The organism is Microcoleus sp. w2-18bC1, from assembly GCF_036700365.1.
Lineage (GTDB): Bacteria > Cyanobacteriota > Cyanobacteriia > Cyanobacteriales > Microcoleaceae > Microcoleus.
Genome location: NZ_JAUBOS010000031.1, coordinates 1 through 57,671, shown reverse-complemented (window position 1 = coordinate 57,671; position 57,671 = coordinate 1). Strand labels below are relative to the sequence as shown.

Below are 57,671 nucleotides of genomic sequence, written 5' to 3'. Positions count from 1 at the left end.
GGCCGAATGCGCTCGCAATTTCCGCGATCGCCTCTGCAATTCCACAAGTTAAAATAAATGGGCGATCGGCTGCCCAGCGGCATCAGGTATAATGGAATTGCAAATATAATCGAATCGCAACGACGAGCGGCGAAAGGCGATCGCCTGTATAGTAATATTTGGCAGTTGCTAGTCGGTTGCGACACTTCCGGGCGATCGCCCGCAGTTAAGAAAAACCTTTGACTTAAGTACGCGGACTGAAATCAAGATTATTATGTCCTCCGCGAGAAACGAAGCAATCCCAAGTCTGAGCGATTGCTGCATTTCTATCTGCTGTTTCCTTAAACTTTGATGATTTTTGAGTGCCTTGAAATACTATAGCCAACATCCTAACGCTTTCTCGATCGACTACCTCAACGACTTGCGAGGAGCAATTCTAGCCTCCCCTTATCTAGCAATCAACAACCTCAATCGCGATTTCATTGGCACAAAAGGGTTTTCCGTGGTGTTTCAACGTTCGGAAATCGCCGAAGTAGAACGGCGCTTCCCCTTGTTTAAACCCTATCTAGACCAAGCATTACAGCCTGAATGCAATGCTTTTTACCTCAACCCTTTGTTGCTGGGTGAAGGTTCCCGCGTCGATCCGCATATCGATCGATCTTTGCGATCGTACTGCAAAACAGTTGAACCTCCCGCAGCCGTCAGCGTTTTATACGTGCAAGTACCGCCGAACTTGCAAGGAGGAGAATTGATACTGCGGCGCAACAAACAGCAAGTCGGCCAGATTAAGCCACAAGCCAACTCGCTAATCTATTTTCAAGGAGATTTGACTCACTCTGTCAACGCCGTTAAAAGTACCGGCACTCGTTTGAGTTTGGTTTGCGAACAGTACAGTTTGAGCGAAACTGAACTGCAAGATATTCCAGGATTCACAGTGGAATCTAGGGCCGCAAAAGCAAAAATTAAGTAAGGTTTATTCGATCCGGGGTTGAGTCGCTTTCACTTGGGTTTACGGTAAACTTAAGGCTCAATCTAAATCGGGACTTTTGAGCATTTCCATCAACTTCCGCTTCCGACTGTGTACTTGCATCAGTTGAGAACGATAAGTAGACCACTGAAGATTTTGCCCAGTGTGTAAATAGGCAGCGCGGGCTTTCTCCAACCACTTAATCGCCAGATTGTACTCGCTTGATTTCCCCTGATCCATAATCGATGCAGCACGCCGACAAGCATTGGTGATTACCCAATCGGGGCTGTGGCTGATAGCAGCCCCCATTACTCGGTGAATAAGTGCTGAGTCGTAATAACTCAAGCCATTAGCAAGGGCGATCGCATCTTCAATCATTCCCTCATCCAGAAAGATATCAACCTTCGCGTCAGAAAAATTCCAACTTTCCTTACTTTTCAGAGTTGCTAACAAATCTGGTTTCAAAGTTGACCAACTATCTCTTGCTAACTCCTTCACTAAACTATAATCGCTAAAAGACGGTTTGATTTTAAATATCTGGATTCTAGCATTTAACGCAACTTCGTCTTCGCCCAACTCAACAGCCAACTCACTCATTGATGTTGCCAGTTCGTAATGGCAACGACCTGACAAATTTAACCCAGCTTGACAAATTTTCAGAGCTTGTTCTAAGGCTCCCTGTTGTTTTAAAGTTTGAACGAGAGCAAAAGCATCTTCTGCTGATTGCATCTGGGTAGCAGCAGCTTCCACTGCTTCTTCTACTCTCCCCAAACGAGTTAACATCGTCAAGTATTGTTGAGTACAACCTTCTGCTTGGGCTAAGTATAAGTATTCTCGATCGCGTTCCTGGCGATCGAGGATTTGCAAGCGAATCAATGCTAAGTCGTGAGCACAGTTTGGTGCGTCACCAGCCCAAACTCCTGACCCAGTAATGTTTCCTTCAAGTACCTGTTCGAGTAGGGGGTCGTCCCAACCTTGGCGTAAAGCTTCCAAGCTCATACTGAAATCACAATCCCATTCATCTTGCCAAGCTTCTAACATCACCTGGAGATCGATCTCTTCTTCAGTAGTTAGTTGAGCCGTCAAAATGGCTTCTGTCCAAGCTTCATTCAAAGCGTTAGCTATCTCAGAATTGTCAGCGCCAAATTCTTCTACATCATTCCAATCTTCAACGCAGGCTGTGGTGATGGCTTCTAAAATTACTAAGGCATTGTTGCCATCCCCCTGTGCGCTGAATTCCTGGGCTCGCTGAATTACATCTAAAAGTTCTTCTGTAATCGGGTCTTCCTCCCATCCATCCTCCAAATACCTCACAGCCTCTCGCAAAATTCGTCGTACTTGGTGTCGAAAGGGAGCAGGATCGATGGAGGTGTGGCGGGGTGCTTTGGCTGGTTTGTTTGAAGGTGCAGGAATAGCACTTAAGTTAATGTATTGTTCGATCGCATCAATGAGTGATGGTTCTTTTTTTACTAAATGCTGTATTAATTGCTGGGTTTGTACATCGTTGAGGCGATCGAGCAATTGTTCCAGTGTCGGACCCTGCTCAATTATTTCTGGTTGCCGCATACACAATAACAGCGTCGCAACAATGTGTTTACACCACCCACCGTTCTCGTAAGGACAAGTGCAGAATAATGTAGAGGCTAATCCGGCATCATCAAAGGGCAGAGTAACACGGTAGGGTTCCACTTCGGAACCCTCCACTACTGCTTGCACCATATTGCCGCGCCGGACTGCCCTAGTAACGTTGCCAGCTAAATAGTAAGCTTCACCCCGCTTGAGGGATTGGGCAGAGGTGTGAAGCTCGATCGTTGTTTCACTGAGTTTGGGAATGGGCATGAGACTATGCCTCAGAAATTAAAGGATTAGACTCGATTTTACCTGATAAATACACTTGGTCTACAATTTAATTGCGTTCCGATTTGAGGTTTCCATAAATTTCAAAAATCTGTAAAGCAAGCACTGAGAACGTTTGTAGCTTAACGAAGCAATCGCTCTTGTTATGATAGCTTTACATTCTGTGACATTGTAAAGTTTATTTGCACCTACCTAGTTAGCGATCGCTATACTATAAAATACCTAGAAAAAAACTAAGAATTTTGGGATAAATTAGTAGTGCTGGCATCGTGTTTAATTGGGTAGGACTAGAGAAATGTTAGGCTGATTTTTACAAAATCTTCCATAACGTATATGACGAAACAAAAACAGACAAGCGGATATCGATTCAGGCAGCTAGTTTGCAGTGTTTTGCTAGTGCTGGCCATTTGGAACGTGCCTCAATGCGCTTGGGCAGATGCTAGCCAATAAGTAAAATCAACTATAATGTTAGAGTTACTGAATTGTTATATGGTTAGAGTAACTTATAACATTCCTAATGGAGCAGAGGAACTTAAGTGGCAAAAATAGAAGGATTTAAGGTAAAAAATTACCGCTCGCTGCGTGATATTACTATGGGCAAGCTGTGGAATACGCAAAATGCCCAGGCACTAACGGCAATGACAGCCGTTATCGGTAAAAATGGTGTTGGGAAAAGCACGCTTTTCGACACTTTTGGCTTTCTTGCAGACTGCTTAAAAGGGGGAGTCGAAGAAGCCTGTGATTCCCGTGGGCGGGGAGGTTTCGAGAGAATTCGCTCGCAAGGACAAAAGGGAAGTGTTGAGTTTCAGATTTACTATAAAGAGGATCGTAACGCTCGACCAATCACCTATGACTTGGCAATAGACCTTGACTCTTCTCAAAGACCATATGTAAAAAAAGAAAGACTTAGACAACGGAGAGAAAACCAACTCAAAGGACAACCTTTTTCTTTTTTAATTTTAAATGAAGGTAAGGGTTTAGCATGGAAAGGTGAAGCAGAAGGCTTTGATGAAGATGGAGGGAAATTTGATGTAACTAATTTAATAAAAAAAATTCAAACAGGTGGGATATTAGAAGAAAGTAATGAAACGGAAATCGTTGAACTAGACGACAAGCGAAAATTGGGAATTGCTACTTTGGGAGCGCTCAAACAACACCCAAGAATTTCCGCATTTCGTAGATTTATCGAAGGATGGTATCTCAGCTATTTCACACCAGACGCTGCCCGTAGCTTACCTCTGGCTGGGCCACAAAAACATTTGAATATTCATGGAAATAATCTAGGAAATGTGGTTCAATTTATGGAGAGAGAGCATCCTAAGAAATTCCAATCAATTCTGCAAAAAATATCTAGTAAGATTCCAGGGGTGGAAAAGATTAGCACCACAAAAAGTCCAGACGGTAGACTTCTGCTGCAGTTCAACGATCGAGGTTTTCAAGAACCGTTTTATGCTCAACAAATGTCAGACGGAACACTGAAGGTATTTGCCTATCTCCTTCTTTTAGAAGACCCCTCACCACCGCCATTTTTGTGCATTGAAGAACCAGAAAACGGACTTTACCATAAGCTTTTAGAAACTCTAGCCCAAGAATTTCGAGAACACGCTAAAGCTCGAAGAAGTAGATCGCAAGTATTTGTTACAACACATCAACCCTATTTTGTAGATGCTCTTGAACCTGAAGAGGTTTGGGTACTTGAAAAGGGCGAGGATGGTTTTTCTACAATCAGACGAGCTAGCGAAGATTCTCTCATTAATAACCTTGTTTCTGAAGGATTGCCCCTTGGCGGACTTTGGTACAGCGATTATCTAGATAAAAGGTGAATAAATGCACTTTGAGATACTTGTCGAGGATATTTCTGGAAAAACTGCTCTTGAAATTCTTATACCAAAGATTATTAGCACCGAACAACACACATTTAAGATCCATCCTTACAAAGGAGTTGGGCATATTCCTAAAGGTTTAAAATCTGCTTCTGAAGCCAATAAACGAATTCTGCTCGACCAGCTTCCGCGACTTATTCAAGGCATCGGCCAAACATTCTCTCAATATCCTCCTGATTACCCTGCTGTCCTCATTGTAATTTGCGACCTTGATGACCGATGCCTCAGTACGTTTCGCAGAGAACTACTAGATATTGTAGATAAGTGTAATCCTCCGCCAAAGACGCAATTTTGCATAGCAATTGAAGAAGGAGAAGCATGGTATCTAGGCGATTTAGCAGCAGTTAAGGCAGCTTATCCGAGAGCAAAAGAAGTAGTCCTAAATTCTTACACCAATGATAGTATCTGTGGGACTTGGGAGAAGTTAGCTGATGCGGTGTTTTCCGGTGGCAAACAAAAATTATCTAAACAAGGTGGGCAAGCAATTGGTTTAGAGAAAACAAACTGGGCTAACAAGATTCCTCCCCTCATGGACGTAGATAATAATTTGTCACCAAGCTTCTGTTATTTTCGAGATAAACTTCGAGACTTAACGAGTCAGTAAAGAAACCGGGTTTTTTTATTGGCAATCGCCTAGTGCAACGAAGTAGACTCGTAAAAAAAACCGGTTTATAGACACCCGTGCCTAAGTCCTGTCTAACTACCAAAATCGGAATAATAGCCAGACTTTTGATGAGTAAAAACCCATACAGCTAGTTTAGCGGGACAACCTCAACTTAAGATTTCCAGAAACAGCGAACAACCCCAAAAATGAAAATAGAACGATGCAAAGCATTTTCAACCGACGCAGGATGTCGGAGTCAATGAAGCTGCTGGTTGGGTAAAATACCAGAGGCGATCGACTTACCAACAAAAACCGCGAGATTAATTTAAACTGATTAAAAATTAGGCTGCGAAAATCCGATGATCCACAAGAAGAACCGCAAAAAGTTACCCTTATTGGCAGCATTCTTAATCTCGCCATTTATTTCTTGGTTCCTGAGTGCGATCGCCCTATTTCTCAGTCTCTGGGTCATCGTACCAGCACCCACGATGTTCCTGTACCCTTTGGCGGTGGGAGCACCAGAAATCAGTCCTTGGTTGGTCGGTATCAATACGATCGCCCTTCTGCTGAACCTGCTCAGACGGCATCAAGGCAAAGTCTACATTATTTTGTCAATTTGTAACCTGTTCGCCCTAATCCTTGGCCTGCTACCCCTGATTCAGTTCCCAGCAGCCAATGCAGCGGTAGCTACCCAAATGCAAGCAGTTTTAGGGGAAAACTATTTAGCAGCCGTTCCTCAAGCCGATCGCGCGCAGCTACGCCCTCAACCGTTTATCCTTGCAGATGCGTTCCGAGGAATTCCTATCAAAGAGGTTAGGATCGATCGGGCTATTGAATTTGCCAACCCTGACGGAGTTTCACTGCAACTAAACCTTTATCGGCCGATGCAAATTGGCAAATATCCGGCGATTATCACACTCTACGGGGGAGCTTGGCAGAGAGGCAATCCCGATGCCAATGAAGAATTCAGCCGCTATATGGCAGGCCAAGGCTATTGTGTGGTTGCAATTGATTATCGCCACGCTCCCAAGTATCGATTTCCTGCTCAGCTTGAGGACGTACAAGCCGCTCTTTCTTATATCAAAACTCATGCTGCTGATTGGGAAATCGATCTCGATCGAATTGCTATTATGGGAAGGTCGGCAGGTGCCCATTTAGCAATGCTAACTGCTTATGATTCTAGTATACTTCCTGTTCGAGCAGTGGTCAACTATTACGGGCCAAATGACCTGATCCGCGGATACAATGACCCACCTTTTCCTGATGCCATAAATGTTCGAGCCGTCTTGCGTGCCTTTCTGGGAGGAACGCCAGACGAACTCAATGAGCTTTACCGTCGGGCTTCTCCCATCAATTATATTAAACCGAATCTTCCCCCTTCTCTACTGGTTTATGCAGGTCGCGACCATATCGTTCAGCCCAAGTTTGGTCGATCGCTCTACGAACGATTGCGAACCACGGGCGATTCCCTACGGGATAGCTTCGCTTCACGGGCTATTTTGCTCGAAATTCCTTGGGCTGAACACGCCTTTGATGCAGTTTTTAATGGGCCGAGCAATCAATTAGCTTTGTACTACACAGAACGCTTTTTGGCTCATGCTCTGAAGTCTTCGGATTACCAACGAGTTAACTAAAAATTACCAACTTATTCATTTATGCTCAATAAACTGCGGCTATAACAGTTTAATAAGTTCCCAAATCTCCTAAAGATTTCTCAGGCAAATTGTCGCACCAACTTTGAGAAGAGTTGCAAGACTTTATTTATCATATAGCGGTTCGATCGCGTGATGAGGTATGCCCCATGCCCCATGCCCCATGCCCCATGCCCTGTTAAACTGAAATCCTGCGGTTGTGTGCGATCGGTGCGATCGACCTTTCTGAAAAAAACATAAAATTCTGTAGCCTACAATACATTTATTTGGTTAATGATTGTTTAAACTCTCCAAGTGTAGATTGTGTACTCTCCATAATTCTCCAAAACTCCTAAACGAGTGCGTTGTTTGCTGGACTGCGATTTATCGATCGTCGAACCGTTAAAAACCATAAGTAGTTTTGACCTGAATTCATCGGAATTGATTCGCACAAAATTTTTGAGCTGACCAGGGTGAAGATTAGTTAATAAATTTGTGCAGTGCAGACATCTATAATGTTGACTCAAGTTTGTACAGGCTCTTGCCATCTATCTTCTTGTTAATAACCGCAATCCAACCGCATCTCACACTGGATTGTCACACCCGATGGACGGCGAAGTCATGGCGCCTCGCTCCTCCAATCTTTTCGAGCCTCCCAAAAAGGGCATTCTCCCAAAAGTTAGCTTTGACAAAAAATCTTGGGTAAATCCAGGATATTCGTCAATCGTTAGACTTTTGCTAACATCTATTTTTTTTCAACTACTCGTCCCGCAATACCAATAAAAATAACCATGAGTGGAAACGAATCGCGCGTTCAAGCAATTTCTCAAATCGTCAACCGCAAACTGATGCCTGGTCGGCCTCCCAAGCGGCTAGAAGATATGTGGGCAACAGACGTTTTTACTCTGAGCAAGATGCAAGAAAGTCTGCCCAAAAGCATTTTCAAATCAGTAAAAAACACCGTTCAAACCGGCCAAAAACTCGATGCTTCCGTAGCTGATGTAGTTGCAGTAGCAATGAAAGATTGGGCTATTTCCAAAGGAGCCCTCTACTACGCCCACGTATTCTACCCGCTAACCAACGGTACCGCCGAAAAGCACGACGGTTTCATCTCAGTGCAAGGCGACGGTTCCGTCATCTCAGAATTTGCAGGCAAAGTTCTCGTACAAGGCGAACCCGATGGCTCCTCATTCCCCAACGGCGGCATCCGTTCCACCGCCGCCGCTCGCGGATATACAGCCTGGGATGTCACCAGCCCTGCTTATGTCATGGAAACAGACAACGGCATGACATTGTGCATTCCCACTGTTTTCATCTCCTGGACAGGTGAAGCCTTAGACAAGAAAACGCCGCTGTTGCGTTCGATTGCCGCCATGAACAAAGCAGCAACTCGAGTGTTAAAGCTATTAGGCAATACCGAAGTTGCTCCGGTAAATTCCAGTTGCGGTTCCGAACAAGAATACTTCCTGGTAGATGCCAATTTCACCAACAACCGCCCCGATTTACTGCTAGCAGGTCGCACCCTGTTTGGCAAACCTCCTGCCAAAGGTCAGCAATTTGACGACCACTATTTTGGAGCGATTCCAGAGCGCGTTCAAGTCTTCATGCAGGAAGTAGAAGAAAGAATGTACCGGCTGGGAATTCCTGCCAAAACCCGCCACAACGAAGTAGCTCCCGGTCAGTTTGAAATTGCACCAGTTTTTGAAGCTGCAAACGTCGCCAGCGACCACCAACAATTAACCATGACAATTCTCCGCAACACTGCGAAGAAACACGGTTTTATGTGTTTGCTGCACGAGAAGCCTTTCGCCGGCATTAACGGTTCTGGCAAACACGTCAACTGGTCGGTCGGCAATGCCACCCAAGGAAACTTATTAGACCCCGGCGATACACCGCACTCGAACATACAATTTCTAGTGTTCTGCGGCGCTGTGATTCGCGGAGTTCACAAATACGGGCCGCTATTGCGCGCGGTAGTTGCTACTGCCAGCAACGACCACCGATTGGGTGCAAATGAGGCTCCACCAGCAATTATCTCTGTCTATTTGGGTTCGCAATTAGAAGATATCTTCGGGCAAATTAGCCGAGGAGAAGTTAAGGACTCTAAAGGTCGGGGAATTATGAACTTAGGTGTAGAAACACTGCCTACTTTCATGAAGGATGCTGGAGACAGAAACCGGACTTCGCCCTTTGCCTTTACTGGAAACCGGTTTGAATTCCGTGCAGTAGGTTCCGGTCAGTCTGTTTCCGGGCCGCTGGTGGCGATGAATACAATTCTTGCAGATTCTTTGGACTGGATTGCTAACAAATTAGAAAGCGATTTGGCTAACGGAACTGAACTGAATGCTGCCATCCAAACCATTCTCAAAGAAGTGATGGACGAGCACGGTGCTGTTGTATTTGGTGGCGACGGCTATTCCGAAAAATGGCACAAAATGGCCGTTGAGGAACGGGGTTTAGCTAACTTGCGGACTACGGCAGATGCTTTACCCGTGTTGAAGGAAGGATACATTGAAGACTTGTTTGAAAAGACAGGTGTTCTGACTCCAGTTGAATTGGAAAGCCGTTACGATGTTTATGCTGAGCAGTATTTGCTGGCAATTGAAGTCGAAGCAAAACTGGTAATAAGCATGGCCAAAACCATTATTTACCCCGCAGCTTTGAGGTATTTAGCTGAAGTTTCTGGAACGATTTCTAAATTGAAAGAGATTGGGATTGAACTGGAAAAGGAAAGTGCCGAAAAAGTAGCGGTGCTGGTTAAGTCCATGATTGATACTGCCAGCAAATTGAGTGCTGCTTTGAGCAAGCACGATTTTGCTTCGACAGAAGACCATATGCAATATGCTTCGCAAACAATTCGTCCTTTGATGGATGAGGTTCGCCAGTATGCGGATGCTCTGGAAGGTGAAGTGGCTGACGATTTGTGGCCGCTGCCTACTTATCAAGAAATGCTGTTTGTTAAGTAAGGAATGAGAATGAGATAACTTCCACTCTTGAAAGTGGGATGGGCGTCCCGCCCGTCCTTTTTGGACGGGCGGAACGCCCATCCCACAATAACAATTAAAATTGTAAGTTATTTAATTCGCGATCCTAAGAGCAAACAAATTCGATTAATTGCAGGTTAGAGTTGTAAGGACACGGCAGTGCGGTGTCCTTACTTGTTTTTGAGGTTAAATGAGTGGTACGCTGAATCGGCCAGAGTCATTAAATCCCAGCTACAGTAAGAGTTGTGAAGATTGTTGAGATACCCTTCAACAAATTTATCGGCGTAGAAAAAGTAATATTGCTGCGAAAAGCTATTATGCGGATTCAATCTCTTTTCAAACAAATGACTCTGGTGGCTCTAGCTCTATTTTTTGCGATCAGTTGCAGTCGATCGACTCCGAACGTAAACTCTTCCCCTGAAGCAAGTACCTCTAGCAGCTTTAGAGTGGCATTGGTCGTCACAGGCTCCAAAGACAACAACAGTTGGGCTCAAGCCTGCTTTGAAGGGTTAAACCTAATCAAAGATAAATTTAATGCTCAGGTAGACTTTACTGGCCTTGACGGTGAAGATAGTGAAGCTGCCCTTCGCAAATATGCCCAGTCAGGCTATGACCTGGTAATTGCAGCCAGTGGTGGCTATATCAAAGCTGCCGAAAAGGTTGCTAAAGAATTTCCGCGAACGAAATTTGCCCTGGTTACAACCTATCCAGGGAATAACCAAAATTTGGGGGCTGTTGCCTTTCGATCGGGTGAGGTGGGCTACCTCACAGGCGCTTTGGCTGCCATGAAGACTAAAAGCAATAAAGTTGGCTATATTGTGGGTGCAGCTTATCCGGTTTACAAAGAAGAAGAAGCCTTGTTTAGGCGGGGAGTGAAGGCAACGAATCCCTCTGTTCAAGCTTCGACTGCTTTTCTCAACAGTTGGATTGATACGGAGCAAGCCACCAAAGTTGCAACGGATATGGTTGCCTCTGGAGTAGATGTTTTGACAATCAACGCGGATGAGGCAGGATTAGCCGCGCTAAAAGCCGTTACGCAAAAGCCAGGAGTCCTTGTGATTGGTTGGGCCAAGGATCAGTACGAACTGGCTCCCGGCAAAGTCCTAACTAGCGTTCTGCAGGACATTCCCAATCTGGTGCTAAATGTGGCAGTGTTAACCCAGCAAGGTCGCTGGGAAGGAAAACTTTACAAGTTTGGGCTCAAGGAAAAGATCTACGACTTTGCCCCTTTCCGTGGTAGTCTCACGTCTCAGGAAGAGGAGACTTTCAAGACCATCCGAGATGCTGTGACGACTGGCCAAATAGATGTTTCTCCTTAGTGCGCGCATTAATTGATTTACCAATATTGATCAATAGTCCGATGAAAAATCAACGCAACGATCGCGCTCTGCCGATCGCCAGAAGCTCTCGTTCTCATCCCTGGCAACGCTTCTTTTCTATTGCAAATCAGCTCCGCTATGGTTTGATATTTTTGGTTCTTCTGAGCTTACTGCCCACAGGTGGCTTGCTGATCTACCTCAGCTTTCAGGCGCAGATCCAGCAATCGCGATCGCTCCAACAAGCGCGTAGCCAGACAGCAGGAGGGCAGATTGATAATTATCTAGATGACTTGAAACGAAAACTGAGCTATTTAGCTAGGGTCAAAGGACTCACCAACTTTCAACCTCAAGCGCAGCAGAGCCTGTTGGAAGGGTTGATTCGTCATAATGATGCTTATGAAGCCGTTGCCATTTTGAACCGGAAGGGAAAAGTTGTTGCATCAGTTTCACCCTATAAACCGCTTAAATTAGAAAATCCAGCCAAGTCGCCACTGTTTATTCGTGCCTTTAAACAACAGGAAGATTATGTCAGTCCTGTAGAAATTAATCCTACAAATCACCAACCAACCACCATTCTGGCAGTTCCGATTCGGAATGAGCGAGATGAAGTGGATGGGGTGCTATTAGCCGAGGTAAATCTCAACTTTCTCTGGTTTATTGTTTCCCAAACAGATGTTGGCAATACAGGTTATGTCTATGTAGTTGATGAGCGTAATTTTCTCATTGCTCAAAAGGGTAGTAAGCCAGAAACGTTTCAAATTCAAGATATTTCAAAGCGTCCCTTTTTTCAATTTTTGAAAGCATCCGAGGATACTAAGCACCTTAATGTTTATCAGGGTCTAAAGCAGGTAGAAGTATTGGGAGCCAGTGCCTTAGTTCGGAGCGTGAATTGGAATGTGGTTGTAGAACTGCCAACGGCTGAGGCGTATGCTCCCGTTTACCAAATGCTCTCAATTATGGGAGGCTCATTGACGCTGGTGACGATCGTCGCTGTTGGCATTGGGTATCTATTTATTCGGCAAATTGTGGTGCCGCTACAGCGCTTAACTACAGCAGCTACGGAACTCAGTGCGGGGCAATTAGAGACGCGGGTCAACATCGACAGCCAAAACGAATTGGGGACATTGGCGATCGCCTTTAACAATATGGCAACCCAGTTAGAGGAACTGATTAAAGCAGTTGAAGTCGAACGCAATTTTGTTTCAGCTATTCTTGAAATTGCAGGTGCCCTGGTAGTTGTGCTCGACCCGCAGGGACAAATCGTTCGCTTTAACCGAGCTTGCGAACAAACGACTCATTACTCGTTTAGTGAAGTGAAAGGGCGCTACATTTGGGACTTGTTCCCGAACTCAGACTTAGCTAGACAAGCCAAAACTACTTTTGAGTCTTTACAATCTGGTAATTTTCCCCAGCAGTATGAAGGCAGTTGGGTGAGTAAAGATCAACAACTTAGACTCATTGCCTGGTCAGATACTGCTTTAGTCGATGATCAAGGTCAAATTGAGTACATCATCAAAACAGGCATTGACATTACTCAACGGAAACAGGCAGAAGAGGAACTCAAAGCGTCGGAACAGCGGCTATCTTTTCTATTCCGCCAAACTGCACTAGCAGTGGTGGAATGGGATTTAAACTTTAAAGTCACTGCTTGGAATCCAGCGGCAGAGCAGATTTTTGGTTACACGGCTACAGAGGCGATCGGACACCATCCCGCAGAATTAATTGTGCCTGCATCTGCCCGAAAGGTCGTCGATCAAATTATGAACGAGTTGTTGATGCAGAGCCAAGGAATCTACAGCGTCAATGAAAATTTTACAAAAAACGGCAAAATCATTATTTGCGAATGGTTCAATACGCCTTTAGTAGGGGATGGTGGAAATATTATTGGAGTTGCATCCTTGGCACTGGATATTACTGAGCGCAAGCAAGCCGAAGCTGCATTAAGGCAAGCAAAAGAGGAAGCTGAGGTTGCACTCAAAACCTTGCAGCAAACTCAGGCACAGCTTATTCAGGCAGAGAAAATGTCAGGTTTGGGGCAACTGGTTGCTGGTGTGGCTCACGAAATTAATAATCCAGTCAACTTTATCTATGGCAACCTGAGCCATACTGCCGACTACACGCAAAATTTACTAAAGTTGATTCAGCTTTACCAGCAAACCTATCCAACTAATACCGAAATTCAGGAAAAAATTGAAGAGTTCGACCTGGACTACATTAGTGAAGATTTACCCAAAATGCTGAGTTCAATGAAAGTAGGAGCCGATCGCATTCGTCAAATTGTCCTGTCTCTAAGAAACTTCTCACGGCTGGATGAGGCAGACATGAAGCCTGTTGATATCCACGAGGGAATTGACAGCACATTGATGATTTTGCAAAATCGACTGAAGGCAAAACCGAATCATCCTGCTATTGAAATTGTCAAGGAGTACGGCGACTTACCGCTAGTAGAGTGCTATGCCGGACAGTTGAACCAAGTCTTTATGAATATTCTGGCAAATGCGATCGATGCTTTAGAAAACTACGACAATCAGCGTTCTCTAAAAGACATTCAAAAGAATCCCAGTTGCATCACTATTCGGACTAAGCTCATCACAAACGAAGCTCAGCGCGGTTATTCTAAAAACGTGGTGATTCAAGTTCAAGACAATGGACCGGGGATGACGGAAACTGTTAGACAACAGGTGTTCAATCCCTTCTTCACCACCCAACCAATTGGTAAAGGAACTGGATTAGGGCTATCCATTAGCTATCAAATTGTAGTTGATAAGCACGGTGGCTTGCTCCAGTGCTTCTCTCAACCCCATCAAGGAGCAGAGTTCGTAATTGAAATTCCTGTGTTGCAAAGCGGTGCTGTAGCACTCGTGGGTAAATAATTGCGATCGCATTTATATATAGCGTTTCTGATGATAGACGCCTATGAAGCTAGCTACAAATCGCACTGGGATAGTTTATCGAACAGGTTTCGTGAAGGTTTTATGAACGGTCTTGTGGGTTTTAAGAGGGCTGTTATATCATTCCGGTGCAACGGGAATTGATATGAGTAACAATGGAGACGATCGCCGGAAAGTGGTTCAAGACCAGCCGATCGCCCCCAACCGCCTCAACACAGGCTTAATATCACCCGCTAATCAAACGATTTGCTCGCTAGAAGGTTCGCCACTAGCAGGAGGCTCTACCGTATCCCCAAAGGCAACCCGCAGAAAAGGCGGAGCCAAAAATGTTGTTAGAATCACCATGATAATAATCGAGACTTCTAAGGGTTTATCCAAAACCCCACTCGCGGAACCGATGCCGGCAAACACTAACCCGACTTCGCCCCGAGGAATCATCCCCACTCCGATCGCCAATCGATTGATTCCAGGCAGACCAAACACCACCCAACCAGTCACCAGCTTGCCCAAAATCGCAACCACAATCAAAAATACGGCAATCAAAAGACCAGCCCGATTATCCGGCACTGTTGGGTTCAAAACCCCCAAATCCGCCCGAGCTCCCACGGTTACAAAAAAGATGGGAACCAGGAAATCCGCGATGGGTTTCACCAGTTCATCCAACTCGTTGCGGGCATCGCTTTCATCCAACACCAAACCAGCCGCAAACGCACCCAAAATCGCTTCGAGATGAATTGCGTTGCCCAGAAAAGCCATGAAGAAAGCAAAGATAAATGCCGGGATAACTATATTGCCGCGAGTTTTGAGTTTTTCCACGACCGCAGTGAAGCTTTTGTTGAAGATGCCGCCCAATAGAATCGAACCGAGCAGAAAGGCAGTTGCACTGACAATCAAATAGATGACATTAACAACATCAATCTCACCAGTTTTGGCTAAACTGGCGACAACAGCTAGGACAATAATTCCTAGCACATCATCAATCACCGCTGCACCAACAATGATTTGACCTTCTTTAGATTTGAGTTGTCCTAATTCCGACAAAACTTTGGAGGTAATTCCGATGCTGGTTGCTGTCAAAGCAGCCCCCGCAAAAATCGCCGGAATCGCCGCCGTGTGGAAAATGATCATCAAACCCGCAGTACCGGCAGCAAAGGGAACTGCCACGCCCACACAAGCGACAACGACAGCTTGAGCCCCCACCTCCTTGAGTTGTCTGATATCCGACTCTAAGCCAATTTCAAACAGCAGAATAATTACGCCCAATTCAGCTAGCACTGAAATGACTTCACTCTGCGATTCAAACACACTGGTGAGGGCGGCAGGAGACAGATGATTAATCGATTGCACAACTGTCATAATCCCTGAGTCTGATGCTGACAGCCCTGCTTCGGGAAAAATGACCAGGTGTAAAGCAGATACGCCAACAATTACCCCTGCTACAAGTTCACCCAAAACCGGCGGCAAATCGAACTTTTTAGCCACTTCCGCGCCTAATTTACTGGCGACATAAATCACTACTAAAGTGAGCAAAACTCCGCTGAGGACGATCGGCGAATTTTCTGCCTCGACTGTTGCTAACAAAGGTATGGGAGCAACTAGGGATGCCATCCCAGAACTTAAAGCTGTAATTGTATGGTTCAAAAACATGGTTACGATGATGGTAAGAAATACGATTCTACGGTGACTGTTGATTGTTGACTGTTGACTGTTGACTAATGACTAATGACTAATGACTGTTGAGTGTGAGTCGAAAAATTGATAACTGTTACATATTGGGTAGCCAGTTAACTCGACATGATTATCAAGCAAAACTCGAAGAACCCAAATCTGGCGGTACATCCTGCCACCGCCCTTGTCCGACTGCTTGAATTGCTTCTTTTAGCAAGATATCGCCGGTATAAATTGCCCTACCGACGATCGCACTTTTGACACCAATTGGTTCCAAAGCCAGCAAACTCAACAAATCGGCGATCGAACTAACGCCACCGGAAGCAATCACCGGAATCGAAATAGCGTTAGCAATTTCGCGCAAAGATTCCAAATTCGGCCCTTCCATAGTACCGTCGCGGTGAATGTCGGTGTATATAATTTCAGCCGCCCCTAACTCGGCCATTTTTTGCGCCAATTCAGTTGCTAAAACTTCCGAAGTTTCTAGCCAGCCTCTAGTGGCAACTTTACCATTTCTGGCATCGATGCCAACCAGAATTTGATCGGGAAATTCGGTGCACAATTCGCCGACTAATTGCGGTTGTTCGACGGCGACAGTGCCGAGAATGACGCGGCGGACGCCTAAATTGAGGATAGCAGCAACAGAAGTGCGATCGCGCATTCCGCCACCTACTTGACAGGGAACGTCTACTGATCGGACGATCGCTTCAATGGCGGCTTGGTTGACTGGATGACCGGCTTTAGCGCCATCGAGGTCTACTAAATGCAGCATTGTCGCGCCTTCATTTACCCACTGTCTGGCGACTTCGACAGGGTTGTCGTTAAAAGTTTGAGACTTCGCGTAGTCTCCCTGATACAATCTGACGCATTTTCCATCCAATAAGTCGATCGCTGGAATTACGTTCATAATTTTTCCTCAAATTGCTAATTATACCAGCTAAAAAAAAGAATGCAACTTTAGGCAATATTCCCACCCATACATAATCATTCATTATAAATTTAACAACCTAAAGTAAAGAGAGTCTTACGATTGCCTACTACCATTTATTTGTGACATTCGCAACCGCTATTAAGATGAAACATAATCGCCGAAGAAAGCGTTGACCATAAAGGAGTATTGACCTCGGCTTTTTGCAAAGCTTCGGCCGTCCAGTCGTTGCAAGTTCTCAAAATATAGTAACTGCCTTTTGCTTCATAAAAACTGTCACTGTTACCGTAGCCGTAGCTAATTTTCATTTTCTTACCTGCTGCGTCTAATTGGAATGAATTTTTAATAAAATTTACCAGCATCAGATAATTTTTTCCACTGAGTTTAACACATTTGGTTTCTATATTTTGGGGGACAACCCGATAACTTTGAACGTGTAGGGTAGACGGAGTAAGGAGAAATAGGGCTTTGAAAGCTGTAACTGGGTTGATACTTCCTGATGTGGGAGTTTCGAGCATAAAAGCTCGATCTCCCCAGCCCAAAGACAAATATTTATAATCATAATTGGCATCCCGCCCTATTTCTCTTAGCGGTAAAAATTGATTCCAGTCAAAATATTCATTTTTAACTGGAACGATGATTTCGGTGTGAATGCCTTGGTTGGAAATGTATAGAGAAATTGTGCAATCTGCTTGCGAGTAATTTCCCCACTTTCTGGGAGTGAAATAGCCAATTGTTAGGAAAGCGGTCAAAAATAAGATGACAATTCCTAAGCGCTGTATGCTTTTTCTCATTTTAACCCTGGGTTTCAAATTCTGGCTTCGGATGGCGGGCGCTGCATCTTTGTGGGAAAGAATTCTTGCAAGGCATAATTGCGCTGTTCGGGGGTTTCGCTAGCCCAATTCGACAAACTTTCGTAGAAAAAGAACGACACGCCAGCGAAATCTCTTTTTCGCACTTCTTGCACTTGTTCTTGAATTTGTTTGAGGGGAACGGAATTATTTTTAAGGCCTGTCAAAATGCCGATCGCAGTTGGAATGTTAAGTTTAGCTAATTTAACTTCTTCCCGTTCCAGTTCGGCACTAAAACGCTTGATATCGCTGCGATAAACCTGCAACACAATTTCTTGGATGTAGCCGCGTCTTTCCCAGGTAAACCAGTCCTGCAAGTGGGCGGGTAAAGAAAAGTGGAAAGGGTTCGGAGATAAGCTGACAATACATTTTTCTTTGCGGGATTTGATGGCGCGGGAAACTCGCCCCACGAACTCGTTAATTTTGTCCGCCCGCCAGCGCACCCAGAAGGTTTCGCGGGGGTCGTCGGAGGGAGGGCTTTTGATTTGTTCCTGATACATTGACACTGTTAACGGCTCGTAGCCAAATTCTACTGGCAAGCCGAAATGATCGTCAAATTGAATGCCATCTATATCATAATTATCGACAATTTCTAGGATTAAATCTGAGATAAATTGCTGTACTTCGGGATGAAAGGGATTCAGCCAAACTCGATCATGTTTGCCTTCTTTCCAAATAGTTGAACCGTCGCGCCGCTGCGCCAGCCAGTCTGGGTGAAGTGTGGCTAATTCCGATTCGGCGGGAGCCATGAAACCAAACTCAAACCAGGGGATTACTGCTATACCTTTTTGGTGGGATTGTGCTATGATTTCTTTGAGGATGTCTCGGTCTTTCAATCCAGGCGAGGGGTCGATCGACTGTCCGAATACTCGTTCGGCTGCAGCGCTGGGATAAAGCGTATAGCCTCCTTGCCAAACCGTGGGATAGATGGTATTAAAATTGAGTTTATCGAGTCGATTTACAGCGTCAATGATGTTGTTGCGAGAGAAGATAACGTCGCTGTCAATGTTCGTCAGCCAGACGCCGCGCACTTCGGTTGTTGGGGTGGTGGGCGGGGTTTGAGCCAAGAGACGGGGGGATAAAATCGCGGAGGAGGTAAGGGCGATCGTAAAAACAAGAGTTAAGACCAAGCCTCGCCGCCATCCGTACAATCTAAACATTCAACCTTCCTTGCTTTGTTTGTGCTGCCCCCAGAAGAGAATATGAGGACAATAAAAGATCATATCAAACAAAGCTGAATTTACCCATTTCAAGAAAGCTATGAATCCTCAACCATTATCTTTCATTCCAAAAATTTTCTTAAATATCCAATCCATCAACCCCGGAAACAAACGATAACTAGCCTGCGACACATTTGCCGAACCAACCATTATCTCAGAGTGCGGGTGTTTAACCGCCTGCCAAATAGCTTTTGCTACATCTTCAGGATTTTCTAACAGCGGACTCTCGATCGCCTTTTTTACTAAATCCTGTCGCTGCTGCACTTCTTGCCTGTCTTTCCCTAAAAAGATAGCTCTTTCCATCAAGTCAGTCTTGATAAAATGCGGATGCACGCCGCAAACTCGAATCCCTTTATCCGATAATTCCGCGTGCAATCTTTCCGTCAATCCAGTAACAGCATATTTGCTAGTAGTGTAAGGAACTTGATAAGCGATCGGTATCTTGCCGCCGATCGAACCCACATTTACAATTGTACCGCTGCCCCGATCCAAGAAATGCGGCAGCAGGGCGTGAATTGTGTGGATGTATCCCCACAAAGTGGATAAATCCCTCTTTCTGCGGGTAGGGTACGATCGCGCCCTCTCTCTATCTTCAGGAATAAAAAAATGTTAATTGCTTTGGCAAGCGACAATACAGGATTTACGCAACAATCTTGTGCATTTGTAGGTATGCAATCGGTGCGTATCCAATTGGCGATTGTTGGGATCTCGCGAAGCGGAGGGTTCATTCTTCAACCCAACCTACTTCTGTCAGAAACTATAAAGTAGATGAAAATAAATATCATCCAAAATTCAACTCATCCAAGTCCCGAGCGACGAGAAAAATATTTCAACAATCTACTTTTTAGAATTAGCTTCTTAGTATTTACTTTTGAATAAACCGATTTAGTTCTTGTACCAGGAGATGTACTGTTGTAGATGGATTGTCCTTTGCTGGGACATGAGGATCGTACTCTGTGAGAAGCTTTTCGGCATTCCTAATAGCATTAGGCTGTTTATCAAGTAGCTCATTATAAATAGTTTCACTATTCTTTTCGTATTTTTTACCGAGCAATAAAGACAACTTGCGAATATAGTCCTTGCGAGGAATTCCAGTATTGAGATACTCAAAATGCAAGATATACCACAACTCAAAAGCTTCATTAGAATAAGCTACACTAAATCCCTGAGACCTAGCACTTGATATGGCATTGTTGAAATTTTCTAATGGGAAGGAATCTCGATCGAAAACACACCAAATTTGATCGTAATCATCACCGTCTTTATTTTTTAAGTCTGTAGCACTTCTAACTAATCTGCTGGGATCTTCTCCTAAGCCATGCACGTCTACTTCAACAACATTCTTAGGAACACGGAAGCTTCTGAAGTAGTTAGGTTCAGTTTTCGATCCTTCACAGACAATTAAAAACCTCTGTTTAACCTCTCTCGTGTCTACTTTTCTGGGTGAATATCCGCGAGAGTTTATTTTTCTTTTAGCCATTAGAGTTAATCAGATGTTTGAGATTTCCAAGATATGGGATTGCTCCATATCTACCTTTGATATAGTCACTTTCAAAGGTAGCGTCATTACGTATCTTATACTCTGCTAAGGAGTATAAGTCTGTGGCACCATATCTGTTTTTTTCTGTGAACCAAATCTGATCTCTGCGAAAAATCTTATTGCTAAGTAGATTGGTATCATGTGTTATGAAGATTAACTGAGCATTATTTGAGTTGGTTTCTTGAGAATTAAACATTTCAACAATTGCAAGACTGATTAGAGGATGAAGGCTTGCGTCAAATTCATCAATAATAAGAACTTCTCCTTTCTTGAGGGCATTTATTAGTGGTCCAGCAAAAGCAAAAACCTTTTGTGTACCTTGAGATTCATGACTTTCTAAATCAAATCTCTCAAGAGATTTGTAATTTCCTTCACGATCAAATTTTCGATGTTCAGTTCCTATTGAAGTTGCTTTTACTCCTGCTTTAACAATGATTTTTTTTAGTTCATCGGGAATTCCATCAGGCAGAGAATCAACTGTGAAATCTTCCTGATCGACTTGAATTTCACTGATTCCAAAATCTAACTTTTTGATTAAGTTAACAATGTCAGATCGGTTCTCATTGTTCGTGAAACATTTAACTGTGTAATCCAGATACAATCGAGCGTCTAAACCAGATATGATGTTCAGATTGTCAGTCAACCACTCCAAAATTCTCTCTGCTAGTTCAACATTAAATTGAGCAGAAACAGAAAGAAAGAGCGCATTACTTCTAGTTCTTTGCTGAATACCATCAGCATCATAATTTTTGGATGGTCTAATAGTGTCAATATCACGCTCAAATAACTTTGTCTGCCTTACATTAGGGACGTAAAAAAGCCATTCCGATGTAACTCTTTCTCGTGTTGCCTCAAATCCATATCTGTATTTTCTGCCATCCATCAGAAAAACTAGCTCAAAGTACGATGGCTTTCCTTCAGTTTCTGTATTGAGCCTAAAAGGTTCTACACCTATTTCATCTGTACTCTGAGTTTCCTTAGATGAATTAATCATAAACTGTTTCATAAAGCTTAAGGCTCTAGCAAGATTGCTTTTTCCACTAGCATTTGCTCCATATATTGCAGCACTCTTAAGCAGTCTCAAGTCTTTGTCTGCAGCAAAAACATTGTTTGCATCAAGATTTTTGTCTTTTGCCACAAGATTAGCTGCCACCATACTGAAGGTGACTGGCTCTTTAAAGGATCTGTAATTACCGACACTAAATTCTATAAGCATGGCTCATCTCTCAAGCTTAGATCGGGCATTTGTGAAAAAATCACGCATTTCCACCTCAAGGGTAGCAGTAATTAGCCTAAGATGTTAGGATATAAAAATGTTTTATATAGTGCATAAGTGCTACTTATTAAAAAAATGGCAAGATTGTGCCTGCATTGATGGCTACTACCCCCTGGAAAACTGCCCGTGGCAATTCGTTACCTCGAACAGTTGCAGTTGCGGGGGAAAGCAGCCACCAACAGCGGACAGCCGAAAGTCACTAATGGAGATGCAAAAATTGTTTATTGTTGCTCATCGATCGGCTACATTGTTCAGTCCTGAAAGTGGATCGGCGATCGCCCCAAGACAAGCAGTTTTAAAGTGGGCTAGCGATTTTTAAGAATAACCTTGCAAGTTCATGACTTTTCGATAGTGGGCTTCTATTTCACTTACTGTTTGCGATTGACGCTTGCTATTCCACTCGCTACGATCGAATAATTCCCGCCTCAAAGCATCAACATCGATCGTTTTAACCTTACCTTCGGCGACAATTTGCTTGCCGTTTACCCAAACGCTATCTACCGCATTAGTCGGGCGTCCCAAAATCAGCAAGCCGATGGGATCTGTGCGCGGCAGCAATGATAAACTGGTTAAATCATACAGCACAAAATCTGCTTTTTTACCGACTGTCAGCGAACCCATTTCATCGGCCAGATTCAAGCCTTTTGCTCCTCCCAGGGATGCCATTTCTACAGACTGGCGCGGTGTAATCCATTGGCGGTAATCCAAATCCGTGATATTGTGCAAAATCGAACCAATTTTAATGGCTTCCAGCAAATCTTGAGAGTCATTGCTAGCAGCGCCGTCGCAGCCAAAAGATACGTTGACTCCCGCTTGACGGTATTTCAAAATCGGTGCAATCCCGCTTCCCAGGCGCAAGTTGCTGAGGGGATTGTGTACGACTGTCGCTCCAGTTTCTGCCATAATCGCAATGTCGGAATCGTCCAGCCAAACGCAGTGCGCTAAGGAAGTTCGCGGACTCAAATAACCAATTTTTTGCAGGTGTTCGACAGCGCTACAGCCGTATTTTTCGTGAGCTAGTTGTTTTTGCGCGGAAGTTTCTAATAGGTGGGCGTGCCGACAAAGATTGTAGCGATCGCTCAAATCGATGCAGCCTTCAAACAAAGCATCAGAACACAGTTGAATTCCCGTCGGTGCCAACAACATATTAACACCTTTTTCGGGATTGTGAAACTGTTTTATGGCTGTTTCCATTAATTCCAAAGTTGCCTTGGTCGATCGAATGTAAGCCGCGTGTTCGATGCCGCTATCGCCAGAAGGCATTCCCGCTGTCAGGGATTCATCTTGAATTAACGATCCGATAAAAGCGCGGATGCCGATTTCTTGATAAGCGCGAACTGCTGCGGCGATTGTTTCTAATTCTTGCCCCGGAATCAAAACTAAATGATCGACTACGCTTGTACCGCCCGACAGCAATGTTTCTACCGCAGTTCCCAAGGCACTCAAATAAACTTGTTCGGAATCGAGAGGTGTAAAATCGTACAATTCGGCAATCCACAACTCTAGGGGCAAAGGGGGAATGATGCCTCGTTGCCACATTTCTGAAGAGTGAGTGTGCGCGTTGACAAAACCGGGCAGCAGCAGCTTATTTTTGCCATCGATAACTGTTCCCGCAGGCTCTAAATTGAGGGCGATCGCACTTATGCAATTATCCACCACTTGCACATCTGCGGTTTCATAACCGCTATCAACCGGAATTAAAGCATTTTCAATTGTAAAGCTCATAGATTTACCCTTTTTGTAAACTTATATTGATTTTTTATGCTTCCAGGGCGCTAACATTGGCGATCGCCCAAGTATAATAAAGTTAATAAATCCTAAAATTTCTCAAAAAGTTGCCACGGATACTTAATTATAGCAAAGATTTAAGATATGACAACTTAGTAACCATCACATAGTTATAAGATTGAAATTGTTTTTGAGTCACAATCTATATGAATCCTGATTCTCTCCGCACCTTGGGCGTACCGCCGAATGCTTGGAAAGTTGATGCCAAAATTGCTGATATCACCCGATCGCCGATCGCGCCTCAACCTGTTACCCTGGAAACAGAAACTAAAACCCTGCGTTTGGACTTAGCAAAAGCAGCAATGTTAGTGATAGATATGCAAAATGATTTCTGTCATCCCGACGGTTGGCTAGCACATATTGGCGTAGATGTAACGCCCGCCAGAACTCCAATTAATCCTTTAACAAATTTACTGCCAAAATTGCGATCGCACGCAGTACCAATTATTTGGATAAACTGGGGGAACCGCCCCGATTTGCTCAATATTAGTGCAGCTTCCCGTCACGTTTACAATCCCACAGGATCCGGCGTAGGTTTGGGAGATCCGCTGCCAAAAAACAACGCACCTGTACTGATGGCAGGGAGTTGGGCGGCGCAGGTTGTCGATGAATTAAAACCCAAATCGGAGGATATTTGCGTTGATAAATATCGGATGAGCGGCTTTTGGGATACTCCTTTAGATAGTATCTTGCGGAACCTCGGCAGAACTACACTTTTCTTTGGAGGAGTAAACGCCGATCAGTGCGTCATGGCTACGCTGCAAGATGCTAATTTTCTCGGTTACGATTGTATTTTAGTCAAAGATTGTACAGCTACGACATCTCCAGAGTATTGCTGGCAAGCTACTCTTTATAACGTTAAACAATGTTTTGGTTTTTTGTCGGATTCTCAGGCTATGTTAGAAGCAATTAAATAGCAGTCATCAGGGGAGTATCTCTCTGGAGTATAAAAAGCGTTTTTGAGGAGTGCGAGAGTCCTGCATAGCAAAGCCTATATCTTGCTTCCTGCTCTGACAGCGAACTCTCCTGTGAAATCCATAAACTTTGGAGGTTGAACGGCGGACTAATGACTCTGGATTTACCACTAATGACAGCAGAAACATAACCACTGACAACTAACCATAAAAAAATGACAAACCACTGCATGATTCCTGTTATAAAGTCTCCCAAAGACTACCAAGCATTTCGCATCAGTCCGGGCGATACTAATAGATTAGCTATCGTCTTCGATCCGGTAATAGCTAATGTTTCATTAACAGTTTGCGTGGAGATTTTCGATGTGGGCGGCAAAACTCCTCCCAACCGCCATCAATTTGCAGTAGAAATGTTTTTCGTACTCAAAGGAACTGGGCAAGCAACCTGCGACGGCAAAACAGTTAGTATTCAACCGGGAGATAGTTTGTTAGTGCCTCCAATGGGCACTCACGTAATTGAAAATACGGGCAGTGAACGTTTGTACGCTTTGTGCATCATGGTGCCAAATGAGGATTTTGTGGAACTAATTCGCAGCGGTACACCAGTCGAACTCGATGAGGAAGATATGAGAGTTCTTGGGCGATCGGATGTACTCGTACCATGTTAGGTTTGTAGTAAGCTGTTACGCATTTAAATTGAAAATTCGGGACAGGCTAGAAGCCCGTCCCACAAGAGTTTTATGGATTTTTGACACACAGTTTAAATGTAAAACAGCTTATAGCAGTTTTTAATTGGATGAAATACAGGACATGGCAGTGCCCAAAGCGTGTCAACTTAAGCTATCAGTCCGCCAGTCCTCCCGCGCACCCGCCATTCCGCCAGGGACTGAAGTCCCTGTCTAATAGCTAAAGTCCTCTCAAGAGGACTAATGAGTTGAAAAGTGTTTTTCTTAGTCCTCTTAAGACGACTTTAGCTTTGAGGCAGGGGTTTCAACCCCTGCCGGACTATGGGTTGTACGTTAATTTGACACCAATGAGCAGTGCCGTGTCCCGACGAACAATCATCAGGTTTGTAGTAAGGACTTGAGTCCTTTATCAGAACTTTTTTAGTTGATGTTTTTTAGGATTTATGCTGAAACTTTGTCCGAAAGAAACAGCGTCTATGCTAACTAAAGATGGGGTTCGTTTAGATGCTGACATCTACCGCCCCGATGCGGAGGGTGAATTTCCAGTATTATTAATGCGGCAACCTTACGGAAGGGCGATCGCCTCTACAGTAGTATATTCTCATCCCGCATGGTACGCCAAACACGGCTACATCGTTGTCATCCAAGACGTGCGGGGACGCGGCACTTCCGAAGGCGAATTTAACCTATTTGTTAGCGAAACACAAGACGGTTTTGATACCGTCAATTGGGCAGCTAATTTGCCGGGAAGTAACGGCAAAGTCGGAATGTACGGTTTTTCCTACCAAGGCATGACTCAACTCTACGCGGCGGCGGCTAAACCGATCGCATTAATCACAATTTGTCCGGCAATGGTAGGCTGCAATTTATACGCAGATTGGGCCTATGAAGGCGGCGCGTTTTGTCTGCAATCAAATCTTGGCTGGGCAATTCAGCTAGCCGCAGAAACCGCTCGCTTAAAAGCCGATATTTCTGCCTATCAAGCCTTTTATGCAGCTTCGAGAAATCTCCCGCTATACGATACCGTGCCCGCGCGTCCTGAGATCATTAAAAATCTTGCCCCAGACTCATATTATCACGATTGGTTGGATAATTATCGACCGAGCGAGTATTGGGAAAAGTTATCGCCAAACATCAAAGATTTAGACTTGCCAATGCTGCACGTTGGCGGTTGGTTTGATACTTATTTGCGGGGAACAATCCATCTTTACAAGGAAATGGTGAGCCGGAGTTCCTGTCCGCAGCATTTGATAATTGGCCCTTGGGCGCATTTACCTTGGGGGCGAAAAGTTGGAGCGTTGGATTATGGTTTTGCAGCTTCAAATCCTGTGGATGAGCTGCAAATTCGCTGGTTCGATCGCTTTCTCAAAGGAGTTGATACAGGAATATTAGACGATGAGCCGATTTCGCTATTTGAGATGGGGAGGAATGATTGGCGGAAATTTGATAAATGGCCTAATAATAATCATAAATCTTATTTTTTAGCAAGTACCGGACTTGCCGCGATGAGAGAAGATGCGGGTATTTTAACAGATTTTTGCCCGGATGTTTGCACTGATGATATATTCGTACATGACCCTTGGCGGCCGGTGCCATCCTTGGGAGGTCACGCTGCATTTCCTGCAGGTGCGATGGAGCGATCGACTATTGACTGCCGTACCGATGTTTTAACATACACTTCGGCACCGCTAACAGCCGATTTGCACTTAGCTGGAGATATACTTTTAGAAGTATTTTGTACCGCCGATGCGCCGAGTTTTGATTTGTGTGCCATACTTTCTGAGGTCAAAGATAGCGGCAGTGTCTACAATTTTACTCAAGGTTACGTGCGGGTGAATTCAGGTGAAACACCTGTAATAATTGTGCTGCAATCCACTTGTATGCAAATTGGTAAAGGTAATGCGTTGCGTCTGAGTTTGAGTGCTGCTTGTTTCCCCGCTTACGACGTGAATCCGGGAACGGGTGCGCCTCCCGGTGAAGCGCGGACGATCGATGCTAAAATTATCACGCTGACAGTAAGTTGTGGCGGGAATTGTCCCTCTCAAATTTTGCTGCCAATTGTCGATTAAACCTAAAACTTATTCAATTATGAGCGTTATCTTTCACATCACCCGCCGCCAACAGTGGGAAGAAGCAAAACAAGTTCAATCCTATCGCGGCGATACGCTAGATACTGAAGGATTTATCCACTGTTCGACTCTGCCACAAGTTGTTAGAACTTCCAACAAATTTTTTGCTGGACAAACAGGATTGCTGTTGTTGTGGATTGACTTGGAAAAAGTGGAAGCAGAAGTTAAGTATGAACCTGCTGCGGGAGATTTTTATCCACACATTTACGGGCCGCTGAATGTTGATGCTGTGTTGAAAGTTGTTGAGTTTGAAGCGGGTGCAGATGGCAAGTTTGAATTGCCGGAAGAATTAAAAAATCTTGTTTAAGATTCTGATTTTTTAGCATTGTAAACTAACTTTTTAGGGCGGGCTAGAAGCCAACCCCACGGGAAAGTTGAATTTTGTGGAACGGGCATCTTGCCCGTTCTAATTTCTGAAATTTATCAATTTAAACTGACTGATCAACCAATTCTGCAGCCAATTTCAGCGCATCTTCGCGAGTCGCAATTCTCCCCTCCACCCGCGCTAATTGAATCTCCATTAAAAATTGACCGATGCGCGGACTTCTCGGCAAATTTAAATATTCCATTAAATCATTGCCGCTAACTAATTGTGTGGGATGAGCAATAATATCATCAGCATCCAGATAGCGATTAATTAACAGTGAAATATCCTCAACCGCAACTCCCGCAGCCACTGCCAAAACCGCTAAAACTGGAAATACTATTCCTACATCCCGAAACAAAAAATACTGATCTCGCAAAGACATTTCCACGATAGGTTTTGCTTGCAATTTTGGCAAGTATTTCAAAAGCCCGATCGCACTTTTAATCTCTGCATTGCTGTACTTCAACCGCAGCAACTGGGTTTCAGCAATTGTCGGGTCGGAATCGGCCAAAATAGCCAACTTCGCAACCGCCAACAACGGCGTTTTAATCGTATCTCGAATCGATCGCGAAAATTCTCTCCCCAAATCTGGATAAATTGCCGCTAACTTGGCAGCAGACGCATCAATTTTTGTCAAAATATCAAAACGGTCGATCGCACTTTCAAACCAAATCGAAAACAAACCGTCTTCGCAACCGCGACAAATCCAAGGAACACCCTCTGGATTGCTCAACAAATAACCTAATTCCGTCCGCACCCGTTCCACCGCTACCCGACTCAACAGCGGCGCCAATTCCCGAATCGCAGATTGAGTTTCAGGTTCGATCGCAAAACCCAACTGCGCCGCTTGGCGGTAAGCTCTTAATAACCTTAGCGGATCGTCCTCCAAATTTGACCGCGAAACCATCCGCAGCAAACCCAACCGCAAATCAGTTTGACCGTCCAAAGGATCGATGATTTCTCCTGTAAAAGGATTGCACGCGATCGCATTTATCCGAAAATCCCGGCGCCGCAAATCCCCCTCCAGACTCCCCCCTTCCGCCTGCGCCAAATCCACCGTACCGCCCGCAAATACAACCCGTGCAATTTGGCGTTCCGCATCCAACAAGACAAATCCACCTTTCGTGCGATCGGCAATTTTTCGAGCAGTCTTCACGGCCCGTGTTAGCATAACGAAATCTAAATCAAAATAGTGCGATCGCCTCCCCAGCAACGCATCCCGCACCGCACCGCCCACCAAATAAGCAGGCGGTGTCAGCAGTTCCAAATCAAACGGCCAAGAATCAGGAGATAATGAAGAGGGCAAATTAATCGGCATCGCAACAAAAATCTACTTTCCTTACAAACAATTAAACTCTTGCTACGCTAGATTAACAGAAAGCTCAAATTTCACCAATCTTTTTGAAATGCACAGAGGATATCAAGAATGTGTATTTGTATTAACTGCCACTATGTAGACCGCTGCTTCACCTACCACGCCGTAGAAGAACAGCACGAACAGCTTCACCTTACCGAAACACCCGATTTCGACCCCGTAGAACCCACCATCAACGTCAACATCCGCCCCCGCCAAGACGAAATTGAAATGGAATGGGATGTAGTTGGGTGTCAGAGTTTCAAGCAAGAGACCGGCAAATGGGCAAAATTGCGGCCTGGCGAACTCGTCCCGACTTAAGGAAGAAGTCATTAGTCATTAGTCATTAGTCAGTAGTCAGTAGTCAGTAGTCAGTAGTCAGTAGTCATTAGTCAGTAGTCATTAGTCATTAGTTATTAGTTATTTGTTGGTTTTTGGTTGCTATTTGTTGTTTTTTATAGTTTTTTTGTGAGTGGTTGGCGATAACAACCAATAACCAATAACCAATAACCAATTCCCGATGCCCCATTCTCAATTCCCAATTCCCAATTCCCCATTCCCAATTCCCAATTAAAAATCTAAAATCTAAAATCTAAAATCTAAAATCCAATGTGCTATTGCTTAAACCCAACTTGTCAGAATCCGCAAAACCCAGGTGATGCAGAATTGTGCCAAAGTTGCGGCTCAAAATTGTTGTTAACTCTTGACGCAGAAACGCCCTCAGCATCTCGCTATCGAACCATAAAGCCGATCGGGCAAGGAGGCTTTGGCCGAACATTTCTAGCAGTTGATGAAACCAAACCCCTGATTTTTTCGCAGTGCGTAATCAAGCAATTTTTGCAGCAAAATACCGCAGCCGAAAAAGCCGCTCAACTATTTCACCAAGAAGCAGCCCAGCTAGAAACGTTGGGAAAACATCCCCAGATTCCAGAATTAATCGCGCATTTTGAACAAGACGGGAGACAGTATTTAGTACAAGAATTTATAGACGGTAAAAACCTAGCCAGAGAATTAGAACAAAAAGGAGCATTCACGGAAACTCAAATTCGGCAAATCCTCAACGATTTATTGCCAGTGCTCCACTTCGTCCACAAATCCAAAGTCATTCACCGCGATATCAAACCCGAAAATATCATTCGCCGCCGGCTAACTCCAGCCCCTTTACCCGCCTTAGAAAATTCCTATCAACCCTCTCCTTTCCAAAAAGATATTGTTTTAGTAGACTTTGGTGCAGCTAAGAAGGTAACAGCAACCGGGTTGCCGCAAACTGGTACAATCATCGGCAGTGCTGCTTATACAGCCCCAGAACAATTGATGGGGAAAGCAGTTTTTGCCAGCGATATCTACAGTTTGGGCGTTACCTGCATTCACTTGCTGACTGAAATTCCTCCCTTCGACTTGTTCGACAGTACAGAGGATTCTTGGGCTTGGCGAAATTATTTGAAAACTGCTGTTAGCGATGATTTCGGCCGCATCCTCGACACCATGCTTCAAAGTGCCACCAATCGGCGCTACAGTTCAGCATCAGCAGTCATCCGGCACTTGAACCCCAAACCGGTGTATTTAGACGCACAGCCCGTGCTAGACGCGCCGGAAACGCCCGCAGAACGGGTGGTTACACCTGCGCCCGGTGTGTCGCTTTTCACTCGCCAACAGCAAGCCGAAATTCAGCAAGCTTTACAAGAGGATCTCGCCCCGTACAATGTTACAATCCAAGTCAGTCAAGCCAAGCAACAGCTCAATATCGTCATCAACAGAACCGAAGACAACCCCGTTTACTATCCGCACTTATCTCAAATAATTGCCACCAGACTCACCGATTTGCAGTTAAATAAAGTCGCAGCCGTGAAGCTGTTGGGAAGACTCAACAATTCTCGCCGCCCGGAGTGGAAGCAAATATTGCAAATCGATCCCAAGATTAAATTGAGAAACAAACTGGTGCGGCTGCAACACAATCAATTACTAAAGAAAGCCGCCTCTGTTACTACCCAAGAATTTTGGCTGCCGAAGTTGAAAACTCAGGATTTTTGGCTAGATGCGCTAATGTTTGCCTTAGTTTGGTTTATCTTTGGCTCTCAAATAGTCATTTTTAATTCGTGGTTCGCGCTAATAGTTTCTTCGGGTTTTATGGCCGTCAAGCATCAAGTTTCCCAACACAAAGAATTTGCCAATAAAAATTTATTTGCAAGTTTAGTAGTGCTGTTTTTGATGACTGGGGGCATGGGTAATTCTAGGATTTTAAATACGGGAATATTTGGCATTCTTTTGGGTTGCTTAGTTGTGGCTTTGCCGCTGTTTTTTGTTAAGGAAAATTATCAGTAATCGTGAATAGCAATCCACAAGACGGAACATCAGTTAAAAAATACGGCTTAGCCCTGCACACAGCTAGTCGCGAACTCGGTTTAGCCATCAGCAATTTTGCCGGGGATTCTCGCTGCCAAACTTGGAATTTGGATCGCGATTTAGCAACTCATTTGCATCAGTATTTAGTCGAGTTTATTCAGCCGCAAACTTGGCGGGATTTGGCTTTTATTGCTGTGGCGAAGGGGCCCGGAGGTTTCACGGGGACTCGGATGGGTATGGTGACGGCGCGGACTTTGGCTCAACAGTTCGATATTCCAGTTTTTGCGATTTCAACTTTGGCGGCTGTGGCTTGGGCGGAACCCCCCCAACCCCCCCTTGCTAAGGGGGGGCTTTTGAGAGAGGATATTGCGCTGCAAATGCCTGCACAGCGGGGACAATTGTTTGGGGCGGTTTATTCAGTTAACAAAGATTCTGGTTTAACTGAGTTGTTTCCTGAGACGGTGATGACTCCTGAATCTTGGCAAGAAAAGTTGGATAATTGGGGGAATTCTTATCAGTTAATTGAAGTTGGCAGCGAGTTGGGTTGGTCGGTTTCTAGCGTGTTGGAATTGGCTTATTTGGAGTGGAAAATGGGAAGTCGTCCTGATTGGTCGGAGGCTTTGCCTTTTTACGGGCAACATCCAGTTAAGGGACACTGAATATTGGGAATAGGGCATTGGTAATTGGGAATTGAGCATTATTTCGTTTCTGTTAAACTCACATCTTGCACCATTCTCAAGAACAGGCATCTTGCCTGTTCCACAAAGAGTAGATTTTCTTGTGGAACAGGCAAGATGCCTGTTCCTAAAAGGCTAATTGAGAATGGTGCAAGATATAAGTTAAATCAACTTGTAGAGTGCGTTTTTTTCCGACCATGCCCGATGCCCAATGCCCGATGCCCGTAAATGATTTATAAGCAATTAAGCAGACTTGATATCCTTGTTTATTTCAGGGCGATACAAACTTCGAGGCAAAAAGTTAATGTTAGGGGGTCTGGGCTTTCGGTTCGCAATCGATCGATCTCAGCTCGATCGCAGCCGCGAGATTCCATAAAATCAAGCATCCAGTTCGTTATTGTAGCGAGATCGATGTATTTTGCTCCGAGACAAACAGGGCAAATTTCTGGGCTGAGGGTACCGGTGCCGCCGCATTCGGGGCAATCCCAGTGGGTTGTTACAGGATCGGGGGTAGTTAGGATGTTGTTCATGCTGGGAAAAAGTACGCGCGGCGTAGCTATGCGGCAGGGAATCGCACTACTCGTTAACTCTAGCAAAAATGCCGATCGCCCTGACTTCTTCCTGCCTTTACACTAAGCGGGCTAGTGATTAAGATTGACAAAAATACAAAAAGGGTGGTTATGCTCGATCGCACTCAATGCTTTTTGGCTGGTATGTCGATCGCACTTTCGGTTCAGTTAAGTCAGCCAGTGGCAGCAGCCGTGTCAGTTGGTAAAACCGTACAAATAGCACAAACTAACAGTAGCGAGGCTGCTCAAAAAGTGCATTTTGAAGCAGAGGAACTCTACAAACAAGGAACGGCGGAAGCCAAAAGAAGTGCGATCGTCAAGTTTGAACAAGCATTAAAGCTGTATCGAGAAGCGGGCAATCGCTCTCGGGAAGCTGTCACCCTCAACAACATTGGTCAAGCCTACTCAGAATTGGGAGAAAAACAGAGAGCGCTAGAGTATTACCACCAATCCTTACCTCTGGGTCGAGCTATCGGTGAGCGCTTATTAGAAGCTAACACCCTCACTGGTATGGGCCTAGTCTATTCAGATTTGGGAGAAAAACAGAAAGCACTAGAGCATTACAACCAGGCGCTTTCCCTGTATCGAGCTCTCGGTGATCGCTCTGGGGAAGCTGGCACATTCAACAACATTGGTCTTGTCTACAATGCTTCGGGAGAAAAACAGAAAGCACTAGAGTATTACAGCCAATCGCTTCCCCTGTTTCGAGCAATAGGCAATCGCTTTGGAGAAGCTGCCACCCTCAACAATATAGGTCAAGTTTATGCAGATTTAGGAGAAAAACAGAAAGCACTAGAGTATTACAACCAGTCGCTTCCTCTTATTAGGGCTCTGGGCAATCGGTTTGTGGAAGCTATGATCATCGGCAACATCGGCGAGGCCTACTCACAATTGGGAGAAAAACAGAAAGCACTAGAGTATTACAGCCAGTCGCTTTCTCTGAGTAGGGTTCTGGGTAATCGGTTTGTGGAAGCTATGACCCTCAACAACAGCGGCAGGATCTATGCAGAATTGGGAGAAAAACAGAAAGCACTAGAGTATTACAGCCAGTCGCTTCCTCTGTTTCGAGCAGTAAGCCATCGCGGCGGGGAAGTTACTACCCTCAACAACATCGGCAATGTCTACTCCGAGTTAGGAGAAAAACAGAAAGCGCTAGATTATTACAGCCAAGCGCTTCCTCTAAGTCGCGCGGTAGGTGATCGCGTTCGAGAAGCTTCTACCCTTTACAACATAGCTGAGGTCAAACGCCACCAAAACAATCTTACCGAAGCCGTCAATGACATTGAATCCTCACTCAAAATCATCGAAAACCTCCGCGCCCAAATTACTAGCCCAGAACTTCGCACCTCATACTTGTCCCAACTACAAAATTATTACAAGTTCTACATAGACCTGTTAATGCAACTGCACCAAGCTAATCCTAACTCGGGTTATGATATCAAAGCATCAGAAGCCAGGAAACGCGCTATAAACCCCTAAAAAGCAACGCATCGCCGTAGAAAAATGATCGTTCGAGCATCTCGGTAACATCCCCTTCTTGCGTTGTGAGCGACACTCCGCCACTTGGCGGAATGTCAAAACATCCGATCGAGCAGTTCAGTGACCTCGAACTGCTCGCGTCCCCGGTTGTCGGCCCTGACTTCTTCCTGCCTTTACACTAAGCGAGCTAGTGAGTAAAATCGACAAAAATACAAAAAGGGTGGTTATGCTCGATCGCACTCAATGGTTTTTGGCTGGTATGTCGATCGCGCTTTCGGTTCAGCTAAGTCAGCCAGTTGCAGCAGCCGTGCCCGTTGGTAAAGTCGTACAAACAGCACAAACTAACAGTAGCGACGCTGCTGAAAAAGCTTTCAAAGAAGGAGTACAACTCTACAATCAAGGAACGGCCCAAGCAAAAAGAAGTGCGATCGTCAAATTTGAAATAGCATTAAAATTGTATCGGGAAGCGGGCGATCGCCGAGGGGAAGCTACCACCCTCACCGGCATCGGCAGAGTCTACTCAGAATTGGGAGAAAAACAAAAAGCGCTAGAGTATTACAGCCAGTCGCTTCCCCTGACACGGGCAACCGGCGATCACCGTGAGGAAGCTGTCACCCTCACCAACATTGGCAATGTCTACTCAGAATTGGGAGAAAAACAGAAAGCGCTAGAGTATTACAGTCAGTCACTTCCTTTATTTCGGGCTGTAGGCAATCGCCGTGGGGAAGCTCTCACCCTCAACAACATAGGCACTGTCTACTCAAATTTAGGAGAAAAACAGAAAGCGCTAGAGTATTACAGCCAGTCACTTCCCCTATTTCGGGCAGTAGGGAATCGCGGGGAGGAAGCTCTCACCCTCAACAACATCGGCACTGTCTACGATGATTTGGGAGAAAAACAGAAAGCGCTAGAGTATTACACCCAGTCCCTGACACTGAGACGGGCAACAGGCGATCGCGATGGGGAAGCTGGCAGCCTCAACAACATCGGCGGTATTTACTCAGAATTGGGAGAAAAACAGAAAGCGCTAGAGTATTACAGCCAGTCCCTGACACTGACGCGGGCAGTAGGGAATCGCGGGGGGGAAGCTACCACCCTCAACAACATCGGCAATGTCTACGATGATTTGGGAGAAAAACAGAAAGCGCTAGAGTATTACAGCCAGTCCCTGACACTGAGACGGGCAATAGGCGATCGCCGTGGGGAAGCTATCACCCTCAACAACATCGGCAGTGTCTACGCAGATTTGGGAGAGAAACAGAAAACGCTAGAGTATTTGGGTCAGTCGCTTCCCCTAATTCGGGCAGTAGGTGATCGCAGTGGGGAAGCTACCACCCTCGGCAATATCGGCTTAGTCTACTCAGAATTGGGAGAACAACAGAAAGCGCTAGAGTATTACAGCCAGTCGCTTCCCCTGAGTCGGGCAGTAGGCGATCGCAGTGGGGAAGCTCGCACCCTAAACAACATCGGCTTAGCCTACTCAGAATTGGGAGAACAACAGAAAGCGCTAGAGTATTACAGCCAGTCGCTTCCCCTATTTCGGGCAGTAGGCGATCGCGGTGGGGAAGCTAACACCCTCGGCAATATCGGCGGTGTCTACTCAGATTTGGGAGAAAAACAGAAAGCGCTAGAGTATTACAGCCAGTCGCTTCCCCTGAGACGGGCCGTAGGTGATCGCGGTGGGGAAGCTCTCACCCTTTACAACATAGCTTCTGTCAAACGCGACCAAAATAATCTTACCGAAGGCCTCAATCACATTGAATCCTCTCTCAAAATTATCGAAAACCTCCGCACCAAAATAGCCAGCCCTGAACTCCGCAGCTCATACTTTGCCACAGTACAAAACTACTACGAACTCTACATCGATTTGTTAATGCAACTGCATAAAACTAATCCTAAATCCGGTTATGATACAAAAGCCTTAGAAGCCAGCGAACGTTCGAGGGCCCGCAGCCTCCTCGAACTTCTCCAAGAAAGTAACGCCAACATTCGGGAAGGCATTGACCCCAATTTACTGCAACAACAAGAAAAGAGCTTGCAACAGCAACTCGAAGCCATTGAAAAGCAGCGCATTGAAACAATCAGCCTCCCCAACCCCAATCAAACTAAAATCGCTGAAATCGACAAACAGCGCCTCGCACTTTTGGAACAATATCAACAAATTCAAACAAAGATTCGTAGCGCCAGCCCCCGCTACGCTGCCCTCACCCAACCCCAACCTTTAACACTCCCAGAAATTCAGCAACAGGTTCTCGATGAAAACACGATTTTATTGCAGTATTCCCTCGGCAAAAACCGCAGTTATTTGTGGGTTGTGACCTCAACAGGACTAACCAGCTATGAATTGCCAAAACAGGTTGACATTGAAACAGCAGCTAAAGACTTCCTAGAGACAATAACTAGCCCAATCCAGAGAGAAATTCCCCAACAAGTTGCCCAATCGAGTGCCAATCTGGGTCAAGTAATTTTACAGACCGCAGCAGCCCAATTAGGAAACAAACGCTTATTAATTGTTCCCGACGGCGTTCTGCACTATACCCCTTTTCAAGCTTTAACCCTTGCCCAAACCGCCGGACAAAATACCAATGTTCCCTTAATAGTCGAACATGAAATTATCACTCTGCCTTCTGCCTCAAGTCTCGCTATTCTCAGGCAAAATTACGGAGATAGAAAACCGCCTGGCCGAACTTTAGCAATTTTAGCAGATCCTGTTTTCAGTCCAGATGATGAAAGAGTCAAAGGAAAAATCACCCAAGCAACAACAGAAAAATTAGAAGCAAATAACCTCGGTTTAAATCAATCGCTTCGTGCTTCTAATCGGCAATGGCCGCCCGAACGCCTCGCATTTACCCGCCAAGAAGCCCAAACAATATCCAGCTTATTCCCCTCAGCTTCTAGCAGTCAAATACTTGATTTTGATGCCAGTCGCACTACGGCTACCGACGGCAGTTTAGCTAATTATCAAATCGTTCACTTTGCCACCCACGGCCTTGCCAACAGCAAAAATCCCGAACTGTCAGGAATTGTGATGTCGATGGTAGATGACAAGGGCAATCTTGTCAATGGTTTTTTGCGCCTCACCGATATTTTTAACTTGAAACTGGCAGCAAATTTAGTGGTTTTAAGTGCTTGTCAATCGGGAATGGGACAGAATGTTAAAGGCGAAGGAATGGTGGGATTAACAAGGGGTTTTATGTATGCAGGGGCGCAGCGGGTGGCGGTGAGTTTGTGGAATGTGGATGATGAGGGAACTTCTGTGTTAATGCAAAAGTTTTATCAGAAAATGGTGCAACAAAAGTTAGCACCGGCGGCAGCTTTGAGGGCGGCGCAGATTGAAATGATGCAGCAGGAAAAATGGAAATCTCCCTACTATTGGGCGGCTTTTACCTTGCAAGGGGAGTGGAAATGATATAATAGTTAAAGGTTCTCAGAGGTAAACCCCATGAAAATTACTCTCAAGCCTGAGCAGCAAAAATTCATAGAAGCACAAGTTACAAGTGGCAGATATCCTTCGGCGGAGGAGGTAATCGCAGCGGCATTAGAACTTTTAGCGGACAACAGCGAGCCCAAAGAGAGCAACAGCTATCACAAATGGGTAGAAAAAACGCGACCAAAAGTATCAACAGGAATAGCTCAACTCGATCGCGGTGAAGGGATTGATGGAGAAATAGTCATAGCAAGATTGCAGGAAAAATTTCGCAAAATGCGGGAGAACTAAAGATGAGTCGCTACATTGTTTCTCCAGAAGCGAGGATCGATTTAGATGAAATTTCGGATTAGTTGGCAGCTAGAAATATTGAATCTGGAGAACAGTTTGTCGAGGAGTTCAATCGAAAGTGTCGCAATTTAATTAACTTTCCTAATATGGGTCGTAGTTACGAGGAACTAGCTGCTTCTGTGCGGGGGCTTCCTCTCATGGATTACATTATTCTTTATCGGGCGATAGACAGTGGAATTGAAATTATCAGGGTGGTGAGGGGAGAACGGGATTTACCGTCGCTATTTTCTGATGAGGATGAGTGATCTCATTGGTGTCAACTTAACGTAAAACCTAGTCACAGACTGCTTTTGACTATTAAACTTAGATCCCCCCTAGCCCCCCTTAAAAAGGGGGGGACAAGATTCTTCTCAAAGTCCCCCTTCTTAAGGGGGATTTATACCAATTTTTTATGAGGTTGCATAGAATCCGATCCCCCCTAGCCCCCCTTAATAAGGGGGGGACAAGATTCTTCTCAAAGTCCCCCTTCTTAAGGGGGATTTAGGGGAATCTAGACTAAGCTAAAAGCGAGATTGATCAAGGGTTTGAGTCTTAAGTTGACACCTATGGGCACTGCCGTGTCCTCTATATCATTCCGATGCAACCGGAAACGATATGACTAACGGTTAAAGTGTTTGCCAAATGTAAGGTGCGCTTAGGAACGGGCATCTTGCCCGTTCCACAAAGAATGAGTTTTTTTGTGGGGTGGGCCGGAGAGCCCGCCCATAAAAGGGTTTATCGCCCGCTAGCTAAAGCCTCCCGCAATTTCCGGTCCCGCGATTTGTCCCGAAGTTCGGGAGTCGCCATCCGCAACACAAAATCCAGCAACCAAGGCGCAATTCGGTGACACCAAACTGCTAGATGACTTTGCCATCCTACCAAGATTTCCGGCGCATCTTTCTGCAATCCTGCGACAAGTGCTAGGGCAACTTTTTCGGGAGTTGTGGGCACTACCCAGCGGAATTGCTCCAAGTCTCGCACCATGTCGGTATCTGTTAGAGATGGCAGCAAAGCTGTGACTCGAACATTGTACTGAGTTAACTCACTACGCAAAGCTTGGGTGAATCCCAAAATGGCAAACTTGGTAGCAGAATAAGTTGCCATTGTGGGAGCGGCAATTTTGCCCATTAAGCTGGAAACATTGACGATTGTTCCCTCTTTTTGAGTCGCCATTCGCCGAGCTATCAAGCGGGTAATTGTGTAGGTTCCGAGCAAGTTTAAGGCGATTTCTTCCTCGATTAACGGCAGCGGCGAACGCAAGAAAGATGCTTGGTGGGCGACGCCTGCACAGTTGACTAGGAGGTGAATCGGGCCGCAATCTCGCCAAGCTTGGGCGATCGCAATATTCACCGCAACTGACTGAGTTAAATCCAAAGCTAACGGCACTACTTCTGTGCCCAAAACATCGATTTCCTCTGCCAGTTCAATTAATTGCCGGCGGTTGCGCGCCACAATCAACAAACGTTTGACTCCTTGTCTCGCTAATTCCAGGGCGATCGATCGCCCAATTCCGCGCGAAGCTCCTGTAACAAGAGCTGTTTTTCCTTGAAGTTGCATAGATTAAACCTTTTGGTAGATGCTCACCGCGGCACGGAGTTATGAGTTGTGAGTTGTGAATTATTAGTTATGAGTTGAATGTTTTGGCGGTAACAACTCATAATTCATAATTGTTGAAAAGGCTATCTTGTTTCGATAGACCTCATTTACTTGTGGGGTTAACTCAAAACTAAAAACTTTTGAATCGCTAACGTGCGCGTGAGCTGAACTAAACTTTTGGTTTGCCAGAAATCAGTTAATTATCTGGTCTTTTAACCTCATGCCAGCAGACAAAGCTGAGATGGGCAAACCTAGTCAGAAATCCTTGCCAAGCGGGCTTTATTACCGCTTTTATTCAGTTCGCGGAGGCGGACTTAGCCTGTGTAGCCGCGAATAAACTGGCCGGGGATTGGTGATCCGCGAATTTGTCATTTACCGGGGTTGGAGAACCCCTCTTTCTTCAGTCCGTGAAGGCGGATTTTGCCTGTGTAGCGGCGAGTAAAGTGGCCGGGAATATTCGCCGGGATTGGTTATTCGCCAGGGCTTAATTACCCCTCTTTTTTTAGTCCGCAGAGGCAGACGATATCCTGTGCAACCGCGACTTACAATCGCCGGGGATTCGTGCGAATTGGCACAGGATAATTGAGCAATGCAGATTATCAATTCCACACCTCCTAGATATGAGAATTTCCTATCTACACACACCTTAACAACTTGACAGAGAAGCGGCAACAATTTTTAATAAATCTTCCGCAACACTTCTTTACAATTTTCTCAGACTGCCGATTTCCAAGTGCCGTGAAAGCCCAAAGGTATGACACCGGGCAATTCTAGCTTGCAAACAGGTTCGCGATCAAGCCCTTCGCTGTCAAATATCCAGACTTCGCTGCTGTCAGAATTGCCGTCATAAATAACTGTTACTATCCAACCTCTTTCCGAGGAAATATCTGGAACGTAGATGGGCTCAGCAGGATAGCGATTTTCGCCACAGTCGGCAATTGTGAGATTGCGGCTTTGCGTGTCGAAACTGGCGATCGCACCGTAACGTTCCGGTACAATATCAACGTCAGGCCGATACATTGCCAGATAGATATATCGTGAGTCTTGCCCTACTTCGGCAGCAGGTACGATCGGAAACTCACAAGGTTTATCCAACAATTCTTCTATTCCTGTCACTTTCGCCGTCAGAGGATTGAGATGCACTCGGCAAAGAGTACCCTCCGCATCGGTGCTAGTTTCACCAGTCGGTACTTCTTTCAGTCGCTGATTAGTTTGAAAGTCAGCGAAGCGCACAAAATCTACCGCCACCGAACCATCTTCCTTCACAAAACCGTTAGCAAAATGCCACTGGAACCAAGGTTCTGTTTCGCCGCGACTAACTAAAGAGAGAGTTTCTGAGTCAAAAACTAATATCTGAGTACCTAACTCCGGTTTCCACTTAAAGGACTCGCTATAACTGCTAATTCCTGTTAACAATGGCAAAAAATTGACTTGCACCGGCGGGATAAAAAATATCAGATACTTTTCCGCAAAAACAAAATCGTGGAGCGCGTAAATTCCATCTAAAGCAACTGTTGATTGTTGCACGATTTTTCCAGTAAAATCGCTTTTATACAGATTCAACTTTGTAGTCGCACCGTTGGTAATTCCAAAGTTGAAAATATTGCCAGTAATCGGGTCGCGCTTGCAGTGAGCAGAATAAACAAATTTACTATCTAAACTGCCTAAATCGTCGGTTCCCTGAGTTTCCAGGGTTTGCAAATCGAGGCGGTGAGGCGGGCCACCTTCCCACAATGCCAAAAGGCGATCGGGCAAAGCTAAAACAGAAGTATTGGCAGCATTTTTAACAGTTTTAGTCCACCGCAACCACACAGGGCCCGGTGCTGTCATGCCATAATTACTGTAGAGAAATTTATCAGCTTTTTCTTCAGCTAGATATCCCTCTGTTTTCACGTAGCGATAAACAGCCGTAGCACCGACATCGGTAAAATGTACTGCCAAAATTGCACCGTCGCCATCAAACCAGTGTCCCGCAGCAACACCGCCGCGTTCCAAACGTCCGGGCCCGTTGCGATAGAGAGTGCCGCGCAATCCTGCGGGAATTTTACCGCTTTTAACGGATAACTGAGTCAGCGGAAATTCCGCAGCCGGACGGGCTAAAGCTTGAGCCCAGGATTTTTTAGCTGAGATTTTAGTGTCTGTTTTCATTTGAAACTGGCAATTTTCAACTGATATTGCAGAAATTTTCCTTTACAATTATAGCAAAAATCATCTATAACAGTGTTCGCGTGATCCATTCATCAAGGAATTAACAATTCCTCAATCCCCCAATCCCCTAATCTAAAATCTAAAATCTAAAATCTCAACCTGTACCTCACTTAATCGAACAAGGGTATAACACCTATGACTCTCCGCCGCCGTGCTCTGCTGACAACTTTTGGGCTGACTGCTGTTGGTACTCAGCTTTTGCCGTTAGCGAAGCCCTCGAATAGGATCGCGCAAACCAACCTATCTCCCAAAAATGCGATCGTGAAGCCGCGCCGCCTGCAAGTTGGCGATACTGTAGCTTTAATCAATCCTGCCGCTTTCAACTACGAAAAAGAAGTGCAGCCATTTTTTAAAGTTATGGAAAAGCTGGGTTTAAAAGTTAAATTGGGAGAGCATTTTTACGATCGCTACGGCTATTTAGCCGGCAAGGATGCCGATCGCGCCGCCGATGTCAACGCAGCCTTTGCCGATGACTCAGTGCGAGCTATTTTTACCGGGATGGGCGGCTGGGGCTGTGCTCGGATATTGCCCCTCCTAGATTACAATATTATCGGCAACAATCACAAAATTATTATGGGATTTAGCGATATTACGGCGCTGTTATTGGCGATTTATGCTAAAACTAATAGAGTTACTTTTCACGGCCCTTTAGGTGCGTCAACTTGGAGCCCCTTTACAGTAGATTACGTCAAAAAAGTTTTGTTTGACGGAAGTTCTGTGACGATGCAAAACTCCAAAAGTGTGCAAGTTCAAACAATCGGGCGTGGCACAGCTAGGGGCACACTAATCGGCGGCAATTTATCAGTAATCGCAGCAATGGTGGGTTCTGCATATTTACCGCAGTGGGAAAATAGTATTTTGTTTGTCGAGGAAGTTGGCGAAGAAGTTTATCGCATCGATAGAATGTTGACGCAGCTTAAATTAGCGGGCATTCTTGATAAAATATCAGGTTTTATTTTCGGACAGTGTACCAAGTGCGAAGCTGAAAAACCCCAAGAGTCCCTAACCTTACCTCAAGTCTTGTCCGACCACATTCGCCCTTTGAAGATTCCCGCGTGGTATGGTTCAATGGTCGGACACATCCGGGAACAGTTCACTTTGCCGATCGGTCAAGAAGTCGAAATCGACGCTGACTCTGGTACAATTAAATTGTTAGAATCTGCTGTCAGCTAAATCTTAAACTCTTCTGGATATTCGCTCGGCTCTTCCTCCGGTTCTGCATAACCGCGCAGAGCCTGGTAATGAAAAAATTAAACATACAATTAGAACGATCGTGAAAAACCGACAATTCATCAAACCGCTAGCAGCAATTATCTTAGCAATAATTTGCCTGTTGCCGCTTAATGCCTGTGCAGCAGCAGAAGCAAGTAAAACCGCCAACAGCGACACCATTTATCAGCAGCGAACAGTCCACAATCCCGACGGAATTGGCAAATTTTACATGGATCGAGAAATTGCCCAAGTCATGGGATATCAAGGCGCTAGTTGGCTAGAAAGACCGTCTCGCGGCATGGAAGAAAAATCAGCTCGATTAGTCAACAATCTCGATTTAAAACCAACCGATATTGTAGCAGACATTGGAGCGGGAACGGGATATTTTAGCTTTCGCATCGCTCCCTTAGTTCCAGAAGGAAAGGTTTTAGCAGTTGACGTGCAGCCGGAAATGATTAATTTTATTAAATTGAATAAACAAGAAAAAAATATCGCTAACGTTGAGCCAGTTTTGGGCAGTATCGACAATCCGAATTTACCGGAAAACAGCGTAGATTTAGTTGTGATGGTGGATGCTTATCACGAGTTTGCATACCCCAGAGAAATGATGCAAGGAATTGTGAAAGCGCTCAAACCGGGAGGCCGCACGGTATCGATCGAGTATCGCGGCGAAAACCCGTTGATTCCCATTAAAGGTTTGCACAAAATGACGCAGAAGCAGGTGAAAAAAGAAATGGCCGCCGTCGGTTTAGTATGGAAAGAGACAAAAGATATGTTGCCCCAGCAGCATTTGATGGTGTTTGAGAAAAAATCTCAAATTTAGCAGCCAAATAGAGCGATTATCTACCATTTTTACTGAGTTTTGTCAAGGTACAAAAGACGTATTTTTGAGGCGCGCAGGCGCTTGGTCAAAAATTCTAAGCCTTAAGTAACCATTAAGAGAGACATTTTACTAAAAATACCATTTACAATTAAAAATTGATAACCCAGAGGCGCTTCCTTCATTTTTCAAGCGAAGAAGTGTCGCTATTAAGAAGTACCAGCGTGAACATTCCAAGTTCCATCCTCACCATGCTCGCCGGCATCGGAGTGACTCTGATCAGTCTCTGGTACGGGCAGAATCACGGTTTGATGCCGATCGCCGCCTCTGACGAAGCATCCGACATAGACGCACTTTTCAATACAATGATGACCATTTCCACTGGACTATTTATCATGGTCCAGGGAATTCTCATCGTTGCTGCAATTAAATATCGCCGCCGTCAAGGAGACAACACAGACGGGCCGCCTTGGCATGACAACTTTCCCTTAGAAATTCTTTGGACAGCCGTGCCAGCGGTGATTATTTTAGGAATCGGAGTCTACAGTTTTGAGATTTACAACTCAATGGGAGGCCTCGATCCGATGGGCAATCATGACCACGGCACGATGCAAGCGCACTCTAAAATGCGGGGAAGTGCGATCGCAGCCACACTCTCAGATACACCCCAAAACGCCCCTCAAATTCCGTCTAGAAAACTTGTTGCTCTAGGCGTCGGCGCTTCCCCAGAAAATGAAGACAAACCAGCAGACTTAGTTGTAAATGTCACAGGTTTGCAGTACGCCTGGATTTTTAGCTATCCAGAAAGCGGCGTTAGTTCTGGCGAACTGCATATGCCAGCAAACCGCGACGTACAGCTAAATATCTCAGCTCAAGACGTGCTGCACGCATTTTGGCTGCCGGAATTTCGCCTCAAACAAGATGCAATTCCCGGTCGGCCGAGCGAACTGAGATTTACACCAACTAAAACCGGCGAATACCGGGTTGTTTGTGCTGAATTGTGCGGCGCTTATCACGGAGCGATGAAAGCTGTAGCAGTCGTTCACACGCCCGAAGAATTTGACACTTGGCTGCAAAGCCAGCAAGTTGCTAGCAGTCAAAACTTAGAGCAAGCAGTTGCAGTCAATCCTGGGGAATTGTCAGACGGAGAATTTTTGGCTCCCTACGTCAGGGAAATAAAAATTAATTCCGAAGCCCTAGAACAACTTCACCCAACTCATCACTAAAAATAGTCATTAGTTCTGGCCACTGGGTATTTTATCCTGAGCTAATAACTAATGACTAATAACTAATGACTAATAACTATGACACAAGCACAGTTCCAAGAAAGTGCAAACACTGAGGCTCGCGGAACAGCGCCCGCCGATAGACATTGGCGCGACTACTTCACTTTTAATACCGACCACAAAGTCATCGGTATTCAATACCTGGTAACAACATTTATTTTCTATTTAATCGGCGGCGTGATGGCAACTTTGGTGCGAACAGAACTCGCCACCCCCGACTCCGATTTTGTCACCCCCGAACTCTACAACAGTTTATTTACTGTTCACGCGACGGTGATGATATTCCTGTGGATCGTACCCGCCGGAGCCGGATTTGCTAACTTTTTGATCCCCTTAATGATTGGGGCAAAAGACATGGCATTTCCCAGGCTAAATGCCGTTGCCTTTTGGATGATTCCCGTAGGCGGCGTGTTGCTGTTGAGCAGTTTTTTGGTAGGAGCTCCGCAAGCGGGTTGGACATCCTATCCGCCTTTGAGCTTAGTTACTGCTCAAGCCGGAGAAGAAATTTGGATTCTCAGCGTTTTGATTCTGGGAACTTCTTCGATTTTGGGGGCGGTAAATTTTGCCATTACCATCTTTACGATGCGCGTTCCCAGCATGGGTCTCAATGATATGCCCTTGTTTTGCTGGGCGATGATTGCGACTTCAGCGTTGACTTTGATTGCTACTCCAGTCTTAGCCGCAGCTTTAATTTTGTTGTCGTTTGACTTGTTAGCAGGAACGGCATTTTTTAACCCGACCGGCAACGGCGATCCCATCGTCTACCAGCATTTATTCTGGTTTTATTCGCACCCGGCAGTTTACATTATGATTATGCCCTTTTTCGGGGTAATTTCAGAAGTTTTGCCGGTGCATTCCCGGAAGCCAATTTTTGGTTATTTGGCGATCGCATATTCCAGTCTCGCCATCAGCTTTTTGGGCTTGATCGTGTGGGCGCACCATATGTTTACCAGCGGCACTCCCGGCTGGCTGCGGATGTTTTTTATGATCACCACTATGATCATCGCCGTACCAACAGGGATTAAAATATTTAGCTGGTTGGCAACTATTTGGGGAGGCAAACTCCGGCTTGTCAGCGCGATGCTATTTGGCATGGGTTTTATCTCAACATTTGTGCTCGGCGGCATCACCGGGATCATGGTAGCTTCCGTACCTTTCGACATTCACGTTCACGACACTTATTTTGTCGTCGCTCACCTACACTACGTGCTGTTTGGCGGCTCAGTGTTTGGCATTTACGCTGCTTTTTACCACTGGTTCCCCAAAATGACGGGGCGGATGATTAATGAATTTTGGGGTAGAGTTCACTTTGTTTTAACCTATGTTGGCTTTACTGTAACTTTCCTGCCGATGCACGCTTTGGGGATGCAAGGAATGCCCCGGCGCGTGGCAATGTACGACCCGAAATTTACCACAATTAATGTGATTTGTACTGTCGGTGCTTATATGCTGGCAGTGTCTACAATCCCGTTTATCATTAATGTGATTTGGAGCTGGAGGTACGGCCCGAAAGCAGGTGACAATCCTTGGCAAGCTTTGAGTTTGGAATGGATGACGACTTCGCCGCCCCCCATCGAAAATTTTGAAGGAGTGCCGGTATTGGCAACGGGGCCTTACGATTACGGCATGGAAAAAATTCAGAATACAGGGGAACGTCTCAGACTCAAGCTGAGGGAAAATGCCACCCGCAACGCCCAGAAAACAGGTATTCCTATTGCGGAGGCTCAAGCTTCAACTTTCTTTGGCGGTACTGCCACTTTGGTAGCTCCTGAATCAGAGATAAATGTTGATTCTCCTGCTGATGAAAGTCAAGATGGCGAATAGTTATTAGTCATCAGTCATCAGTCATTGTTGACTGTTGACTGTTGACTGTTGACTGTTAACTAATGCCAATTGACAACTGACAACTGACTTCTTCATTAACAATTTCTTATGCAAATTCCAGCGATCGATCCGGCAAAAACAGCCCTGAATTACCACCACGAGGGCGAAGTAGAAGCACATGGTGTCGAGCATCCCGACCACCGAATGTTAGGTGTAATTGTGTTCCTGTGCGCTGAAGGCATGATATTTTTCGGTATGTTTGCGGCCTATTTGATTTATCGGGCGATGGCTCCCGCGTGGCCTCCTGAAGGTACGCCGGGGCGAGAGTTATTGCTGCCGGGAATTAACACGGTAATTCTGATTGCTAGCAGTTTCGTGATTCACAATGCTGATACTGCAATCAAAAAGAATGATGCCACCGGAATGCGGAATTGGTTGCTCGTAACTATTGCTATGGGCGCAGTTTTCTTGGCAGGTCAGGTTTACGAGTACACTCATTTAGAGTTTGGCTTGACGACGAATTTGTATGCCAGTTGCTTTTACGTTTTGACTGCTTTTCACGGCTTGCACGTTACGTTTGGAGTGCTGCTGATGGCCGGTGTGGTGTGGCGATCGCGCGTGCAAGGTCACTATTCTAGCGAGCACCACTTCGGCATCGAAGCGACTGAAATTTACTGGCACTTTGTCGATGTGATTTGGATTGTTTTGTTTCTGTTACTGTATATTTTGTGATCCCAGAGGCTTTTGGGCTTCTGCCACAAGAGATTTGTATGACCCCCTATTGGGGGTTTTTTTATTGTTTGGAGAGTGCGATCGCCTTTCATTCACATCCTCAAAGCCGATCGCGCTAAACTAAAAGTAGCAATTCTCCTATCCAGCAGCATTGAGAAAATTATGCAGTGCGAATTGTGCGATCGACAAATGGAAGCATTAACCGCCCATCACCTCATCCCCAAACAAAACACCAAGCGGAAAAACGAAGATCCAAGCCCGACAATCGACATTTGCTCAGCCTGTCACCGCCAGATTCACTCTCTATTTGACAACAAACACCTCGCCCAAGAGCTCAATACCCTGGAAAAGCTCAAAAATAACCCAGAACTCCAGAAATTTGTCTCTTGGATTAAGAAACAAAAAACCGACAAACGCATTCAAGTACGCGGCAAAAAAGCTCGATCGTAGGGAGCGAGCTTAGATATATAGTCTTGGACGCAGTTACTGTCTGAAACCCGGTTATTCATAAATTTTTCGTTTTTCAAACCAAAATTTTACATAGCAACCCGGTTTGTTTGCGTAAATCCTAGTATAGTGATTTACTTATTGGTAACAAGCTGCCAACTATTATTATGAACCTCACCTCCCTCGAACTCGCAAAAGACCGAGCGCGCATCTTTAAAAACTACCTCCAAATGGAAATAGATGCCCAAGCTAACATAAACAAACTAGCTTTTTTAGACCGGGGCATTGAAAAATCCCTTTACCAACAAGAAATTAAAAACTATCCCGATTATCTCAAACAGAAACCCGACGGCTTAAAAGTAATTAGCTCTCTTCCCGGCCCCAATAATCCCCTCAAACCTACCCCGTTTCCCAGCCTGGGAGAACTACCTCAAATTAACTCTCAAGCTTTAAATTTTTTGCACGCAGATATTAAGGAAGCCTGCGTTTGTATTGGTACTTTTGTAGACGGCAAAATTCAGTCACAGTGGCTGGGAAAAAACGCGCTTACCAATGCTGAACAGTGGAGTGCCACTAAAATTATCGCACTCCTTAATATCGTCAGTCAAATAAATAGCAAATATCCCGACTGCGACATTGACAACTGCGTTGTTAGAGATGGCAACGGGCTAAGACACGATTTTTACTTTTACGATGTAGCAAAAGACATGATTAGCTATGCCTCAAATATAGCAAGTTCAAACTCCTTAGCTGCAATGTTCAAACGCTTCGATACTCGCATAGGATTAGAGCAATGGCTGAAGAGCGCTACTGGCAATAATGACCTAATTTTTCGCGGCGATTACGGCGAAAATCCTTATCACAACAACCCCAAAATCTTTGATCTCACCAAAAAACAAGTGCTGCTAAGTGCGGCATTAAACAGTACCAAACAAAGTAATACCGTATCTGCTTATGATTTAACCAGGCTGATTTCCATGTTAGGATGGCACTTCCACATCGAACAGCGATCGCGCATGAAAGCATCTCAGTGGAACAGCTTAGAAAGCATTGTCAGAGCAATGGGACATGACAGCGCTCGATATGTAGATGTAGCAATTAAAACTTTGGGGATGGATAGCCTGATCACTTCTCCAGTAATTATCTCAAAATTGGGTTACGGACTCAGCTCGATCAGGGGAACCCTAGAAACAGTTTATGTGGCTTTAGTGCGGTTTGTTGACGAACGGCCGAAGGCGGCGGGAAAGCCGGCCAAACTCAGAACTTTAGCCATGAGTTTGCGGGCAGAAAAACCTGTAGGCGGTTCTACCAGTGTCGATCGCTTGGCGATCGAACTCGACGCCAGATTTTGCGCCGAAGTCACGGAAATTCTCCGCCGATTGTTTGCGGAAGAATTTTAAACGAGGGCGATCGACTAATTAGAAAGTCGGTGAAACTTGCGGTAAAGCATCTTATCTAACGGCTTTCCTCCCCGCAAATGTTGCTCAGTTATTGCCGCAACTTCTTCAGGGCAAACGGCATTGTACCAAACCTCTTCTGGCAGCACCAACACCATCGGCCCGTTGCCGCACTGTCCCAAACAACTGCTAGCAACAACTTCAACTTCTGAGGGCGACAATTTCTGAAAAGCTGCCAGTACCTTTGCTGAATTTTGCTTGCGACAAGTGCGGTTTTGGCAAACAAGAACTTGCCTAGAAGATTCTTTGATTTTCATATTTTTTACTTGACACTCTGCTACATATATGCTATTTTTTTATCATGGGAATAGGTGCGCGCATATATGCCCAGATTTTATGCCCAGATTTTATATATGTCCAGATTTTAAGGTGCGCCGCAGCGCACCCTACGGTTAATCTGGTGACAAACCTTTGGAAGCCAACCATTGTCGATCGAACAAACGCGACTGATACCGAGCCCCGCCGTCGCAGAGTACCGTAACAATCGTATGTCCAGGCCCCATTTGCTTCGCCAAAGCCACAGCCGCCCCCACATTAATCCCCACAGAACCGCCCATAAACAGCCCTTCTTTCCTCAGCAGTTGGTAAATCACGCGGACAGCTTCAGTATCGTCAATTTGAATGGCGTCGTCTACCGGGGCATTCTCCATATTTGCAGTGACGCGAGTGGTGCCAATTCCCTCAGTAATCGAACTACCTTCAGTCTTAATTTCCCCAGTTTTGAAATAACTGTAAAGCCCGCTGCCCATCGGGTCTGCCAACACAATTCTCACAGCAGAATTTTTTTCTTTCAAAAACATTCCTACACCAGCAAAAGTGCCGCCGGTACCAGTAGCTGTTACCCAAGCATCAATTTTACCGTCTGTTTGTTCCCAAATTTCCGGGCCCGTTGTCTCGTAATGAGCTCGGCGATTGGCTAAATTATCAAACTGATTTGCCCAGACTGCATTCTCCATTTCCGCAGCCAATCTGCCCGACAATTTGACATAATTATTCGGGTCTTTGTAAGGAACCGCGGGAACAGTCCGAACTTCAGCGCCCAAGGTTTTCAAAGCATCGATTTTTTCTTGAGATTGGTTATCGGGAATCACAATCATACATTTGTAACCTTTAGCGTTGCAAATGTGAGCCAAACCGATGCCAGTATTGCCCGCAGTGCCTTCAACAACGGTGCCGCCCGGTTTCAGCAAGCCTTTTTCTTCTGCGTCTTTGATGATGTATAAAGCGGCCCTATCTTTAACGGAACCGCCGGGATTGAGAAACTCTGCTTTACCGAGAATTTCGCAGCCTGTTTCATCGCTGAAGCTGTTTAAGCGAATTAGTGGTGTGTTACCGATTGTGCCTACAAAGCCGTTTTTAATATCCATATTTTTTGCGTGTTTACATCCTATTATTAATTTTTACAAGAAGTTGATATTTATTGCTACCACTTTTACCAAATCTTGCTCATATTGAGTACGAATCCCGGCAAAACGGGGTCGCCGCTAACTGTAGCCGGATTCTCTAAACATTCCTCTGGTAAACCAGGACGGTAAATATAAACTCGGCGATTTTTGCGGTCAATTAACCAGCCTAACTGCACTCCTGGTTCTCTCATATATTCTTGCATTTTTTCTTGCAATGGCTTGAGATTGTCAGAAGCCGACCTGAGTTCTACTACAAAATCCGGGCAAATCGGGGCAAATTTTTGCTTTTGTTCTAGTGACAAAGCATTCCATCTTGCCAATTTTATCCAAGCAGCATCCGGCGACTTTTGGGCACCTGTTGACAGAGTAAATCCTGTACTCGAAGTAAACGCTAAACCAGTACCATTTTGTTCTGCCCAAACCCACAGTGGCCCAAATATATTACCTTCTCGGTTTCCCGTCTCCGAACCAGTAGGAGGCATAATTAGCAATTCTCCCGATTTGTTGCGTTCAATTCGTAACTCACTATTGATTTGACAGAACTCGAAAAACTGGTCATCTGTCATTTGCAATTCTGGTGGTATTCGCAACACGATTGTTGATGTCAACATAATTGATTTCCTCGATCGTTGCTCCTATACTAAGCTTACCAAATCTTGCTCATATTGAGTACAAATCCCGGCAAAACGGGGTCGCCGCTAACGGTAGCCGGATTCTCCAAACATTCCTCTGGCAAACCAGGACGGTAAATATAAACGCGGCGATTTTTGCGGTCAATTAACCAGCCTAACTGCACTCCGGGTTCTCTCATATATTCTTGCATTTTTTCTTGCAATGGCTTGAGATTGTCAGAAGCAGACCTGAGTTCTACTACAAAATCAGGGCAAATAGGTGGGAATTTATCTTGCTGTTCTGGTGACAAAGTATTCCACCGTTCCAGTTTAATCCACGAGGCATCTGGAGACCTGTCACCCATTGAAAGCTTAAATCCCGTACTGGAGTCAAAACACATACCTGTTCCATCTTGGCGAGCCCAAATATACAACTCTCCAAAAACGCTACCGCTGCGATTTCCTGTTGTTCCACCAGTAGGGGGCATAATTAGCAATTCTCCCGATTTGTTGCGTTCAATGCGTAATTCACTATTGATTTGACAGAACTCGAAAAACTCGTCTTCTGTCATTTGCAATTTGGGCGGTATTCGCAACACAATTGTTGATGACAGCATTTAGCCTTTCCTCCACTTTAAATTGTTCAGACAAAATTGCACAATTTCTTTGTTTGTAGTTAGGACTTTAGTCCTCAAAAATCCGGATTAAGGACTCAAGTCCTAACTATAAGCTGGTGTGGGATCAATTCCGGTTTATCGGAATGATTAAACCGCAGAGGGCACAGAGGACACAGAGAAAGAGAAGAGAGAGATAATAATTCCGAGGTCAACGGATTTGATATGACGCGCGAATTATAGAGGTAAGGTGCTCTGCGGGCACCTTACATAATTAGGTTCTGCGTCCAGGAATGTTAAACCTATTTATTCGGCTGAGGAGTCATCCGCAAATAAGGCTTAATCGGCGTATAACCTTTAGGAAATTTCTCTTCCAACTCTTTCGGGTCGGTAATCGAAGGTACGATGACGCAATCGTCGCCGTCTTTCCAATCAACCGGAGTCGCAACGCTGTATTTGTCTGTAAGTTGCAAGGAATCAATTACTCGCAAAATTTCATTAAAATTCCGACCCGTGCTCGCCGGATAAGTAATGCTCAAACGCAATTTCTTTTCCGGATCAATCACAAAAACTGTGCGGATTGTTAAGTTGTTCAGCGAGTTGGGATGGATCATGTCGTAAATGTCGGATACTTTACGATCGCCATCTGCTAAAATCGGATAATTGAGGGTGACATTTTGAGTTTCCTCAATATCTTTAATCCAGCCCATGTGAGAATCCACATCATCGACGCTGAGGGCAATGGTTTTGACGCCCCGCTTTTCAAATTCAGACTTTAGACGGGCCACTGCACCGAGTTCTGTGGTGCACACTGGAGTATAGTCTTTCGGGTGGGAAAACAACACGACCCAGCTATCGCCAGCCCAGTCGTAGAAATTGATTTCCCCTTCAGACGAAGCTTGAGTAAAGTTGGGAACTGTATCGCCTAATCGCAGAGTCATAACTGATTTCCTCTAAATTTATTTAAGGACTGCTCCTTATCATGCCATAATTGCCCGGTTTCTCGATCGAGCTGTAAAGGATTCTAAACTTTTGGGTCGATCGATCGGCAATTCCACTACTGTAATGTATGTGTGGCTTATACCGCTAAATTTTCTTGCTATGCTTTACTTTTTGCTTAAGGCAATACAGCCTATTTTAGTCCCGCTGTGTTTTGTGTCCGCTTGGGGCTTAGTTTTTTTGTTGTGTTTGAGTGTCGGGCGTACAGTCACCGACTCCCTGCGTCGAGCTCAGCGGATGCACCAAATCCCTTGTGCTAACTGCGTATTTTTCACCGGTGACTACCACCTCAAGTGTCCCGTTCAGCCTACAATAGCTTTATCTGAAGATGCGATCGACTGTCCTGATTATCGATCGCATTCGGGAATTTACGGTTAAAAAATCCGCTCGACGCTTTACATATTTCTTAACATCTCTGGCTCTTTCAATTAAACTTAAGTTGTGGTAAAGAGATTTTCAGGAGAGGGGAAAGAATGCTAATTCAAAAGCTAAATGCCTGCGAGGAGTTTATTGCTGGCGACGGTACTCAACTGCGAGAATTATTGCATCCAGACAAACAAGCTGTGGATTTGCGTTACAGTTTAGCCCATGCCACTTTGCCAGTGGGGCAAACTTCTGCACTGCACTCCCTGACAACTTCTGAAGTTTATTACATCCTCAGCGGCGTTGGAGAAATGCACATCGACGACGAAAATAAATTCGTGGAAGCCGGAGATGCAGTTTATATTCCCCCAAACGCCAAGCAGTTTATTTACAACTGTGGCACAGAGCCCCTAATATTTATTTGTATCGTCGATCCCGCGTGGCGAAAGGAAGACGAGACAATTTTCCAGTAATTTTCTAGTTTTTATCCTTGTATGCTCGTTACCAGGCTCTGCCCGGTAACGCATATATAGAGGCTCTGCCTTTACTGAGAAAACATCATCAACCGAAAATCTCTTTTAACAACAACAGCACCCAGCCATATGTACCGAGTGATTTCCTCTTTTTTCAACTTCGATGTGGAGTTGCAATAATCCTCGGATTCAGTTGCATTGCTCCCCTCTAATTAGTTGAGGAAGTATCAGCTTTGTTGGTGGGTGCTGCTATTGTTTTTTGATGAGACAGATGTGAGATTAAACAGCGTTTTTACTCCTTAGATTCTATTGTGAACTTCGCTGTGGTATCTAGAGGTTGTATCTGTCAGAGAAGCTTTTTGTTCGCTTCATATTATTAATTTAGCACCTTCTTTTAGAAGCGCAAGTACCTGCAACTAAACTTTACATTTTTAGAAGTAACTGCGGATAATTATGAATTTAAATTAAGCATTGAGCTTTCTAGCTGCTCAGCTAAAATAGTAGAGTTCGGCTGTGCTTGCTGCTGCGAGAAACGGCATAATGTGTGTATGAAAACAACCAAACTCATCAAACTGTGCGCCTTATCGCTCAGTATCTTTCTGCTGTGTAGCAGTGTAGCGGCTGCTCCAACGACGGCGAACCCTCAACCTGGGCAGACTTACACTAACCAAGAGATTCTGCAACAGTTGGTGAAGGCAAAAGTCGTGTATCTGGGTGAAACCCACGATAGCGCGGAAGATCACCAAGCTCAACTGGCGATTATCCGAGAAATGCAGCGACAAAATCGGAAAATTGCGATCGCAATGGAAATGTTTCAGCGTCCCTTTCAAAGTGCGATCGACAACTACTTAGCAGGTAAACTGACTGAAGAGCAATTAGTCGAGCAAACAGAGTACGATCGCAGATGGCGCTTTCCCTGGGAATCTTACGCCCCCATTTTGCGGTTTGCCAAAGAAAATCAACTACCCGTCCTCGCCTTAAATACACCATCCGAAGTAACGAGAAAAGTTGCCACTCAAGGTTTAGAAAGCCTCACAGCCGAGGAAAAAAAGCACATTCCCCCAATATCCGAAATTCGCACCGACAACGCCGAATATCGGCAACTGCTGCTAGAAGTTTACCAGCAACACCAAAAGGCAGCACAGGGAAATAGTACGGCTTTTGAAAGATTTTTGCAAGCCCAAGTTTTGTGGGACGAAACTATGGCGGAAAAAATAGCTGAATTTGTCAAAGCCAACCCCGACTATCAAGTTGTGGTGTTGGCGGGGAAAGGACACATTATTTACGGTTACGGCATTCCCAGTCGCGTCGAGAGGCGTTTAGGAGTCGGGAATGTAAAAATGCGATCTGTTTTACTCAATTCCAGTGACAATCCTGTTTTGTCGGCAGATAGACCCATTGCTGACTTTGTTTGGAATCACTCGAAATAGTACAATTATACGCAAAAACAATAAGCAGGAAAAAAATCAATGACAAACCGACCAAAAATACTGGCATTTGCCGGGAGTACCCGCGAAGGATCATATAACAAACTGCTGGTAAAAGTTGCGGCGGCTGGGGCTAGTGCGGCGGGCGCAGAAGTTACTTATGTAGATTTGCGCGATTTGCCGCTGCCGCTATTTGACGAAGATTTAGAAGCAAAAGAGGGAATGCCAGAAAATGCTCGCCAATTGAAGGAATTGATGGTAGCGCATGACGGGTTTTTGATAGCTTCCCCTGAGTATAACAGTTCAATTACGCCTGTGTTGAAAAATGCGATCGATTGGGTATCGCGCCCAGCACCTGGTGAACCGGGATTGGTGGCATTTACTGGCAAAGTAGCGGTAATTATGAGTGCTTCCCCAGGCGGAATGGGCGGTTTGCGGGGATTGGTGCATTTGCGATCGATCCTGGGGAATATTAACGTATTGGTACTCCCCGATCAGAAAGCAATTCCCCAAGCTTTTGAAGCATTTAATACTGACGGTACGATGAAAGATCCCAAACAGCAGGACGCTGTTGAAAATCTCGGTGCTAAGTTGTCTAATGTGCTGTCGAAATTAATCGCCTGAAGCAATAAATTCATTTTGCAGTAGGGACACAGCAATGTTGTGTCCCTAATCCTAGTATCTGTTATTTTGCTGGCTGCATCAAGTGCGATTCATAGAATAAAAGCCTTGAAACGGCATTGTTAAAATGCCCAAAATCCGACTAATTTCATTAATAAAAAAGTCTCGCTTGTCAATGAAAATTGTACTGTTACTCAATTTAAGAAACTTCCAATCAGTACCCGTAGTAACAGCCCCATAAATGCTTTCAATTTGCTCTCCGCTGCGCTGATTAAATAATTGGGCGGCTACCATTTCTGCAATACACGGGCCTAAACCGGATTTAATACTTTCATTCTTAGCCTCTGTGAGAGTAATTACGGGGGCGCGAATTTCATAGGAATCCTTCGATGCAGTGAGAATATAATCGCAATACCCGTTTAAGCCCGCTTCTACATCTACATTGAATTCTGAACCAGAGAAAAAACCAACTTGAAAATTAAATTGCCGCCTGACTTCCAATAATATTGGAGCAATAATTAATTCAGCGCGAGCCTTTTCTGTATTAATTGCAGTAGCTAAAGACAGGTTTTCAGTTAAAGTAGTTTGCAAATAGGAACTTGGCTGTACCTCTGGGATATCACTAAACAAATCTAAAGGTTCTTCTACGGTTAAATTAAAAGATTCTCTAACTTTCGCTAAAGTTGTAAAGTCGCTGTATGCCACAGGTTAACCTCCTTGCTCGATTTTGGCGATCGCATTCTGAAATTGCTACAATTATAATTGATTGCCTGTTATTCTCACCCCTAAATTAACATGACATTCACCGGAGATCCCGACTCAGCACCTGCTTTGCCCACAGCAGCAGAAGCAGCGGTTGCCAAAACCAGTAGCCGCGCTTTAGAATCGCACTTGCAAAATCATCCGTCTGGCGAATCCCTCAAATTGATATTAAACGAAAAAGAGGGAAAGACAATTGACATACCTGCTGCAGCATTGCCACTGCTATTAGCGATTTTGCAACAGACAAGCAGCGGCAATACTGTCAAGCTGATCCCAATTACTAAAGAACTTCATATTTATCAAGCAGCAGACATCCTGGGAGTTTCAGATAAATATATGCGGGAGTTGCTGGATGCGGGAAAAATCCCTTACAAGACAGTCAGGAACAGTCGCAGGATACGTTACGAAGATTTAATGGACTATAAGAAACAAAGTTACGAAGAAAGCAGTAAAATTATGGATATGCTTGTAGATGAATCAGAAGCACTCGGTTTGTACTATTAAAACATGGCAATTTTAACTGTTGTTTATGATGCTAATGTTTTGTATTCTGCATCTCTTCGTGACTTATTTGTAGAGTTGGCAACTACCGACATAGTTGAGGCACGTTGGACTGAAGAAATTCACGACGAGTGGATGAGAAATGTACTTATAAACCGTCCCGATATAAGATTTGAACAGCTTGCTCGAACCAAAAGATTAATGAATGCAAGTGTTGAAAATTGCTTGGTGCAAGGCTATGAGACAATTATACAAGAGTTAGAACTTCCCGATCCGGGCGATCGTCATGTCCTAGCTGCTGCAATTCACTCTCGTTCTAAGTTTATTATTACTTTCAATCTCAGAGATTTTCCTGAAGAAGCTCTTGCACCTTACGACATTTTAGCGCAGCATCCAGATGATTTTATTTTAGACTTGCTTGACCTCAACTGGCAAACAGTATGCAAAGCAGCCGAGAAACAAAGAATCAGGCTCAAAAATCCGCCAAAAACGCCTGACGAGTATTTACAAACGCTGGTAGAATTGGGACTGCCGCTGTCAGCAAATCGGATGCGAGAATTGTGCTATCGAGATTAGGAATGAAAAATAAATAAGTTGATTAGTTATCGGTTATAATGAAAAAAGTGTGAGATTACAATTTTTACCAAAACA

Annotated in this window: 52 protein-coding genes (1 of these 52 running past the window's edge); 32 read left to right on the top strand and 20 right to left on the bottom strand. The window is 44.9% G+C overall.

All coding sequences use genetic code 11. The features are described 5' to 3' along the window. Positions 1-185: the 5' portion of a hypothetical protein gene (locus tag QT979_RS17220; protein ID WP_333311175.1), read on the bottom strand. 154 nt of this gene lie to the left of the window's left edge; 185 of the gene's 339 nt are visible here — the first part of the coding sequence; it begins with the start codon at positions 183-185; its stop codon lies beyond the left edge, outside the window. 161 nt (positions 186-346) lie between these two features. On the opposite strand from QT979_RS17220, the gene QT979_RS17215 reads away from it, so the two are divergent. After that, positions 347-949 (top strand): 2OG-Fe(II) oxygenase, encoded by a 603-nt coding sequence (locus QT979_RS17215; RefSeq protein WP_333311174.1) that lies wholly within the window; start codon positions 347-349, stop codon positions 947-949. A gap of 57 nt (positions 950-1,006) precedes the next feature. Here the strand turns inward: QT979_RS17215 and QT979_RS17210 are convergent, their stop codons facing one another. Beyond that, positions 1,007-2,785 (bottom strand): SWIM zinc finger family protein, encoded by a 1,779-nt coding sequence (locus tag QT979_RS17210; protein ID WP_333311173.1) that lies wholly within the window; start codon positions 2,783-2,785, stop codon positions 1,007-1,009. A 554-nt stretch (positions 2,786-3,339) separates the two neighbouring features. Between QT979_RS17210 and QT979_RS17205 the strand changes: the two genes are divergently transcribed. From QT979_RS17205 to QT979_RS17180, 6 genes are all read left to right on the top strand, one after another. Next, a complete protein-coding gene (locus QT979_RS17205; protein WP_333311172.1) occupies positions 3,340-4,626 on the top strand; it encodes an AAA family ATPase in 1,287 nt (428 codons plus the stop codon). A gap of 4 nt (positions 4,627-4,630) precedes the next feature. After that, positions 4,631-5,290 carry a hypothetical protein gene (locus QT979_RS17200; RefSeq protein WP_333212586.1) on the top strand — a complete coding sequence of 220 codons (660 nt, stop codon included), beginning with the start codon at positions 4,631-4,633 and terminating at the stop codon, positions 5,288-5,290. Between the two features lie 359 nt (positions 5,291-5,649). Next, entirely contained in the window at positions 5,650-6,924 is a 1,275-nt protein-coding gene (locus QT979_RS17195; RefSeq protein ID WP_333311171.1) for an alpha/beta hydrolase, read from the top strand. A gap of 788 nt (positions 6,925-7,712) precedes the next feature. Then, positions 7,713-9,887 carry a glutamine synthetase III gene (locus QT979_RS17190; protein WP_333212590.1) on the top strand — a complete coding sequence of 725 codons (2,175 nt, stop codon included), beginning with the start codon at positions 7,713-7,715 and terminating at the stop codon, positions 9,885-9,887. A 263-nt stretch (positions 9,888-10,150) separates the two neighbouring features. Then, positions 10,151-11,224, top strand: a complete 1,074-nt coding sequence (locus QT979_RS17185; protein ID WP_333311170.1) for a BMP family protein — start codon at positions 10,151-10,153, stop codon at positions 11,222-11,224. Positions 11,225-11,265: 41 nt separating this feature from the next. Further along, positions 11,266-14,097: a PAS domain S-box protein gene (locus QT979_RS17180; RefSeq protein WP_333212593.1), complete on the top strand. Its 2,832-nt coding sequence runs from the start codon at positions 11,266-11,268 to the stop codon at positions 14,095-14,097. 255 nt (positions 14,098-14,352) lie between these two features. On the opposite strand, the gene QT979_RS17175 is transcribed toward QT979_RS17180, so the two are convergent. From QT979_RS17175 to QT979_RS17145, 7 genes are all read right to left on the bottom strand, one after another. Then, positions 14,353-15,762, bottom strand: coding sequence for a cation:proton antiporter (locus QT979_RS17175; RefSeq protein WP_333212595.1), 1,410 nt, complete (start codon positions 15,760-15,762; stop codon positions 14,353-14,355). Between the two features lie 154 nt (positions 15,763-15,916). Further along, a complete protein-coding gene (gene hisA / locus QT979_RS17170; RefSeq protein ID WP_333228149.1) occupies positions 15,917-16,690 on the bottom strand; it encodes a 1-(5-phosphoribosyl)-5-[(5-phosphoribosylamino)methylideneamino]imidazole-4-carboxamide isomerase in 774 nt (257 codons plus the stop codon). A gap of 137 nt (positions 16,691-16,827) precedes the next feature. Next, a complete protein-coding gene (locus QT979_RS17165; protein WP_333212599.1) occupies positions 16,828-17,505 on the bottom strand; it encodes a TIGR02117 family protein in 678 nt (225 codons plus the stop codon). 14 nt (positions 17,506-17,519) lie between these two features. Next, on the bottom strand, positions 17,520-18,722 hold the full coding sequence (locus QT979_RS17160; protein WP_333311169.1) for a glycoside hydrolase family 10 protein: 1,203 nt from the start codon (positions 18,720-18,722) through the stop codon (positions 17,520-17,522). A 108-nt stretch (positions 18,723-18,830) separates the two neighbouring features. Continuing rightward, on the bottom strand, positions 18,831-19,319 hold the full coding sequence (locus QT979_RS17155) for an SDR family NAD(P)-dependent oxidoreductase (protein ID WP_333311168.1): 489 nt from the start codon (positions 19,317-19,319) through the stop codon (positions 18,831-18,833). A gap of 328 nt (positions 19,320-19,647) precedes the next feature. Next, positions 19,648-20,262 (bottom strand): RloB family protein, encoded by a 615-nt coding sequence (locus tag QT979_RS17150; protein WP_333311167.1) that lies wholly within the window; start codon positions 20,260-20,262, stop codon positions 19,648-19,650. Next, the gene (locus QT979_RS17145) at positions 20,255-21,538 is read right to left on the bottom strand and encodes an ATP-binding protein (RefSeq protein ID WP_333311166.1); all 1,284 of its coding nucleotides are present in this window, start codon (positions 21,536-21,538) and stop codon (positions 20,255-20,257) included. Before QT979_RS17145 ends, QT979_RS17150 begins: the two co-directional genes overlap by 8 nt. A gap of 186 nt (positions 21,539-21,724) precedes the next feature. Between QT979_RS17145 and QT979_RS17140 the strand changes: the two genes are divergently transcribed. Next, positions 21,725-21,859: a hypothetical protein gene (locus QT979_RS17140; protein WP_333311165.1), complete on the top strand. Its 135-nt coding sequence runs from the start codon at positions 21,725-21,727 to the stop codon at positions 21,857-21,859. 54 nt (positions 21,860-21,913) lie between these two features. Here the strand turns inward: QT979_RS17140 and QT979_RS17135 are convergent, their stop codons facing one another. After that, positions 21,914-23,323 carry an amidohydrolase gene (locus QT979_RS17135; protein WP_333311164.1) on the bottom strand — a complete coding sequence of 470 codons (1,410 nt, stop codon included), beginning with the start codon at positions 23,321-23,323 and terminating at the stop codon, positions 21,914-21,916. Positions 23,324-23,532: 209 nt separating this feature from the next. On the opposite strand from QT979_RS17135, the gene QT979_RS17130 reads away from it, so the two are divergent. From QT979_RS17130 to QT979_RS17115, 4 genes are all read left to right on the top strand, one after another. Further along, positions 23,533-24,303, top strand: a complete 771-nt coding sequence (locus QT979_RS17130; protein ID WP_333311163.1) for a cysteine hydrolase family protein — start codon at positions 23,533-23,535, stop codon at positions 24,301-24,303. 227 nt (positions 24,304-24,530) lie between these two features. Continuing rightward, a complete protein-coding gene (locus QT979_RS17125) occupies positions 24,531-24,968 on the top strand; it encodes a cupin domain-containing protein (RefSeq protein WP_333311162.1) in 438 nt (145 codons plus the stop codon). 494 nt (positions 24,969-25,462) lie between these two features. After that, positions 25,463-27,055, top strand: coding sequence for a CocE/NonD family hydrolase (locus QT979_RS17120; protein WP_333311161.1), 1,593 nt, complete (start codon positions 25,463-25,465; stop codon positions 27,053-27,055). Positions 27,056-27,074: 19 nt separating this feature from the next. Then, on the top strand, positions 27,075-27,422 hold the full coding sequence (locus QT979_RS17115) for a DUF952 domain-containing protein (RefSeq protein WP_333311160.1): 348 nt from the start codon (positions 27,075-27,077) through the stop codon (positions 27,420-27,422). Positions 27,423-27,543: 121 nt separating this feature from the next. On the opposite strand, the gene QT979_RS17110 is transcribed toward QT979_RS17115, so the two are convergent. After that, positions 27,544-28,800, bottom strand: a complete 1,257-nt coding sequence (locus tag QT979_RS17110; RefSeq protein ID WP_333311159.1) for a CCA tRNA nucleotidyltransferase — start codon at positions 28,798-28,800, stop codon at positions 27,544-27,546. A gap of 108 nt (positions 28,801-28,908) precedes the next feature. On the opposite strand from QT979_RS17110, the gene QT979_RS17105 reads away from it, so the two are divergent. From QT979_RS17105 to tsaB, 3 genes are all read left to right on the top strand, one after another. Then, positions 28,909-29,157, top strand: coding sequence for a Ycf34 family protein (locus tag QT979_RS17105; protein ID WP_006632635.1), 249 nt, complete (start codon positions 28,909-28,911; stop codon positions 29,155-29,157). A gap of 288 nt (positions 29,158-29,445) precedes the next feature. Continuing rightward, entirely contained in the window at positions 29,446-31,158 is a 1,713-nt protein-coding gene (locus QT979_RS17100; RefSeq protein ID WP_333311158.1) for a serine/threonine-protein kinase, read from the top strand. 2 nt (positions 31,159-31,160) lie between these two features. Then, entirely contained in the window at positions 31,161-31,838 is a 678-nt protein-coding gene (gene tsaB, locus QT979_RS17095; protein ID WP_333311157.1) for a tRNA (adenosine(37)-N6)-threonylcarbamoyltransferase complex dimerization subunit type 1 TsaB, read from the top strand. A gap of 284 nt (positions 31,839-32,122) precedes the next feature. Here the strand turns inward: tsaB and QT979_RS17090 are convergent, their stop codons facing one another. Then, positions 32,123-32,452, bottom strand: a complete 330-nt coding sequence (locus tag QT979_RS17090) for a hypothetical protein (RefSeq protein ID WP_333311156.1) — start codon at positions 32,450-32,452, stop codon at positions 32,123-32,125. Between the two features lie 84 nt (positions 32,453-32,536). On the opposite strand from QT979_RS17090, the gene QT979_RS17085 reads away from it, so the two are divergent. From QT979_RS17085 to QT979_RS17070, 4 genes are all read left to right on the top strand, one after another. Then, positions 32,537-33,904 (top strand): tetratricopeptide repeat protein, encoded by a 1,368-nt coding sequence (locus QT979_RS17085; RefSeq protein ID WP_333311155.1) that lies wholly within the window; start codon positions 32,537-32,539, stop codon positions 33,902-33,904. A gap of 226 nt (positions 33,905-34,130) precedes the next feature. Next, positions 34,131-37,313, top strand: a complete 3,183-nt coding sequence (locus QT979_RS17080) for a CHAT domain-containing tetratricopeptide repeat protein (RefSeq protein WP_333311154.1) — start codon at positions 34,131-34,133, stop codon at positions 37,311-37,313. A 33-nt stretch (positions 37,314-37,346) separates the two neighbouring features. Further along, positions 37,347-37,622, top strand: coding sequence for a type II toxin-antitoxin system ParD family antitoxin (locus tag QT979_RS17075; RefSeq protein WP_333215320.1), 276 nt, complete (start codon positions 37,347-37,349; stop codon positions 37,620-37,622). 62 nt (positions 37,623-37,684) lie between these two features. Beyond that, positions 37,685-37,927 carry a type II toxin-antitoxin system RelE/ParE family toxin gene (locus QT979_RS17070; RefSeq protein WP_333311153.1) on the top strand — a complete coding sequence of 81 codons (243 nt, stop codon included), beginning with the start codon at positions 37,685-37,687 and terminating at the stop codon, positions 37,925-37,927. Between the two features lie 469 nt (positions 37,928-38,396). On the opposite strand, the gene QT979_RS17065 is transcribed toward QT979_RS17070, so the two are convergent. Further along, the gene (locus QT979_RS17065) at positions 38,397-39,218 is read right to left on the bottom strand and encodes an SDR family NAD(P)-dependent oxidoreductase (protein WP_333215316.1); all 822 of its coding nucleotides are present in this window, start codon (positions 39,216-39,218) and stop codon (positions 38,397-38,399) included. A 753-nt stretch (positions 39,219-39,971) separates the two neighbouring features. Further along, complete coding sequence (locus QT979_RS17060; protein WP_333311152.1) at positions 39,972-41,405, bottom strand: carotenoid oxygenase family protein; 1,434 nt, start codon at positions 41,403-41,405, stop codon at positions 39,972-39,974. A 195-nt stretch (positions 41,406-41,600) separates the two neighbouring features. Between QT979_RS17060 and QT979_RS17055 the strand changes: the two genes are divergently transcribed. The 7 genes from QT979_RS17055 (at position 41,601) to QT979_RS17025 (ending at position 49,186) form a co-directional block, all read left to right on the top strand. Then, a complete protein-coding gene (locus QT979_RS17055) occupies positions 41,601-42,638 on the top strand; it encodes an LD-carboxypeptidase (RefSeq protein ID WP_333215311.1) in 1,038 nt (345 codons plus the stop codon). Between the two features lie 97 nt (positions 42,639-42,735). After that, complete coding sequence (locus QT979_RS17050; RefSeq protein WP_333215326.1) at positions 42,736-43,500, top strand: class I SAM-dependent methyltransferase; 765 nt, start codon at positions 42,736-42,738, stop codon at positions 43,498-43,500. Between the two features lie 221 nt (positions 43,501-43,721). Continuing rightward, complete coding sequence (locus tag QT979_RS17045; RefSeq protein WP_333167591.1) at positions 43,722-44,723, top strand: cytochrome c oxidase subunit II; 1,002 nt, start codon at positions 43,722-43,724, stop codon at positions 44,721-44,723. A gap of 78 nt (positions 44,724-44,801) precedes the next feature. Next, positions 44,802-46,607, top strand: coding sequence for a cytochrome c oxidase subunit I (gene ctaD, locus QT979_RS17040; protein ID WP_333167589.1), 1,806 nt, complete (start codon positions 44,802-44,804; stop codon positions 46,605-46,607). A 108-nt stretch (positions 46,608-46,715) separates the two neighbouring features. Beyond that, a complete protein-coding gene (locus QT979_RS17035; protein ID WP_333167587.1) occupies positions 46,716-47,339 on the top strand; it encodes a heme-copper oxidase subunit III in 624 nt (207 codons plus the stop codon). A gap of 75 nt (positions 47,340-47,414) precedes the next feature. Beyond that, positions 47,415-47,789 (top strand): HNH endonuclease, encoded by a 375-nt coding sequence (locus QT979_RS17030; RefSeq protein WP_333311151.1) that lies wholly within the window; start codon positions 47,415-47,417, stop codon positions 47,787-47,789. A 164-nt stretch (positions 47,790-47,953) separates the two neighbouring features. Continuing rightward, positions 47,954-49,186 (top strand): hypothetical protein, encoded by a 1,233-nt coding sequence (locus tag QT979_RS17025; protein ID WP_333167583.1) that lies wholly within the window; start codon positions 47,954-47,956, stop codon positions 49,184-49,186. 14 nt (positions 49,187-49,200) lie between these two features. On the opposite strand, the gene QT979_RS17020 is transcribed toward QT979_RS17025, so the two are convergent. From QT979_RS17020 to QT979_RS17000, 5 genes are all read right to left on the bottom strand, one after another. Further along, on the bottom strand, positions 49,201-49,500 hold the full coding sequence (locus QT979_RS17020) for a (2Fe-2S) ferredoxin domain-containing protein (protein WP_333215303.1): 300 nt from the start codon (positions 49,498-49,500) through the stop codon (positions 49,201-49,203). Positions 49,501-49,635: 135 nt separating this feature from the next. Then, positions 49,636-50,610, bottom strand: a complete 975-nt coding sequence (locus QT979_RS17015) for a cysteine synthase A (RefSeq protein WP_333215301.1) — start codon at positions 50,608-50,610, stop codon at positions 49,636-49,638. 65 nt (positions 50,611-50,675) lie between these two features. Then, a complete protein-coding gene (locus QT979_RS17010) occupies positions 50,676-51,260 on the bottom strand; it encodes a Uma2 family endonuclease (RefSeq protein WP_333215299.1) in 585 nt (194 codons plus the stop codon). A 35-nt stretch (positions 51,261-51,295) separates the two neighbouring features. After that, positions 51,296-51,877: a Uma2 family endonuclease gene (locus QT979_RS17005; RefSeq protein WP_333206102.1), complete on the bottom strand. Its 582-nt coding sequence runs from the start codon at positions 51,875-51,877 to the stop codon at positions 51,296-51,298. A 299-nt stretch (positions 51,878-52,176) separates the two neighbouring features. Continuing rightward, a complete protein-coding gene (locus tag QT979_RS17000; protein ID WP_006632618.1) occupies positions 52,177-52,815 on the bottom strand; it encodes a peroxiredoxin in 639 nt (212 codons plus the stop codon). 160 nt (positions 52,816-52,975) lie between these two features. Here QT979_RS17000 and QT979_RS16995 point away from each other — a divergent pair, with 160 nt between their 5' ends. The 4 genes from QT979_RS16995 (at position 52,976) to QT979_RS16980 (ending at position 55,760) form a co-directional block, all read left to right on the top strand. Next, positions 52,976-53,251: a hypothetical protein gene (locus QT979_RS16995; RefSeq protein ID WP_333215297.1), complete on the top strand. Its 276-nt coding sequence runs from the start codon at positions 52,976-52,978 to the stop codon at positions 53,249-53,251. 95 nt (positions 53,252-53,346) lie between these two features. Further along, a complete protein-coding gene (locus QT979_RS16990) occupies positions 53,347-53,709 on the top strand; it encodes a cupin domain-containing protein (protein WP_333215295.1) in 363 nt (120 codons plus the stop codon). A 548-nt stretch (positions 53,710-54,257) separates the two neighbouring features. Then, positions 54,258-55,139, top strand: a complete 882-nt coding sequence (locus QT979_RS16985) for a ChaN family lipoprotein (protein WP_333215293.1) — start codon at positions 54,258-54,260, stop codon at positions 55,137-55,139. A gap of 39 nt (positions 55,140-55,178) precedes the next feature. Then, positions 55,179-55,760, top strand: coding sequence for an NAD(P)H-dependent oxidoreductase (locus tag QT979_RS16980; protein ID WP_333215291.1), 582 nt, complete (start codon positions 55,179-55,181; stop codon positions 55,758-55,760). 78 nt (positions 55,761-55,838) lie between these two features. Here the strand turns inward: QT979_RS16980 and QT979_RS16975 are convergent, their stop codons facing one another. Then, a complete protein-coding gene (locus QT979_RS16975; RefSeq protein ID WP_333311150.1) occupies positions 55,839-56,462 on the bottom strand; it encodes a hypothetical protein in 624 nt (207 codons plus the stop codon). A gap of 90 nt (positions 56,463-56,552) precedes the next feature. Between QT979_RS16975 and QT979_RS16970 the strand changes: the two genes are divergently transcribed. After that, positions 56,553-57,023, top strand: coding sequence for a helix-turn-helix domain-containing protein (locus QT979_RS16970; protein WP_333311149.1), 471 nt, complete (start codon positions 56,553-56,555; stop codon positions 57,021-57,023). A gap of 3 nt (positions 57,024-57,026) precedes the next feature. Next, positions 57,027-57,596, top strand: a complete 570-nt coding sequence (locus tag QT979_RS16965; RefSeq protein ID WP_333215285.1) for a PIN domain-containing protein — start codon at positions 57,027-57,029, stop codon at positions 57,594-57,596. The last annotated feature ends 75 nt before the right edge of the window (positions 57,597-57,671 follow it).

Coding starts and splice junctions, on each gene's coding strand:
- QT979_RS17210 (WP_333311173.1), bottom strand. CDS start 2,785: ATGCCCATTCCCAAACTCAGTGAAACAACGATCGAGCTTCACACCTCT.
- QT979_RS17200 (WP_333212586.1), top strand. CDS start 4,631: ATGCACTTTGAGATACTTGTCGAGGATATTTCTGGAAAAACTGCTCTT.
- QT979_RS17195 (WP_333311171.1), top strand. CDS start 5,650: ATGATCCACAAGAAGAACCGCAAAAAGTTACCCTTATTGGCAGCATTC.
- QT979_RS17190 (WP_333212590.1), top strand. CDS start 7,713: ATGAGTGGAAACGAATCGCGCGTTCAAGCAATTTCTCAAATCGTCAAC.
- QT979_RS17180 (WP_333212593.1), top strand. CDS start 11,266: ATGAAAAATCAACGCAACGATCGCGCTCTGCCGATCGCCAGAAGCTCT.
- QT979_RS17175 (WP_333212595.1), bottom strand. CDS start 15,762: ATGTTTTTGAACCATACAATTACAGCTTTAAGTTCTGGGATGGCATCC.
- hisA (WP_333228149.1), bottom strand. CDS start 16,690: ATGAACGTAATTCCAGCGATCGACTTATTGGATGGAAAATGCGTCAGA.
- QT979_RS17165 (WP_333212599.1), bottom strand. CDS start 17,505: ATGAGAAAAAGCATACAGCGCTTAGGAATTGTCATCTTATTTTTGACC.
- QT979_RS17160 (WP_333311169.1), bottom strand. CDS start 18,722: ATGTTTAGATTGTACGGATGGCGGCGAGGCTTGGTCTTAACTCTTGTT.
- QT979_RS17150 (WP_333311167.1), bottom strand. CDS start 20,262: ATGGCTAAAAGAAAAATAAACTCTCGCGGATATTCACCCAGAAAAGTA.
- QT979_RS17145 (WP_333311166.1), bottom strand. CDS start 21,538: ATGCTTATAGAATTTAGTGTCGGTAATTACAGATCCTTTAAAGAGCCA.
- QT979_RS17135 (WP_333311164.1), bottom strand. CDS start 23,323: ATGAGCTTTACAATTGAAAATGCTTTAATTCCGGTTGATAGCGGTTAT.
- QT979_RS17130 (WP_333311163.1), top strand. CDS start 23,533: ATGAATCCTGATTCTCTCCGCACCTTGGGCGTACCGCCGAATGCTTGG.
- QT979_RS17125 (WP_333311162.1), top strand. CDS start 24,531: ATGATTCCTGTTATAAAGTCTCCCAAAGACTACCAAGCATTTCGCATC.
- QT979_RS17120 (WP_333311161.1), top strand. CDS start 25,463: ATGCTAACTAAAGATGGGGTTCGTTTAGATGCTGACATCTACCGCCCC.
- QT979_RS17115 (WP_333311160.1), top strand. CDS start 27,075: ATGAGCGTTATCTTTCACATCACCCGCCGCCAACAGTGGGAAGAAGCA.
- QT979_RS17110 (WP_333311159.1), bottom strand. CDS start 28,800: ATGCCGATTAATTTGCCCTCTTCATTATCTCCTGATTCTTGGCCGTTT.
- QT979_RS17105 (WP_006632635.1), top strand. CDS start 28,909: ATGTGTATTTGTATTAACTGCCACTATGTAGACCGCTGCTTCACCTAC.
- QT979_RS17100 (WP_333311158.1), top strand. CDS start 29,446: ATGTGCTATTGCTTAAACCCAACTTGTCAGAATCCGCAAAACCCAGGT.
- QT979_RS17085 (WP_333311155.1), top strand. CDS start 32,537: ATGCTCGATCGCACTCAATGCTTTTTGGCTGGTATGTCGATCGCACTT.
- QT979_RS17080 (WP_333311154.1), top strand. CDS start 34,131: ATGCTCGATCGCACTCAATGGTTTTTGGCTGGTATGTCGATCGCGCTT.
- QT979_RS17075 (WP_333215320.1), top strand. CDS start 37,347: ATGAAAATTACTCTCAAGCCTGAGCAGCAAAAATTCATAGAAGCACAA.
- QT979_RS17065 (WP_333215316.1), bottom strand. CDS start 39,218: ATGCAACTTCAAGGAAAAACAGCTCTTGTTACAGGAGCTTCGCGCGGA.
- QT979_RS17060 (WP_333311152.1), bottom strand. CDS start 41,405: ATGAAAACAGACACTAAAATCTCAGCTAAAAAATCCTGGGCTCAAGCT.
- QT979_RS17055 (WP_333215311.1), top strand. CDS start 41,601: ATGACTCTCCGCCGCCGTGCTCTGCTGACAACTTTTGGGCTGACTGCT.
- ctaD (WP_333167589.1), top strand. CDS start 44,802: ATGACACAAGCACAGTTCCAAGAAAGTGCAAACACTGAGGCTCGCGGA.
- QT979_RS17035 (WP_333167587.1), top strand. CDS start 46,716: ATGCAAATTCCAGCGATCGATCCGGCAAAAACAGCCCTGAATTACCAC.
- QT979_RS17025 (WP_333167583.1), top strand. CDS start 47,954: ATGAACCTCACCTCCCTCGAACTCGCAAAAGACCGAGCGCGCATCTTT.
- QT979_RS17020 (WP_333215303.1), bottom strand. CDS start 49,500: ATGAAAATCAAAGAATCTTCTAGGCAAGTTCTTGTTTGCCAAAACCGC.
- QT979_RS17015 (WP_333215301.1), bottom strand. CDS start 50,610: ATGGATATTAAAAACGGCTTTGTAGGCACAATCGGTAACACACCACTA.
- QT979_RS17010 (WP_333215299.1), bottom strand. CDS start 51,260: ATGTTGACATCAACAATCGTGTTGCGAATACCACCAGAATTGCAAATG.
- QT979_RS17005 (WP_333206102.1), bottom strand. CDS start 51,877: ATGCTGTCATCAACAATTGTGTTGCGAATACCGCCCAAATTGCAAATG.
- QT979_RS17000 (WP_006632618.1), bottom strand. CDS start 52,815: ATGACTCTGCGATTAGGCGATACAGTTCCCAACTTTACTCAAGCTTCG.
- QT979_RS16995 (WP_333215297.1), top strand. CDS start 52,976: ATGCTTTACTTTTTGCTTAAGGCAATACAGCCTATTTTAGTCCCGCTG.
- QT979_RS16990 (WP_333215295.1), top strand. CDS start 53,347: ATGCTAATTCAAAAGCTAAATGCCTGCGAGGAGTTTATTGCTGGCGAC.
- QT979_RS16985 (WP_333215293.1), top strand. CDS start 54,258: ATGAAAACAACCAAACTCATCAAACTGTGCGCCTTATCGCTCAGTATC.
- QT979_RS16980 (WP_333215291.1), top strand. CDS start 55,179: ATGACAAACCGACCAAAAATACTGGCATTTGCCGGGAGTACCCGCGAA.
- QT979_RS16970 (WP_333311149.1), top strand. CDS start 56,553: ATGACATTCACCGGAGATCCCGACTCAGCACCTGCTTTGCCCACAGCA.
- QT979_RS16965 (WP_333215285.1), top strand. CDS start 57,027: ATGGCAATTTTAACTGTTGTTTATGATGCTAATGTTTTGTATTCTGCA.